Origin of the sequence: Pseudomonas sp. p106 (genome assembly GCF_003936645.1) — a bacterium.
Taxonomy (GTDB): Bacteria; Pseudomonadota; Gammaproteobacteria; order Pseudomonadales; family Pseudomonadaceae; genus Aquipseudomonas; species Aquipseudomonas putida_E.
In genome coordinates this window covers 3,107-59,017 of record NZ_RHQR01000016.1, presented here as the reverse complement: position 1 = coordinate 59,017, position 55,911 = coordinate 3,107, and the positions used below count along the sequence as shown (strand labels likewise).

Here is a 55,911-nt window from a genome sequence, read left to right as displayed (position 1 = left end):
CTTCCAGTTCAGCGAGGGCCTGGACATGATCGTGGGTCAGTTCCCAGGTTTCGCCGCTGTAGTGGTTGCGCTGGGTGCCCAGGTAGCCGTCGAACAGTTTGTGCGGGGTGACCGCCGGGTTGATCAGCAGGGCGTTGAGGCCATGGCGCTCGGCCAGATGGGTGGCATAGTAGCCGCCGAGCGAACTGCCGACCAGCAGGGGCGCCCCCAGTTCGGCGATGGCGGCTTCGAGCTGTGCAATGGCCTGGCGCGGGTGATGGTGCAAGGCGGGTACGCGCAACTGGCCTGACAGGCCTAGCTGCTGCATCACAGCCTGGAGCTGACGCGCCTTGGTGGAGAGCGGTGAGCTGTTCAAGCCATGGATATAGAGGATGGAACCCGACATGCTGCCCCCGGAATCTTTGGCTTCGCGCCCGATGGTGGAGGCGCAGGGATGCGCAGTGTAGCGTGTTCGCCGTGTTTTGGCGCTGCGGCGGGTTTTTCGCAACAATTTTTGGGCTGCACGGCGGCCCCTGGTTTCAATAGCCCGGGCTATCAAAATCGAGCTTCACCTCAAAGTCCGTGGCCCGCTGCACCCCGGTCTCCAGCCGCCCGTCGGCATGCAGGCGCAACCACCGGTAACCCGGCTGCTCCTCGCTCACCTTGAAGTCTTCGCTACGAGCGGCGAACTGTATGCAGGTCGATGGCGTGGCCAGCAGGCGCAAACCGCCACGCAGCTCATCCCACTCCTGATGAATATGCCCCCAAAGCAGCGCCTTCACCTGTGGATAACCCTCAAGCCGGCGCAACAATTCGTCAGCATTGCGCAAACCGATCGGTGCGATCCAGGCGCAGCCGATATCCACAGGTTGATGGTGACAGCAGACCAGGCAATGGCGCCCACCTGCCGACAAGAGCGCATCATCGAGCAGCGACAGCTGTGACGGTTCAAGCAGCCCATGGGTCGCACCCTGCACCGCCGAATTGAGCATGATGATACGCCAGGCGCCGATATCGGTTACCGCCTGCACCAGCTCCGGCGCCACCTCGGCCATGACCCTGGCTTCATCATGATTACCCGGCAACCAGCGCGCCGGTACGGCGAAGTCACCCGTCAGATCACGGAACGCCTGATACGAGGCAGCACTGCCATCCTGCGAAAGATCACCGGTGCACAGCAGCAAATCGACACACGGCTGTTCGCGGCGCACCTGGGCGATCACATGGCGCAGGCTATCGCGCGTGCGCAGCCCCAGCAGCGTGCCCGCAGGGTCGGCGAACAGGTGAGCGTCAGTCAATTGCACCACGCATACGGGTGCCTGAGAGGGGTCTGGGTGCGGCACCGGCCGTCTCCTCGGGGAATTCAGCACGAATTATGGCGGGGGATTGGTTGCGAGCAAATAGTCGAAACCGACCGGCATCACATTTCAGCGCACACTTGCCAGCTCGTGACCACAGGCCAGGCAGTGGCTCAGCCATTCCCCGAGAAACAGATTGAGCTGGGCCTTTTCATCCGGCTGGTGCATGGACTGGTTGGGATACGGGTAGATGCTGCGCAGGCGCCGGGTATGCTCGGCGCTGACCACTTCGGCCATGCGCGCATCGTGGTACACCTGCACCTCCAGGTGGGGCACCGGCAGCCAAGGCAGGCTGTGCTCCTGGCGCACCCGCAGGGTGGTGGTGTAGGGGCAGGCCAGCACCACATCGAGCACCAGCACGCCGAGCATCTGGTCGCCCTGGGTCATGCCGATGCGGCGCGAACTCTGCGTGGTACGCATGTCGGGAAGCAGGCGCATGAGCCGGGCGTAGTTGGCCTCACAGGCTGCCTGCAGCCCGGCCAGATCGACCCGATAACGCTCACGCAGCAGGTTCACTTCCACATACCTCGTACTTCATCTCTGTTGAGCGCCAGCCATTGCAGGCCAATGATCGTCGCCGCATTGCAGATGCGCCCGTCGCGCACGGCCTGCAAGGCATCTTCGAACGACCAGACCCGCACGCGGATATCTTCGCCCTCTTCTTCCAGGCCATGCAGCCCCCCGGCGCCTTCGCTGCTGCAGCGGCCAAGGAACAGGTGCACGTATTCATCACTGCCGCCGGGCGATGGGAAATAACGGGTCATCGGCCACAGGGCGCTGAAGGTCAGACCGGCTTCTTCTTCGGCTTCACGATGCGCGACCTCTTCAGGCTGTTCGTCCTTGTCGATCAGGCCGGCGACCATCTCGATCAGCCAGGGATTGTCGACTTTATCCAGCGCGCCGACGCGAAACTGCTCGATCAACACCACTTCATCACGCAGTGGATCGTAAGGCAGCACGCAAACGGCATCATGGCGCACGAACAGTTCGCGGCTGATCTCGCGGCCCATGCCCCCGGCAAACAGCTCATGGCGCAGGCGAAGCTTGTCGAGCTTGTAGAAGCCCTGGAAGCAATTGGCCCGTTCGATGATGTCGAAGCCCTTGGGCACTGAATTCAACGCGTCTGACATGGAAATCCTCATTACCTCAAATACTGCTTCGCGCCATCCTACTCTGCACGCCTGCCTGTTTCACCCCTTTCCGGTAACCGTTCGCGCAGTCGGGACAGCGGCTCTTCTCTCTGTTAGCTTAGTGGCGAACTGAAGGCCGCGCAGGCGGTCAAAGGCCGACTTTTCCCTGTATTGCAAGGATCATCATGACACTTGTCAAACTGACTGCCGTGGCTGTGCTGGCCTTGGCCCTCGGTGCCTGCCAGAGCCTGTTCGCGCCGAATTACCGTGCCCCACTGGAGGTAAAGCGCGACGCCTGGGAGCACGTAAAGCCAGGTTGCAGCGAGAGTGACTGCCCACTGGTGAACATTGACACCATTCACTTCCCGGACCTGCCCAAGCTCGACGGCATCGTCGAAAAACGCCTGCTGCAACTGACCGAAGACAACCAGCATGGCACCGCACCAAGCACTTTGCAGGCGTATGAGCAGCAATACCTGGCCACCGCCGACAAACGCAACAGCAGCTACCTGCAAGCCAAGGTACGTGAACAGCATGACGGGCTGGTGATCATCGAGCTGTCCAGCTACCTCGACAGCGGCGGCGCCCATGGCATGCCAGGCCGGGGCTTCATCAACTATTCGCGCAAGCTGGACAAGGTGCTGACCCTGCAAGACATGCTGGTGCCGGGCCAGGAAGATACCTTCTGGAAAACGGTAGAAGAATCGCACCGCGCCTGGTTGATCAGCGTGGGCATGGACAAGGATGCCGAGTTCGTCAAAACCTGGCCATTCAAGAAGTCGCCGCACATCGCCCTGACGTACGGCGCAGTGGTGGTCAAATATGAGGTCTATACCATCGCGCCCTACTCCATGGGCCACGTGGAGTTGAAAATCCCCTACCCACGCCTGAACGGCGTGCTCAAGCCCGAACTGTTCCCCGGCCGCGGCTGAGACTCAGTAGCGCATGCAGCCCACCCGCCAGCAACAATGCCGGCAGGGTAGCGCCGAACTCTGGCGCTTGCGCAGCGATGCTGTGATAGGCCACCACACCCACCGCCCAGGCCAGCAGCGCCTGCCAGTGCAAACCATCAATTTGTGCTGGAAGGCGGCGGCGGCGGATCACGAAGTGGTCCGTCAGCACCACACCGAACAGCGGCGCGAACACCGAGCCGATCAGCAGCAGGAAGTTTTCGTACTGGGCAAGCGGCGCCAGCAGGGCAATCAGGGTGCATAGCACACCGATGCCCAACGCCAGGTACTCGACCTTCAGGCGTACCAGCAGACTGGTCGATACCGCAGCCGAGTGGATATCGGCAAAGGCCTTCTCCGACTCGTCCAGCAAAATCAGCAGCAACGGAATACCCAGCCCGGCACCGGCCAGGGCCAGCAGCAGCGCATTGGCCTCACCGCTCGGCGCAAAGGCCAGGGTGTAGGCCACGCCAAGGCTCATCAACCAGGTATTGCCAATGAAGTAACCGAGCACGGTCCCGCCGAACACTCGCTTGGCGCTGCGGGCAAAACGTGAGTAGTCGGCGATCAATGGCAACCAGGACAGCGGCATGGCGATGACGATGTCGAAGCCCACAGCCAGCGACATCGACCCATCTGCGCTGCGCCGCCACAGCTCGCCCAGGTCAGCCTTGGCGAACAGGTTCCAGGTCAGCCACAGGCAAGCGCCCAACAACAGCCAGATCCCCCATTTGCGCAGCACCTTGCGCACGAATGCCAGCGGCCCGCTGACCGCGAGCAGCGTAGCCAGGCCACCGAAGCAGAGGGTCCAGAACATCGGGCTGTTCCATAGACTGCCTTCACCGAAGGTGCGCGCGCCGAGCAGGCTGGCGGCGTCACGCATGACAATGATCTCGAACGCGCCCCAACCGACCAGTTGCAGCAGGTTGAGCAGCGCTGGCAGGCGCACGCCTTGGCTGCCCAGGCTCAGGCGCAGGGTGGCCATGGCGCAAAGGCCCGTATCGCTGCCAATCACGCCTGCCGCCCCAAGCAGCAGCACGCCCACGCCGGTGCCCAGGGCGATGGCCAGCACCGCGCCGGCCAGGCCCAGGCCTGGAGCGAGCATCGCGCCAACCTGCAGGACCATCAGGCCGATACCGAGGGAAAACCAGAGCGAGAACAGGTCGCGACCACCGAACGGGCGTTGGCTGGTGGGGACAGGGTGGTCGGGGGAAAAATGGCTGGGAGTTGTCATTGTTGTTACTCGACAAAAGAAAACAAATCGACACGGTCGTTGCAGGAGCGGCGCACCGGCAAGGCCGCTCCTGCAACAGATCAGCGCTGCGGCTTACACCTTGTGGTACAGCTGGCTGCCTTCCTGGCGGAACCGTTCGGCCTGCTCGCGCATCCCCTCCTGAACCGATACATCCACCGCATCGATGCGCAGGTTGGCGGCGTATTCCCGTACTTCCTGGGTGATTTTCATCGAGCAGAACTTCGGCCCGCACATCGAGCAGAAGTGCGCGACCTTGGCCGATTCCTTCGGCAGGGTTTCATCGTGGAAGGCACGTGCGGTGTCAGGGTCCAGGCCCAGGTTGAACTGGTCCTCCCAGCGGAACTCGAAACGCGCCTTGGACAGGGCATTGTCACGGATCTGCGCGCCCGGATGGCCCTTGGCAAGGTCGGCTGCATGCGCGGCGATCTTGTAAGTGATGATGCCGGTCTTGACGTCATCCTTGTTCGGCAGGCCCAGGTGCTCCTTGGGGGTGACGTAGCACAGCATGGCGCAGCCGAACCAGCCGATCATGGCCGCACCGATGCCCGAGGTGATGTGGTCGTAACCAGGCGCAATGTCGGTGGTCAAAGGGCCGAGGGTGTAGAACGGCGCTTCGTCGCAGCACTCCAGCTGCTTGTCCATGTTCTCCTTGATCAGCTGCATCGGCACATGGCCAGGGCCTTCGATCATGCACTGCACGTCGTGCTTCCAGGCGATCTTGGTCAGCTCACCAAGGGTTTCCAGCTCACCGAACTGCGCAGCGTCGTTGGCATCGGCAATCGAGCCTGGGCGTAGCCCGTCACCGAGCGAGAAGCTCACGTCGTAAGCCTTCATGATTTCGCAGATCTCATCGAAATGCGTGTACAGGAAATTCTCCTGGTGATGCGCCAGGCACCACTTGGCCATGATCGACCCCCCGCGGCTGACGATACCGGTGACCCGCTTGGCGGTCAGTGGCACGTAGCGCAGCAGCACGCCAGCATGGATGGTGAAGTAGTCCACGCCCTGCTCGGCCTGCTCGATCAGCGTGTCACGGAACAGCTCCCAGGTCAGGTCCTCGGCAACCCCGCCGACCTTCTCCAGGGCCTGGTAGATCGGTACGGTACCGATGGGTACCGGCGAGTTGCGGATGATCCACTCGCGGGTTTCATGGATGTGCTTGCCGGTCGACAGGTCCATGACCGTGTCCGAGCCCCAGCGAATACCCCAGGTCAGCTTGGCCACTTCCTCCTCGATCGAGGAACCCAGGGCGCTGTTGCCGATGTTGCCGTTGATCTTCACCAGGAAGTTGCGGCCGATGATCATCGGCTCCAGTTCCGTGTGGTTGATGTTGGCCGGGATGATCGCGCGGCCGCGGGCGATTTCCTCGCGCACGAATTCGGCGGTGATCTCTTTGGGGATGTTGGCGCCGAAGCTGTGGCCGGCGTGCTGCTGCTTGAGCAAGCCAGCAGCGCGGGCCTCCTGCAGCTTCATGTTCTCGCGGATGGCGACGTATTCCATCTCGGCGGTGATGATGCCCTGGCGGGCGTAGTGCATCTGCGAGACGTTGGCGCCAGCCTTGGCGCGGCGCGGGTTGCGCACATGGTTGAAGCGCAGCTTGGCCAGTTCGGCGTCGTTCAGCCGCTGCTGGCCGAAGTTCGAGCTCAGCCCACCCAGGCGCTCGGTATCGCCACGGGCGTCGATCCAGGCCGAACGCACATCGGCCAGGCCTTTGCGCACATCGATGATGACGTCGGGATCGGTGTAGGGGCCGGAAGTGTCATAGACCATCACCGGCGCGTTGGCTTCGCCGCCAAAGTCGGTGGGGGTGTCGTGCAGGCTGATTTCGCGCATCGGCACGCGTATGTCCGGGCGCGAGCCCTCGACATAGACCTTGCGCGAACGCGGGAAGGGTTGCACGGACTGCTGATCGACTTGCGCCGACTCGCTGAGGTTGATCGTTTTTTCTTGTTTGCTCATCACAGGCTCCAGACAGCTTCCTAGCGGTGGAATGTCGGGGAGAACCTGAAAGACGCGGACGCACCCCTTGGCGGGCATGCAGTGCCGGATACATGGAGTGCCTTGAGCTGCTTGCAGCTGCGACATTCCCGGACCTGGCACAAGAGGCTCCCCGGGAAGGCGAGCAATCTTGTTCCCTACGCAGGCGCTAACCTGATCAGGTTCAACGGGATCCGCACCTATGCGATCTCAGCCTTTGCTTCAAGGCACCCCGACAAGAACGTGCGCAGTCTAGACTGGAGTGGCCGGCAAAGCCAAGCGTGTAAAACGAGGGGATGATGAAAGGCACAGCCAACGATTGTTGCCAGTTGCGCATGGCACTACACTGCCTCAACGCTCGATACTCAACAGTTCAGTAATTAAATTTCGTACAAGGATTGCCTCTATGCTGCGCAAACTTTCACTGGCGATTGCCGTGTCTTGTGCGTCCAACGGAGTGGCCTGGGCAGCGGATGTGCCCATGACGGTCAAGACTGACCTGGTCAGCGTCTACCAGGAAGCGGTCGACAACAACGCCGATCTTGCCGCCGCTCGCGCCGATTATGGCGCGCGCCGCGAGGTGGTGCCCCAGGCCCGCGCCGGCCTGCTGCCCAACCTGTCGGCAGGTGCCGAAATGATGAACACCCGCACCAAGCTCGACGAACCCTCGATCACCTCCAACCGCAGCGGCAACGCCTGGAGTGCAACCCTGGCGCAACCTGTCTTCCGCGCCGACCGCTGGTTCCAGTTGCAGGCCGCCGAAGCTGTCAATGAGCAGGCAGCGCTGGAGTTGTCTGCCACCGAACAGAATCTGATCCTGCAGACCGCGCAAAGCTACTTTGCCGTGCTGCGAGCCCAGGACAACCTTGCAGCCACCAAGGCCGAAGAATCGGCTTTCAAGCGCCAGCTCGACCAGTCCAACGAACGTTTCGATGTCGGCCTGTCCGACAAGACCGACGTGCTGCAGTCCCAGGCCAGCTATGACACCGCCCGGGCCAACCGGATCATCGCCGAACGCCAGGTGCAGGATGCCTTCGAGGCATTGGTGACCCTCACCAACCGCGAATACACGTCGATCCAGGGCGTTGTCCACACCTTGCCCATACAGGTGCCCACGCCCAACGATGCCAAGGCCTGGGTCGAGACTGCCGGGCGGCAAAACCTCAACCTGCTGGCAACCAACTACGCAGTCGATGCCGCCGAAGAAACCCTGCGCCAGCGCAAGGCCGGCCACGCCCCGACCCTGGATGCGGTAGCCAAGTACCAGAAAGGCGACAACGACAGCCTGGGCTTCACCAACCCTTCGCAACTGGGGGTGCGCTATAGCGGTGACGTGGAGCAGACCAGCATCGGCCTGCAACTGAACATTCCGATCTACAGCGGCGGCCTGACCAGCTCGCAGGTACGCGAGGCATACCAGCGCCTGAGCCAGAGCGAGCAACAACGCGAGAGCCTGCGCCGCCAGGTGGTGGAGAACACACGCAACCTGCACCGTGCCGTGAATACCGATGTGGAACAGGTGCAAGCGCGCAAGCAGTCGATCATTTCCAACCAGAGCGCGCTGGAAGCCACCGAGATCGGTTACCAGGTCGGTACCCGCAACATCGTCGACGTGCTCGATGCCCAGCGCCAGCTGTACACCTCGGTTCGCGACTACAACAACAGCCGGTACGACTACATTCTCGACAACCTGAGCCTGAAGCAGGCGGCCGGCACCTTGAGCCCACAGGACCTGGTGGACCTCAAGCGGTACCTGAAGGCGGACTACAACCCGGACAAGGACTTCCTGCCACCGGACCTGGCGGCGGCAGCGGCGAAGAACTTCGAACGCAGGCCTTGAGGCAGGCGCTGGTTTCTTCGCGGGTAAACCTGCACCCACAGGGCTTGCGCCAGTGTGGTGGACGAACGGAACATGGCCGACGCCTCTTGGTAGTCACGGTGGCGGATTTTTGCTGGCCGCCAGTAGGCAAGACTAGTCAAAAATCGGGAAGGTGCGATGACATGGGTCAGGGAATCGGCAGCGAGTGTCACTGCCCAGCGCTCAACGCTCCTGGGGGACGAAAGCCTCCTTGCCCAGGCCGCAGTCGGGACAGCACCATTGCTGCGGAACATCTTCGAATGCCGTACCCGGTTCGATACCATTTTCCGGATCACCCCGTGCCGGGTCGTAGGAATACCAGCAGGTTTCACAATAGTACTCGGCAACCCGTGCCTTCATCGCTATCTCCTTGTCGACTGCGTCAGTGATCCTGCTCTCAGGCTCGCCCTGTCCTGCGTAATGCGCAGACCAGGTAATCGACCATCACCTTGACCTTCTGTGACACATGTCGCCCAGGTTGATGGAGGATCCACGCCATTCCCTGCAAAGCCCCCACGTACTTCCACTCGGGCAGCACTTCCACCAGGTCGTTGACGGCAATCGCTTGGCCAGCCAGCCTGGCAGGAAGACAGGAAATACCCAGCCCCGAGAGGGTTGCGTTCAATACAGCTTCCGCACTGTCTGAAACGTAGCGACCTGAAAAACTGACGTCACAAGCACCTTGCGCCGATAAAAATTCCCAGGTCTGGCTTTCGCTGAAGTCGGAAAAAGGTATGCAACTGTGCTCCGCCAACTCGGAAGGGTGTACCGGTCGACCATATTTTTCTATGTAGCTGCCTGCAGCACAGACTACAAAGTCGACAGGGAATAACTTGCGCGCGACCAACCCTAACGGCGGGGTATCGGTAATTCTGATACCGATGTCTATGCTTTCAGCGATGAAGTCCAAAGCTCCCTCATTCGAAATGAGCTGCACATTCACACCCGGGTAACGCTCGAGAAATTCGGGAATAAGTTGATGACATGTCCCATACAAGGACCGAGGGACCGCGATGCGAATAAGTCCTTGCGGACTCTCAAGAAATCGCTCCTTGAGCCTAAATATATTCGCCGAAGACTCAAGCAGCTCTTTGCAATGTGAATAGACCTGAGCCCCCTCGGCATTGACTTTCAGCTGCCGAGTGCTGCGTTCGAGCAATCGAATCGATAATGCATTCTCAAGCTTCGATACTTGCTTGCTGACTGCGGATGCAGTCAGTCCTAGCCGGGCCGACGCATCCACAAAGCTTCCCGCTTCAACAACAACAGCAAATGCCGCCATGCAAGGCAACATATCTACATGACTTTTTGGAAGATAGCCTCGATAGTCCATTATTATGACCACTCATATCTTTAGGCCAGCAACTAAAACATACGCCCTTGGCAAAGGGCCCCAAAAGAAATCACCGCAAAAAATTGCATCGCTGCGAAAAAGCTTCATCCGTAAAGATGCAGAAGCACAGCCCCTAACAACACCAGACTGACCCCACCAACCTGAGTGACCGACAGCCGCTCGCGATAAAAGAAGTACCCTAGGATCGCAGCAATGCCGCCCGACAGGGTACTGATGACGGTGACGACGGAAACCGAGCCATTGAGTGCGCCCCAAGAAAACGCGGAGAACCCGCCCAGGTTCAAAAGACTGGCGCCGCACAGTGAACCGAAGGTCTTCAAGCTGATCGTCGCGTGGTCCCGCAGCAACTTGAATCCCTCAGGGATTAGAAACATGACCCCCACTGCATAGCCCAGCGCCAACATGTTCACCGGCCCCAGCTGCGGCAAGGCGTACTTGCCCTGAATCCAGAAGCTGATGCCGTAAAGCATGGCCGCCAGCAAGGCAAACCCTACAGATATCGTGCTGGTGATCCTGCGCTCGAAATCACCGTCATGATGACTTCGGCTGGCCAGTAAAACCCCGAAGAAGCAAACGAGAATACCGCTCACCTGCCACCCTGACAGGGCGTCCCCCCCCAGCCACGCCAACAGGGTGGTAAAAACGCCATACGAGGTGACTAGGGGCGCCACAACTGCAGTTTTGCCAGCAGCAAATGCCTTCGACAGCGCCAATGCCCCCACAACGGTACATAAAGATGCTACTACCCCAACACCTAGCGCGCGCCAAGGCGCAGACATGAACTTTTCCAACTGACTGGCTGAAAAGACAATAATAATTGCCATTAGAACAAAGCCCAGCAACTGCCCGAAAAACACCGCTCGTTTAACCCCAACTGCTCGTGCGTTCACGCCGACCAAAAAGTCCGTCGCTCCCCAGAACGCCGCCGCCAGCAACCCCATGAATACGTCCAAGGCAATGTTCCTTATTATAAATGATCCCTGATCGCTCCAGACAGTAGTCGGGTTTATGACAAAAATCAAACCCCGCGGGACGGGGCCTTATAAACCCGGCATACTCTTTCGCGAGCGCGAAGCTAGCAACGAAATTAGCGGATTAGTCAATGCAGTTGAAACAACAGCCAGTACCAAAAGAACACTATAGGAACTTTCCGACAACACTCCTACCTCGAGTCCTACGCCAAGCACAACCAAATCCACAAGACCTTTCGTATTCATCAGTACGCCGACTTCAATGGAAACAATTGGTCTCAACCCCGATGCCCTAGCACCTATATATGAGCCCAGCACTTTGCCGATAGTCCCACCCAGCAGGAACAACAGCAGCCACAACCAAAGACTAGGCTCCCCGAAAGCGGCCAGCGAAACCTGAATACCTGAGCAGGCAAAGAAAATCGGGGTAAGAAAAAGATGACCGAACCTGCCGATCCAGCGGCGCCATGCCTGCTCCATCGAGAACAGGTCGTGAAACACGTAGGCCGCCATGACCGCGCCGATGGCCTGGTGGAACCCGAGCATCGCGGTAACCTGCGCTGATCCCAGGCAATAGACCAAGGCAACTGCGACACGGGAACGCTCACTTAATGCAGTGTGAGCGATGCGGTTTTTCAGCCATGGGCGGACCACTACGAACATCAGACCGGCATAAGCCAAAAGACCGCATACCTTGAGTAAGCTCTCGGACACGCCGCCCGCCCCACCTAAGTGCAATGCCAACACCATCGCCAGTGCAAACCAGGCGAACACATCGGTATACACCGCCGCCGAGAGCGACAATCGACCGGCTTGCCCATCAATGCCTCCATGCTCCTGGATTATCCTCACCAACACCGGCAGCGCTGTCACCGACAGTGCGACCCCACAGAAGATCACGTAGGACCAATAGGGCGGCGTCGGCGCAATAGACGGTTTCGACCAGGCGCCGATGACACAGCCGATGAAGAACGACAGCACGATTCCGAGACTCGCGATCAAGGCCGGGGCACGTTGCCCTCCCCGCCACTCTCCGACACCTGCGGCATGCCAGGGAACTTCGACCATCAGCATGATCAGCCCCAGTTCGCCGAGCGCTCGGACAATCTCTATCGATTCAGGTGTCAGCACCTTTGCCGACACTTGCGGAAACCAAGCCCCTAACAAAGTGGGACCCAGCAGTATACCGGCAACGATTTCCCCGATTACCCGGTTCTGGCCAAGCATCGTAGCCACACGCCCGCAGACTGCACAGGCGAGCAAGATCAAACACACCAGCACTAACCAGTTCGACATGGATTTGCCCTCACCCAACACCTGCCGTTGATCCTCTAGCTAGGCAAACGCCAGCTTCAGACGCTCATGAACGGTATCCGAATGCCTGCGCAGTACTTCAGGATCCTTATGGATGAGGTAGACAAAACCCCAAGCCGACAGAAAGTCTCGTGTCGCCTTGATGGCCTCGCCTTTCTCCACAAAAAAGCCAAGCTCATGAAACGAATCGAGCTCTTCGATCAGCGTGATACCTTCAATTCCCGTCACAGTGCCGCTCTGTTCAGAAATCAGGCAACAGATACAGAAATGCTTGTCGTAGTGCGGGACTGCCAAGGTGAGCGGCGCATGACCCAAATAGATATCTATGTTGAGGTCGTAGCAGTTAAGCCCGGTGCACAACTCGATCAATGAAGGCACATTTGCACCGGGCAGGCGGCCGTTCTGTTCGATGATGAAGTGTCCCGCCGAGTTGATCTTGAACTCAATATCGTTGATGCCAATGTTGGCCTCGATGGCCGAGTTGACTTCGGATATGTAGGCAAATGCCTGGCGCGCCTGATCGCTTAAGGGCGAAATGGATCGAATGTTGCGATAGACACTGGGGTGGTCACCGACGCGGATCTTTTCGTATTCGGCGAAGCAGAGAATCTGTCGCCCCGACCCCCCCAGATTTGCAGTAACAATAAAGTATTCAGGGCCTTCGACATACGCCTCCACCAAAGCATGCTTTTCCTCCTGCGCTCCAGGCTCGAAATTGCTTTCGATGGCCCCCAGAGCCTTGTACATATCACCTCTGGACTGGCAGACCTTAACATTCCTCGCACCTGTGCCCTCGGTCGGCTTAACCACCACGGGGAAAGCAATACCCGGATCATGGCCCTCGGCCAGGTCATTCCTGGAAAGCCTGAACGCAGGCATGACCGGGACGCCCTCGTGTTGCAGACGACGCTTCATTTCAAGCTTGTTGATCCGCGCAGCACAGGTTGGGATCGGGTTGCCCGCCAAGCCCAAGTGAGCCGCCAACCCGTCGCTTATTCGCAATGCAGAATCGGAACCGGGGATGACCGCATGCACCTCTCTTCCGGCCATGCTGATCTTCGCCTGTTCCAGGTTCTCGACATGCACCACCTCGTCGAATTCGTCGACTCCATGCAGCTTCTGCAAACGCCCGGGAAATTGCTTGCGGGTCACTAGGGCCAACGCGTGATAACCCTTACGGCGAATATCATGTCCATAGCGCCGGGCCGAACTGATCGGGTCGATGACGACCACCGTCTGTCGATGAGTTATCATCCCAGGCTCCGCATGGTCTTATACATGTAGTGGTAGTAACGCAGCGCGACGTTGTAGCGGATCATCACGCCCAGAGAGAGTTCGCGCACTACATCCTCACCACCCGCCGCGTAATGCTGCAGCACTGTTTCGTACCAGGCGGCGCTGTGCCGGGTGTCGATGCTGATATGGGCCTTGTGATAGGCGATCACGTCTTTTGGCAAGCCCAAGCGCTCCATGGCCGCCGTGGTGGCACCAAAGCGTACCGGCGCCGATCCCTCCACCAACCCCATCGCACCGATAAGGCGCATGTTGAACTCGCGGCGTACGGCCCACATCAGCAGGATGTTGCCATTCATCAGGCACTCAAGGGGGGGCACCTGCACGCTGACACCCGCCTTTTCCAACAGATCACGCATGTAGCTGGAAGAGGTGCGGAACATCGTGGTGTGCACGGCGGCGAAGTCTCCATTGCCCATTTCATCCCAATAGTTCTCGCCGGCGACCATCTTGCACCGAATCGGCATACCCAACTGAGCCACTGCCATCAGGTCATCGAAAGAACCATCAACCATTTCCTCCATGCAGATGTAGTAAGCGACCTGTTCAGAACTGGCCTGGTGGCGCATGAAGTCCACGAAGAAGCGAATATCTTCATTGATCCTCTTCTCGTACATGACGTACCACGAGAGAAATGCATCCTGTGTAGTGGGCAGGTCACGCAGATCAACTAGGCCCTCCTCGACCGCGGTCCATTCATCCTCCATCTGCTCCACAATGTTGCGGGCCAATCTGACCGATTGCCGTGCAGCCACAAGTTGTGCCGGATCTCCGAGAAAACAGCGATAATAGTCGGCAAGTTGCTGTTGTGTATTCCGAGCTAATTCTTTCATCTCCACTCCTCAGTACAGAACGGTCGGTACTTCGCTGCAGCGCAGGTCAAAAGCGTCATGAGATGGCCCAACCTCGTGCAATCGCGTGAGTCGGGTATGGGCCTCGCGTAAGGTGGGGATATGACTTTCCTCGACCCACCACAACACTACCCGGGGGCGTAAGATGGGCTCGAACCACTCCCTTCCACGCCGCATGAATGACTTGTGCGAGGTGTTATAGAGAAAGTCCTTGAGTGATTCGACGTCCCTCCACAGCGAGAGCGTGTAGAGATAACCCTCGCCCCATAACTGATCCAGCAGCGGCTGATCCTCTTCGGTCTCACGCCAGATGAACCCCGGATGTTGCTCAGCTAGAGCGTTCACATAGCTGGTCGAGGCATAGAACTCTTCCATTCTGGTGTCTCCCTTGGGAAACTTGGGTTTCACCAGATCGAAATGTGCAAGTACACGCTTCATGGTGCCTCCCAGGCCTGGAGTTCGATAATGTTTCGATCGGGATCACGGACGTATATGAAGGTGCAAATACCTACCCCCTCGACAGGCTGCCTCGCCAACTTCCCTAGCAGCCATCCACCTGAGCTGATCACTTTTGCACATACAGCTTCCACGTCGGAAACTTCAAATGCGATGTGGCTAAAGCCGCGCGAATTGGCAAACTTTTCCGGTTCATCATGAAAATGACAATACTGAAATACTTCTAGCGTCGGCCCGCCCTCCCCGTTACCGGGCAACCGAAGATGTATGCCTTCGATCTCCGGTTTTATCAACCCGGTACCATCTGCCACCGATTGCCCTGAAAGCCGACGCACAGGGCCGACCGGAACACAGCCAAATACATCAACATAGAACTTGGCTATCTTTTTCCAGTCAGTGGCGATCAGGTTAGCGTGTGAGTATTTGACCTTGGTCATGCGCTAATCCTCAAACTTCAATCCCGGAAGACGAAGGTTTCGTGCTCGACTTCCCGATCCTTGTCCCTCGCCCTTTCCCACGTGGTGTTGAGAATGATGCGGGTGACATCTTGTGTCAGTGGTTTAACCCGATGCAGCGTGGTGTCTGCCTTGAGCAGATAGACATCACCTGTGACGTGGAAGTAGGAGTCGATCTTGTTTTCCACCAATAAGTTTTCTACTCGGGGGTTCTGCTTATCCCAATACGTATGCGGTACGCACTCCAACAAACCTCCTGCCTCGAGTGCCGGTGCCTCGACGATCCAAATGATCGTGTAGGGGTAGTCGCCCCAATGCCAACCATGGGTATCACCTGACTTATGCTGACTGTTAATGATGAAGTTATCCCACTTCCAAGGGGTTGGGATAACCTCCTCCTTAACTATGTGACTGATCAAACTACTCAGGTAGCGAGACCTATAAGCATGCGGAATATACCGCCCATGGGCTTCGATGCTTTCCTGAGGAACGTTACTCAAATAGCGCGGCGTGTTGCCCGTCGATTCAATCAAAAAATCCCGGCGCTTTGAAAAATTTGCCAAGAGGTACTTCACATCGACAGAAATTTGATCGCGTACTTCAGGATGGATCAGGTTATTAATCTTCAAATATCCATCCCTGGCAAACCGATGCTGTTCCCAGAAAAAGTCTCGCCCTTCGAAAGGATCTGAACTCAGTATATCTGTGACTTGCTCCAGATTTTGTTTAACAGCAGCACGCTCTGACATATGAACACTCCGTATTTGTTAAGGGGTCACGTGTTTAATGGCACGTTCAAATCCTACCCCCTCAACCTGCACGGATATACCCCACACGCAGACTTGCACTCCTTCCTCAAACCATGTAATGCCCTATTAAAAGTATCGCGCCTTCTTTGATTCGGCACATCGGACTCTTAAATGTCCCTTATACTCACCCGGGCTCTTCGACTCAGAAACGCCGGATCGAGTATGAGGCGGTTTGCCCGCGACGCGCGGGCGGGTCGATATCATGGGCGCTGAATTTTTGCGCCAAACACATCGGGCCCCACCACATTTCCTGCCATGCACCCAGAAGCAATACATCCATTTGCCGTAAGACATTTCTGAACCTTAAACCAAATGCTTCAGAATCAGCATGCTTGGGAATTGCCCTACTCGCGCTGCTGAAGTATCGCTGCTGTCTGGGAAAAGCCTCAGGGATAACGTTTTAGGGTCGTTTAGACAACCGGCCGTGAGAACCCGACTGATACAATGCATCGCAGTTATGGCGGCCGTGCGCAGGCAGGCTTGTCCTGGCGAGGTTTGCATTTGTTCCTCGGTTTCTCACCCCTTGCACGGCTGCCAACCATAATCCGTAAGAAAGAGTTAGGTGGCAGTTTCCTTAAGCCGAACAAAGTTCACATGCCATGAAAAGATTGCCCCCCCCCCGCAAACCTGCCATCACACCATTATTCACCGTCCAATCCGATATGTATCCACCCAACGTCCTGCCCCACGTCAGCGAACTGCTAAGCGACGTCATCGAAACCATTGAGAACGCTGCCGAGCTCGGGCGGGCGAACCCGGCCTGAACATGCTGAGCAATAGCATCCATGCTAGCGAGATCGCCCTTTCACTAGTGGAGCACGTTCTTGATCGGCTCTGCGGCCAACATGTCGAGGACTGATGGCAAGCGAAGCGCTGCGCTGCCAGCAAAGCCATACGCGTCACTGCCAGGTTTCACGCTGCTGGGTGGCGGTCTGCCGATCCTGGACGCGAACGGCGAACACATCGGCGGTATCGGTATCAGCGGCGCAACGCCTGAGCTGGACGCGCAATTTGCCTAAGCAGCGCCGGACAGCGGGGTATGAACTCACATATGAAAAAACCCAAGGCAAATGCCCTGGGTTTCGGTGTAGCGCGACGCCTGACCGTTTTTATCAGAACGGAATATCGTCATCAAAGCTGTCAAAGTCAGCAGCCGGCTGCGGCGCGGGCTGTTGCGGCGCTGGGCGCTGCTGGGCCTGTTGCGGGCGCGGGGCCTGCTGACGCGGTGGGGCCTGGTTGTACTGTTGCTGCTGGCCACCCTGGTTGTAGTTGTTACCACCACCCTGGTTGTACTGGTCGCCGCCACCTTGCTGGTTCTGCGGACGGCCACCGAGCAGCTGCATGGTGCCCTGCATGTCGACGATGATTTCGGTGGTGTAACGCTTGATGCCGTCTTTTTCCCACTCGCGGGTCTGCAGCTTGCCTTCGATGTACACCTGCGAACCCTTGCGCAGGTATTCGCCAGCGATTTCAGCAACCTTGCCGAACATCGACACACGGTGCCACTCGGTACGCTCGACCTTTTGGCCCGACTGCTTGTCGGTCCACTGCTCGCTGGTAGCCAGGCTCAGGTTGGTCACGGCGTTACCGTTGGGCAGGTAGCGGACTTCGGGATCCTGGCCACAGGTGCCGACCAGAATGACTTTGTTAACCCCACGGGCCATAACGTTCTCCTAGGCTTCGCACGCCGATGAGGCTGGGTTCACCAGACGCTCGAGGGTCGCACGGTCCAAAATTTTCGTATCCAGTTTGATATAGATGGCAGCTTCTTCTGCCACCACAACGGCGTCGGTCACACCCGGCACGGCCATCAGGCGCTCGGTCAGGCCGGCTTCCCGGACTGCCTCAGGCGTCAGTGGCATGCGCAGGCTGGTCACATAAGGCGGCTCGTTCATGCGCAACGCGACCACCAGCCATACGGCACACAGCACCGCGCAACCGAGGAACACCGTGTTCAGCCCACCGTGCTGGAACAGCCAGCCACCAAGGATTCCACCCAGCGCTGCGCCAAGGAACTGGCTGGTGGAATACACCCCCATCGCCGTCCCCTTGCCGCCAGCAGGCGACACCTTGCTAACCAGCGACGGCAGCGATGCCTCCAGCAGGTTGAATGCAGTAAAGAATACCACGGTGCCAATCACCAGTCCGCGCAAGTTGTCAGCCCACTGCCAGAAGAACACCTCCACCAGCAGCAACACACTGACCGCTCCAGCCAATACGCGTTTCATCTTGCGCTTTTTTTCGCCGTAGATGATGAACGGGACCATTGCAAAAAATGAGATGAACAGCGCGGTCAGGTATACCCACCAATGCTCTTCCTTGGGCAAGCCGCCGCGCTCGACGAAGGCCAGAGGCAGCGCGACGAAGCTCGCCATGAGGATCGCGTGGAGGATGAAGATACCGGTGTCCAGGCGCAGAAGGTCCGGATGGCGCAGGGTTGGGCCGAGCGCCTGGCGCGCCACACCCGACTCGCGGTGCTGCAAAGTGCTGTGGGTGTTGGGCACGACAAAAGCGATCAGCAAAATGCCGACCAGGGCAAGTCCTGCCGTGGCGAGGAACAATCCTGACAGGCCGAAGGCGCTGGTGAGAAGCGGGCCGACGACCATCGCCACGGCGAACGACAGGCCGATGCTCATGCCGATCATGGCCATGGCCTTGGTACGGTGCTGCTCGCGGGTCAGGTCGGACAGCAGCGCCATGACTGCAGCAGAAATTGCCCCGGCGCCTTGCAGAATGCGCCCGGCAATCACGCCCCAGATGGAGTCGGCTTGAGCCGCCAGCACACTGCCCAGGGCGAAGATCACCAGGCCCAGATAGATCACCGGACGTCGCCCGATGCGGTCGGAAATCATCCCGAACGGGATCTGAAAAAACGCCTGGGTCAGGCCATAGGCACCGATGGCCAGGCCGATCAGCGCGGGCGTGGCGCCGGCCATGTCCATGCCGTAAGTGGCCAGCACCGGCAGGACCATGAACATGCCCAGCATACGAAAGGCAAAGACCAGGGCCAGGCCGCCAGCGGCGCGCGTTTCGCTGCCACTCATGCGCTCGTTGTGGGTGTCGTGCATGGATTAACCTCGTGTGAACCGGCGGCGATTCTATCAGTCCGACAGCTTGACGGCATCTACGCGACGCTTTGCCGCGTACTGGCAGCGCGCCGTATACTTCCTTGTTTATGCCCGCCAAGCGAGGCCGCAGTGGACAAGATCCTGATTCGTGGGGCACGTACCCACAACCTGAAGAACATCGACCTGACCCTGCCGCGGGACAAGCTGATCGTGATCACCGGCTTGTCCGGGTCGGGGAAGTCTTCCCTGGCATTCGATACCTTGTACGCCGAGGGTCAGCGCCGCTATGTGGAATCGCTGTCGGCCTACGCCCGGCAATTCCTGTCGATGATGGAAAAACCTGACGTCGACACCATCGAAGGCCTGTCGCCCGCCATCTCCATCGAGCAGAAGTCGACTTCGCACAACCCGCGTTCGACGGTAGGTACCATCACCGAAATCTACGACTACCTACGCCTGCTTTATGCTCGCGTGGGTACGCCGCGCTGCCCGGACCACGACATTCCGCTGGAGGCGCAGACCATCAGCCAGATGGTCGACCTGGTGCTGGAGCGCCCGGAGGGCAGCAAGCTGATGCTGCTGGCACCGGTGATCCGCGAGCGCAAGGGTGAGCACCTGGCCGTGTTCGACGAATTGCGTGCCCAGGGCTTCGTTCGGGCACGCGTCAACGGCAAGCTCTACGAACTCGACGAACTGCCCAAGCTGGACAAGCAGAAGAAGCACAGCATCGATGTGGTAGTGGACCGCTTCAAGGTCCGCGCCGACCTGCAACAACGCCTTGCCGAGTCATTCGAGACCGCTCTCAAGCTGGCCGACGGCATCGCCCTGGTTGCACCGATGGACGATGAGGAAGGCGAAGAGACGATCTTCTCCGCCCGCTTCGCCTGCCCGGTCTGCGGCCATGCGATAAGCGAGCTGGAGCCCAAGCTGTTCTCCTTCAACAACCCGGCCGGCGCCTGCCCGACCTGCGACGGCCTGGGGGTGAAGCAATTTTTCGATATCAAGCGTCTGGTCAACAGCGAGCTGACATTGGCCGAGGGTGCTATCCGCGGCTGGGATCGGCGCAACGTCTATTACTTCCAGATGCTTGGCTCGCTGGCAGCGCATTACGGCTTCAGCCTGGAGGAGCCGTTCGGCGAGCTGTCGGCCGAACACCAGAAAGTGATCCTGCAAGGCAGCGGCAAGCAGAGCGTCGACTTCAAGTACCTGAACGACCGTGGCGATATCGTCAAGCGTTCGCACCCGTTCGAAGGGATCGTGCCCAACCTGGAGCGGCGTTACCGCGAGACCGAATCGGCCACGGTGCGCGAGGAGCTGGCCAAGTTCCTCGGCACCCAGCCCTGCCCCGACTGCCGCGGCACCCGCCTGCGCCGGGAAGCCCGTCATGTCTGGGTAGGCGAAAAAACCCTGCCGGCGGTGACCAACCTGCCTATCGGTGAAGCCAGCAGCTACTTCGGCGAGCTGACCTTGACCGGGCGTCGCGGTGAAATCGCTGCAAAGATCCTCAAGGAAATCTGCGAACGCCTACAGTTTCTGGTCAACGTCGGCCTGGACTACCTCACCCTGGATCGCAGTGCCGACACCCTGTCCGGCGGCGAAGCGCAGCGGATCCGCCTTGCCAGCCAGATTGGTGCAGGGCTGGTCGGAGTGATGTATATCCTTGATGAGCCGTCCATCGGTCTTCATCAACGCGACAACGACCGCCTGCTCGCCACCCTGAACCACCTGCGCGATCTGGGTAATACCGTGATCGTGGTCGAGCACGACGAAGACGCCATTCGCCTGGCTGACTACGTGGTGGACATCGGCCCGGGTGCCGGCGTACACGGTGGCCAGATCGTTGCCGAGGGCACGCCTCAGGAAGTCATGGCACATCCCGACTCGCTGACCGGGAAGTACCTGTCTGGGCGCAAGAAAATCGCTGTACCGGCCAAACGCACCCCCCGCGACAAAAAGCTGTCCCTCAAGCTCAAGGGTGCGCGTGGCAACAACCTGCAGAATGTTGATCTGGAAATCCCGATCGGTCTGCTGACCTGCGTGACTGGCGTATCCGGCTCGGGCAAGTCGACGTTGATCAACAACACGCTGTATCCCCTGGCCGCTACAGCCCTCAATGGTGCGAGCAGCCTGGAAGCCGCCCCGCACAGCAACATGGATGGCCTGCAGCACCTGGACAAGGTTGTCGATATCGACCAGAGCCCGATCGGCCGCACACCGCGTTCGAACCCGGCGACCTATACCGGCATCTTTACCCCGATTCGCGAGCTGTTTTCCGGCGTGCCGGAATCGCGCTCGCGCGGCTACGGCCCAGGGCGTTTCTCGTTCAACGTCAAGGGCGGGCGTTGCGAGGCGTGCCAAGGCGATGGGCTGATCAAGGTGGAGATGCACTTCCTGCCAGATATCTACGTGCCGTGCGACGTGTGCAAGAGCAAGCGCTACAACCGCGAAACCCTGGAGATCAAATACAAGGGCAAGAACATCCACGAGGTGCTGGAAATGACCATCGAGGATGCTCGCGAATTCTTCGATGCGGTGCCGGCCCTGGCGCGCAAGCTGCAAACCCTGATGGATGTGGGGCTGTCTTACATCAAACTGGGGCAGTCGGCGACCACGCTGTCGGGCGGTGAAGCGCAAAGGGTCAAGCTCTCACGCGAACTGTCCAAGCGCGATACTGGCAAGACGTTGTACATCCTTGACGAGCCGACCACCGGCCTGCACTTCGCCGATATCCAGCAGTTGTTGGATGTGTTGCATCGCCTGCGCGACCACGGCAACACCGTGGTGGTTATCGAACATAACCTCGATGTGATCAAGACCGCGGACTGGTTGGTTGACCTGGGCCCGGAGGGTGGTTCAAAGGGTGGGCAAATTATTGCCAGCGGTACACCGGAAGAGCTGGCAAAGATGAAGCAGTCGTACACAGGGCACTATCTCAAACCGCTTCTGGAGCGTGACCGGGCCTGATCTGCCTGTGCATGAAAAAGCCCCTGGTTACCGATGGTGCCAGGGGCTCTTTTTTAGTCTGTGGATAACTTACATCTGCGACTGCAGGTAGTTTTCCAGGCCGATGGCCTTGATCAGGCCCTGCTGCTTCTCAAGCCAGTAGGTGTGATCTTCTTCGGTATCGGCCAGCTGGGCACGCAGGATATCGCGACTGATGTAGTCCTTGTGCAGCTCGCACAGCTCGATACCCTTGCACAGGGCGGCACGAACCTTGTACTCAAGCTTGAGGTCCGCTTCGATCATTTCCGGCACGGTGCTGCCCACTTCCAGGTCATCCGCGCGCATATCGGGGGTGCCTTCGAGCATGAGGATACGCCGCATCAGCGCATCGGCGTGCTGGGTTTCCTCTTCCATCTCATGGTTGATGCGTTCGTAGAGCTTGGACAGGCCCCAGTCTTCGTACATGCGCGAGTGAATGAAGTACTGATCGCGTGCGGCCAGTTCGCCCTTCAGCAACGTGACGAGATAATTGATTACGTCCGGGTGACCTTGCATCGCCCTGATTCTCCGTGTGGATACGTCTAATGAAACATAGTTTGAACCAGGAATTGCTTGCGGTCACTGAAAACTGCGCAATCAGGGGCAAAAAATCGGGTAAACAGTAGTGATATTCATTGAAAAACCGCCCAAATGAGGGCGGTTCTTCTTATCACTTCGAGTTAGGCGAGATTCACGCCCAATGCCTTGGCGATGCCTTCACCGTAGGCTGGGTCAGCCCTGAAGAAGTACTGCAACTGACGCTGGATGACATCTTCACTGACGCCTGCCATGGTTCCAGCGATATTGCTGATCAGCAGTGCCTTTTGCTCATCGCTCATCAAGCGGAACAGTGCACCGGCGTGGCTGTAATAGTCGTTGTCTTCACGGTGATCGTAGCGATCAGCTGCTCCATTGAGGGCCAATGCAGGTTCGCCATGGTCAGGCGACTGCTTAGGCGCGTCGCGATAGCTGTTGGGCTCGTAATTGGGCGCACCGCCATAACTACCAAAAGCCATCGAACCATCACGCTGGTAGCTATTGACCGGGCAGCGTGGCGCGTTGACGGGCAACTGCTGATGGTTGGTGCCCACGCGGTAGCGATGCGCATCGGCATAGGCGAACACGCGGCCCTGCAGCATGCGATCTGGCGAAAGCCCCACGCCCGGCACCATGTTGCTCGGGCCAAACGCTGCCTGCTCGACTTCGGCGAAATAGTTGAGCGGGTTGCGGTTAAGTTCCAGCACACCTACCTCGATCAACGGATAGTCCTTCTGCGACCAGGTCTTGGTCACATCGAACGGATTTTCATCGCGACTGGCCGCCTCCTCTTCAGTCATGACCTGAATGCACACGGTCCAACGCGGGTAGTCTGCGCGTTCGATGGCCTCGAACAGGTCGCGCTGGGCGTAGTCAGGGTCTGTACCGGCCAGGCGCGCAGCATCGGCGGGCGTAAGGTTCTTGATGCCTTGTTGGGTCTTGAAGTGCCATTTGACCCAGGTACGCTCGCCAGCAGCGCTGATCAGGCTATAGGTGTGGCTGCCGAAGCCGTGCATGTGGCGGTAGCCGTCCGGGATGCCACGATCAGAGAACAGGATGGTGACCTGGTGCAACGCCTCCGGCGAATGCGACCAGAAGTCCCACATCATCTGGGCGTTCTTCAGGTTGGTTTGCGGGTGGCGCTTCTGGGTGTGAATAAAGTCCGGGAATTTTAGCGGGTCACGAATGAAGAAAACCGGGGTGTTGTTACCCACGATGTCCCAGTTGCCTTCCTCGGTGTAAAACTTTACTGCAAAGCCACGAGGATCACGCTCGGTATCTGCCGAACCGCGCTCGCCACCGACGGTAGAAAAACGCAGGAAGGTTTCAGTCTGCTTACCAATCGTGTCGAACAGCTTGGCCTTGGTGAATCGAGTGATGTCCTGGGTGACTGTAAAGGTGCCATAGGCTCCGGAGCCCTTGGCGTGCACACGCCGTTCAGGGATGTTCTCTCGGTTGAAGTGAGCGAGTTTCTCGATCAGGTGGAAATCGTCGAGCAGCAGCGGGCCGCGCGGGCCAGCAGAGCGGGAATTCTGGTTGTCAGCTACGGGGGCACCGCTGGCGGTGGTGAGAATCTTGCTCATGGGCTCTCCATATCGGTCTTGGACTGCCGGCGAATCGGCTTGGACAGGAGTATCGACGAGCGGTTGTTTCAAAACAAATTCATTACATGTCTTGTATCAATAGAAATAAACAATACCTGCAGAAACAAAAAACCGGGCACTAGGCCCGGTTTTCTGTAGCAGACAGAACGTCTTACTCGGCAGCTTCTACAGCACCACCGACTGGACGATCAACCAGCTCGACGTACGCCATAGGCGCGTTGTCGCCAGCGCGGAAACCGCACTTCAGGATGCGCAGGTAGCCGCCCTGACGGGTGGCGTAACGCTTGCCCAGATCGTTGAACAGTTTGCCAACAGCCGACTTCGAACGGGTACGGTCGAAGGCCAGACGGCGGTTAGCAACGCTGTCTTCCTTGGCCAAGGTGATCAGCGGCTCGGCAACGCGGCGCAGTTCCTTGGCTTTCGGCAGGGTGGTTTTGATCAGCTCGTGCTCGATCAGCGACACAGCCATGTTCTGGAACATAGCTTTGCGGTGAGAGCTGGTACGGCTCAGGTGACGTCCACTTTTACGATGACGCATGATTCATTCCTTACCAAACACTACGTTCGGTGATTACGACGATCAGGCGGTCGCCTTGTCGTCTTTCTTAAGACTTGCAGGCGGCCAGTTGTCGAGGCGCATGCCGAGAGACAGACCACGAGAGGCCAGCACGTCCTTGATTTCAGTCAGGGACTTCTTGCCCAGGTTAGGAGTCTTCAACAGCTCTACTTCGGTACGCTGAATCAGGTCGCCGATGTAGTAGATGTTCTCCGCCTTGAGGCAGTTGGCCGAACGTACAGTCAGTTCCAGGTCGTCAACCGGACGCAGCAGGATCGGATCGATCTCGTCTTCCTGCTCGACTACGACAGGCTCGCTGTCACCTTTGAGGTCGACGAACGCGGCCAGCTGCTGTTGCAGGATGGTCGCAGCGCGGCGGATAGCCTCTTCAGGATCCAGGGTGCCGTTGGTTTCCAGATCAATGACCAGCTTGTCCAGGTTGGTACGCTGTTCAACACGGGCGTTCTCGACCACATAGGCGATACGACGCACCGGGCTGAACGAAGCGTCCAGCTGCAGACGGCCAATGCTACGGCTTTCGTCTTCGTCGGTTTGACGGGAGTCAGCCGGCTCGTAACCGCGACCACGAGCTACAGTGAGCTTCATGTTCAGGGCGCCGTTGGACGCCAGGTTCGCGATTACGTGATCGGGGTTGACGATCTCGACATCGTGATCCAGCTGAATATCGGCAGCGGTAACCACCCCCGAACCCTTTTTCGACAAGGTCAGCGTAACTTCGTCACGACCGTGCAGTTTGATAGCCAAGCCTTTAAGGTTCAACAGGATTTCAATTACGTCTTCCTGTACACCTTCGATCGCGGAGTACTCATGGAGTACGCCATCGATCTCGGCCTCGACTACTGCACAGCCAGGCATGGAGGACAACAGGATGCGGCGCAGCGCGTTGCCCAGGGTATGGCCGAAGCCACGCTCGAGAGGCTCGAGCGTGATCTTGGCGCGGGTCGGACTGACTACCTGCACATCAATATGGCGGGGAGTCAGGAACTCATTTACCGAAATCTGCATGGATGCACCTATTTTCTAGCCCTTACTTGGAGTAGAGCTCGACAATCAGGTTTTCGTTGATGTCGGCAGACAGGTCGCCGCGAGCAGGAACGTTCTTGAAAACGCCCGACTTCTTAGCGGAATCTACGTCTACCCACTCAACGCGGCCACGCTGGGCGCACAGTTCAAGGGCTTGAACAATGCGCAGCTGGTTCGACGACTTCTCGCGAACCGCGACCACGTCACCCGGACGAACTTGGTAGGATGGAATGTTTACAGTCTTACCGTTGACGCTGATCGCTTTGTGCGAAACCAGCTGACGGGACTCGGAACGAGTCGAGCCGAAGCCCATACGGTAGACGACGTTATCCAGACGGCACTCGAGCAGTTGCAGCAGGTTCTCACCGGTTGCGCCTTTTTTCGAGGCAGCAGCCTGGTAGTAACCGCGGAACTGACGCTCCAGAACACCGTAGATACGACGGACTTTTTGTTTCTCGCGCAGCTGGGTACCGTAGTCGGACTGACGGCCACGGCGCTGGCCGTGGATACCTGGGGCTGCTTCGATGTTGCACTTCGATTCCAGAGCGCGAACGCCGCTCTTCAGGAACAGGTCGGTGCCTTCACGACGAGACAGTTTGCATTTTGGACCAATGTAACGTGCCATTCTTCTGTCTCCTGATTACACGCGGCGCTTCTTCGGCGGACGGCACCCGTTGTGCGGGATTGGCGTCACGTCGGTGATGCTGGCGATCTTGTAGCCGCAGCTGTTCAATGCACGAACGGCGGACTCACGACCTGGACCTGGACCCTTGACGTTTACGTCGAGGTTCTTAAGACCGTATTCCAGCGCAGCTTGACCAGCACGCTCAGCAGCGATCTGAGCTGCGAACGGGGTGGATTTGCGCGAACCACGGAAACCCGAACCACCGGAGGTCGCCCAGGACAAAGCATTGCCCTGACGGTCGGTGATGGTCACGATGGTGTTGTTGAAAGACGCATGGATGTGGGCGATGCCATCAACCACTGTCTTTTTGACTTTCTTACGAGGACGAGCAGCAGGTTTTGCCATGTCTATATTCCTGGGCGATTACTTGCGGATCGGCTTACGCGGGCCCTTACGGGTGCGTGCGTTGGTCTTGGTGCGCTGACCGCGAACCGGCAGACCTTTACGATGACGCAGGCCGCGGTAGCAACCCAGGTCCATCAAGCGCTTGATCTTCATGTTGACGTCACGACGCAGGTCACCTTCGGTGGTGAACTTCGCAACTTCGCCACGCAGGGTTTCGATTTGCTCGTCGCTCAGATCCTTGATCTTAGCGGCTGGATTTACACCAGCATCTGCACAGATCTTCTGTGCAGTTGTGCGACCGACACCATAGATGTAGGTCAGCGAGATAACAGTATGCTTGTTATCTGGAATGTTGACGCCTGCAATACGGGCCATTCAGTGGGACTCCAATTGACAGCTACCTACGCCCCGGAAGCCAAGAAATAGGGCGCGAGATAATATCGCTGTAGAAACGAATAATCAACCCAGCAGCACACTAGCTGCTGGGTTTGAAACGCAGATCACACTCAGCCTTGGCGCTGTTTGTGACGCGGTTCCGAGCTGCAGATCACTCGTACGACGCCTTCGCGACGGATGATCTTGCAGTTGCGGCACAGCTTTTTCACCGATGCACGAACTTTCATTACCGACTCCTCGAACCTTAGGGGCGTATCAGCGCAGCAAACCGCTGCCACCGTAGCCTTTCAGGTTGGCTTTCTTCATCAGGGATTCGTACTGGTGCGAAACGAGGTGCGATTGTACTTGGGACATGAAGTCCATCACAACCACTACCACAATCAGCAACGAGGTCCCGCCAAGGTAGAACGGCACATTTGCTGCCACCACCAGGAACTGGGGCAGAAGGCAGACGGCCATCATGTAAAGAGCACCGAACATGGTCAAACGAGTCAGAACGCCATCAATGTAGCGCGCCGACTGCTCACCAGGACGGATACCCGGAATAAAGGCACCGGACTTCTTCAGGTTTTCCGCTACGTCTTTCGGGTTGAACATCAACGCTGTGTAGAAGAAGCAGAAGAAAATGATCCCTGCACTAAACAGCAGAATGTTCAACGGCTGACCAGGAGCGATCGACTGCGAGATGTCCTGCAGCCAGCCCATACCTTCGGACTGACCGAACCAGGCACCCAGCGAAGCCGGGAACAGCAGAATGCTGCTCGCGAAAATGGCCGGGATAACCCCCGCCATGTTCACTTTAAGCGGCAAGTGGCTGGTCTGCGCTGCAAAGACCTTGCGGCCCTGCTGACGCTTGGCGTAGTGAACGGCGATACGACGCTGACCACGCTCAATGAACACCACGAAACCGATAATCGCTACTGCCAGCAAACCGATAGCGACCAGGGCGAAAATGTTGATATCGCCTGTGCGCGCAGACTCGAAAGACTGCCCGATTGCTCTCGGAAGACCGGCAACGATACCTGCGAAAATCAACATCGAGATACCGTTGCCCACACCGCGCTCGGTGATCTGCTCACCCAGCCACATCATGAACATCGCGCCTGCCACAAACGTGGAAACCGCGACGACATGGAAGCCAAGGCCCGCAGAAAACGCCACGCCCTGGTTGGCCAGGCCAATGGACATGCCAATGGCTTGAACCAGCGCCAGAATAACGGTGCCGTAGCGGGTGTACTGGCTGATCTTGCGACGGCCAGCTTCACCTTCCTTCTTCAACTGCTCCAGTTGCGGGCTGACCGCGGTCATCAGCTGCATGATGATCGATGCCGAGATGTACGGCATGATCCCCAATGCAAAGATGCTCATGCGCTCAAGCGCGCCACCGGAAAACATGTTGAACAAGCTAAGAATGGTCCCCTCATTCTGCCGAAACAGATCCGCCAGACGGTCCGGATTGATGCCTGGAACCGGGATATGCGCACCTATCCGATAGACGATGATCGCCATGAACAGAAAGCGCAGACGAGCCCAGAGTTCCGACATCCCGCCCTTACCGAGCGAAGAGAGAGCACCTTGCTTAGCCATTTATTCCTCGAATTTGCCGCCAGCTGCTTCGATAGCCGCACGCGCACCCTTGGTGGCTGCGATACCCTTGATGGTGACTGCGCGAGTAACTTCGCCAGACAGCATGATTTTCACACGCTGAATGTGCTGGTTGATCACGTTGGCATCCTTCAGGGATTGCACGGAGATCACGTCGCCTTCCACTTTGGCCAGCTCGGACAGACGCACTTCTGCGCGGTCCATGGCTTTCAGGGAAACGAAGCCGAACTTCGGCAGGCGACGGTGCAGCGGCTGTTGACCGCCTTCGAAGCCCGGAGCGATCGAACCACCCGAACGGGAGGTCTGACCTTTGTGGCCACGGCCGCCGGTCTTGCCCAGACCGCTACCGATACCACGACCCGGACGATGCTTTTCGCGACGGGAACCCGGCGCTGGACTCAGATCATTGAGTTTCATCGATTAACCCTCGACGCGCAGCATGTAGTAAGCCTTGTTGATCATCCCGCGGTTCTCGGGAGTATCCTGGACTTCTACAGTGTGACCGATGCGACGCAGACCCAGACCTTTAACGCACAGTTTGTGGTTAGGGATACGGCCCGAGACGCTCTTGATCAGCGTTACTTTTACGGTTGCCATGATCAGAAGATCTCCTCAACGCTCTTGCCGCGCTTGGCAGCAATGGACTCAGGAGATTGCATGGCTTTCAGACCCTTGAAGGTGGCGTAAACCACGTTCACTGGGTTGGTCGAACCGTAGCACTTGGCCAGGACGTTCTGAACACCAGCAACTTCCAGGACAGCACGCATGGCGCCGCCGGCGATGATACCGGTACCTTCCGAAGCAGGCTGCATGTAAACCTTCGAGGCGCCGTGGGCGGCCTTGGTGGCGTACTGCAGGGTGGTGCCCTTCAGGTCAACCTGGATCATGTTGCGACGAGCAGCTTCCATGGCTTTCTGAATCGCGGCAGGTACTTCGCGCGATTTGCCACGGCCGAAGCCGACGCGACCTTTACCATCACCAACCACGGTCAGCGCGGTGAAGGTGAAGATACGGCCGCCTTTAACGGTTTTAGCTACGCGGTTAACTTGAACCAGCTTCTCGATGTAGCCTTCGTCGCGCTTTTGATCGTTATTTGCCATAACTTAGAACTCCAGCCCGCCTTCACGAGCAGCATCAGCCAGCGCTTTGACGCGGCCATGGTACTTGAAGCCGGAACGGTCAAAGGCAACTTGAGATACACCGGCGGCTTTCGCACGCTCAGCTACCAGCTTGCCAACCTTAGTGGCCGCGTCGATGTTGCCAGTGGCGCCATCACGCAGGTCTTTGTCCAAGGTCGAGGCGCTTGCCAAAACCTTGCTGCCGTCGGCCGAAATGACCTGGGCGTAGATGTGCTGCGAGGAGCGGAACACGCACAGGCGCACGACTTCGAGTTCGTGCATCTTGAGACGTGCTTTGCGAGCGCGACGCAGTCGAGTAACTTTTTTGTCGGTCATTTGCTAGGCCCTACTTCTTCTTGGCTTCTTTACGACGGACTACTTCGTCCGCGTAACGCACACCCTTGCCTTTGTAAGGCTCTGGCGGACGGAAGTCGCGGATTTCAGCGGCCACCTGACCTACCAGCTGCTTGTCGATACCCTTGATCAGGATGTCGGTTTGGCTGGGAGTTTCAGCAGTGATACCGGCTGGCAGTTCGTAGTCCACTGGATGCGAGAAGCCCAGAGCCAGGTTCAGGACGGTGCCTTTAGCCTGTGCCTTGTAACCAACACCGACCAGCTGGAGCTTGCGCTCAAAGCCTTGGCTTACGCCCTGGACCATGTTGTTGACCAGAGCACGGGTAGTACCGGCCATGGCGCGAGCTTGCTGATCACCGTTGCGAGCGACGAAACGCAGTTCGCCGGACTCTTCGGTAACTTCAACAGACGAGTGAACGTTCAGTTCGAGAGTGCCTTTGGCACCCTTCACCGAAAGCTGCTGACCGGCGAATTTGACTTCGACACCAGCTGGCAGCTTAACGGGGTTCTTAGCGACGCGAGACATGCCTATCTCCCCTTAGAACACTGTGCACAGAACTTCGCCGCCGACACCGGCAGCGCGCGCAGCGCGGTCAGTCATCACACCTTTGTTGGTGGAGACGATAGACACGCCCAGGCCGCCACGAACTTTCGGCAGGTCTGTGACGGACTTGTACTGGCGCAGGCCAGGACGGCTGGAACGCTTCAGTTCCTCGATGACCGGACGGCCTTCGAAGTACTTGAGTTCGATCGACAGGGACGGCTTGGCCTCACCAGTAACCTGGTAGCCAGCGATGTAACCTTCGTCTTTCAGAACTTTGGCAACCGCGACCTTCAGAGTGGAGGAAGGCATGCTTACGACGGACTTTTCAGCCATCTGGGCATTACGGATGCGAGTTAGCATGTCCGCTAACGGGTCCTGCATACTCATGGGCTAGATGCTCCTGATACAAGAATTATTAGCCTTGCGGCTATCACAACCACCCAAGCAGGCAGGGTAAAAACCCGGGCTCAGGTGAGCCGGTCATTCTAGACACAAGACAGAAACGAAACAAGCCCCATGAAGGGGCTTGTTTGTTGGCGAGAACACCGGCGGTCGGAAGATTACTCCCCTTCCGCCAGGGTCACACCTGCAGCGATTACCAGGAGGCCTTGACCAGACCTGGTACGTCACCGCGCATTGCGGCTTGACGCAGCATGTTACGGCCCAGGCCGAACTTACGGTATACACCGTGAGGACGACCGGTCAGGCGGCAACGGTTGCGCAGACGCGCAGCGCTGGCATCACGTGGCTGCTTCTGCAGAGCGACAACGGCAGCGAAACGCTCTTCAGGAGAGGCGTTCAGGTTGACGATGGTCGCTTTCAGCTCAGCACGCTTTTTGGCGAACTTGGCTACCGTGAGCTGACGCTTCAGCTCGCGGTTTTTCATGCTCTTCTTGGCCATTTTCCTACTCCAATCAGTTGCGGAACGGGAATTTGAATGCACGCAGCAGAGCGCGGCCTTCGTCATCCGAACGAGCAGTGGTGGTCAGGGTGATGTCCAAACCGCGCAGAGCATCGATCTTGTCGTAATCGATTTCCGGGAAGATGATCTGCTCTTTCACGCCCATGCTGTAGTTGCCACGGCCATCGAAGGACTTGGCATTCAGGCCGCGGAAGTCGCGGACCCGAGGCAGGGAGATCGCCAGCAGGCGGTCCAGGAATTCGTACATCTTTTCGCGACGCAGGGTCACCTTGACACCGATCGGCCATCCTTCACGGACTTTGAAGCCCGCGATGGATTTACGAGCGAAAGTCACAACCGGCTTTTGACCGGTGATCTTTTCCAGGTCGGCAACAGCGTGCTCGATGACTTTCTTGTCGCCGATCGCTTCGCCCAGGCCCATGTTCAGGGTGATCTTGGTAACGCGCGGAACTTCCATCACGTTCGACAGCTTAAGTTCTTCCTTAAGCTTAGGAGCGATTTCGTTCCGGTAAATCTCTTTCAGTCGTGCCATGGTCTTCTACCTAGCAGTGTTCAAGCATCAACCGCTTTTTGGGTCGACTTGAAGACACGAATTTTCTTACCGTCTTCTACTTTGAAACCAACGCGGTCAGCCTTGTTGGTTTCGCCATTGAAGATGGCAACGTTGGAAGCGTGCAGAGGCGCTTCTTTTTCGACGATACCGCCCTGAACGCCCGCCATCGGGTTAGGCTTGGTATGACGCTTGACCAGGTTCACACCACCGATGACCAGACGGTCGTCAGCGAGAACCTTCAGCACCTTACCGCGCTTACCTTTGTCTTTGCCGGCGATCACGATGATCTCGTCGTCACGACGAATCTTTTGCATGTCGGATCTCCTTACAGCACTTCAGGGGCGAGCGAGACGATCTTCATGAACTTCTCAGTACGAAGTTCACGGGTCACTGGCCCGAAGATGCGAGTGCCGATCGGCTCTTGCTTGGTGTTCAGCAGAACAGCAGCGTTGCCGTCGAAACGAATGATGGAACCGTCAGCGCGACGTACACCGTGACGGGTACGGACGACAACAGCGGTCATCACCTGGCCTTTTTTGACCTTACCGCGCGGAATTGCTTCCTTGACGGTTACTTTGATGATGTCACCGATGCCGGCGTAACGGCGGTGCGAACCGCCGAGCACCTTGATGCACATGACGCGACGAGCGCCGCTGTTATCGGCCACATCGAGCATGGATTGAGTCTGAATCATAAAATTTCTCCGACCCCTAGCCCTTAGACTTCAACAGCGCGTTCGAGGACTTCAACCAGTGCCCAGGACTTGGTCTTGGCCAGCGGACGGGTTTCACGGATAGAAACCTTGTCGCCGATTTTGCACTGGTTGGATTCGTCGTGCGCGTGCAGCTTAGTCGAACGCTTAACGTATTTACCGTAGATCGGGTGCTTGACGCGACGCTCGATCAGAACGGTGATGGTCTTGTCCATTTTGTCGCTGACGACACGGCCAGTCAGCGTACGGACGGTTTTTTCAGCTTCAGCCATGATCACTTACCTGCCTGCTGGTTAAGCACAGTTTTCACGCGAGCGATGTCACGCTTAACTTGCGAGAGCAGGTGCGACTGCCCCAACTGGCCAGTTGCCTTCTGCATACGCAGATTGAACTGGTCGCGCAGCAAGCCGAGCAGTTGCTCATTCAGTTGCTGTGCAGATTTTTCACGAAGTTCATTCGCTTTCATCACATCACCGTCCGCTTAACAAAGGAGGTGGCGAGAGGCAGCTTTGCAGCAGCCAGGGCGAAAGCTTCGCGCGCCAGCTCTTCAGAAACACCCTCGATCTCGTACAGGACTTTGCCTGGCTGGATCTGGGCAACCCAGTATTCCACGGAACCCTTACCTTTACCCATACGAACCTCGAGAGGCTTCTTGGAGATCGGCTTGTCCGGGAAGACACGGATCCAGATCTTGCCGCCACGCTTAACGTGACGGGTCAGAGCACGACGTGCCGACTCGATCTGGCGGGCGGTGAGGCGACCGCGAGCAACAGCTTTCAGGGCGAATTCGCCGAAGCTGACTTTGCTACCGCGCAGTGCCAGACCACGGTTGTGGCCGGTCATCTGCTTGCGGAATTTTGTACGCTTTGGTTGCAACATTTGGCGTACCCCTTACTTAGCAGCTTTTTTACGAGGCGCTGGTGCTTGTGGTTTCAGTTCTTCTTGGCGACCACCAATAACTTCGCCTTTGAAGATCCAAACCTTCACACCGATCACACCGTAAGTGGTGTGAGCTTCGTAGGTGTTGTAGTCGATATCGGCACGCAGGGTGTGCAGAGGCACACGACCTTCGCGATACCACTCGGTACGAGCAATCTCAGCACCGCCGAGACGACCGCTCACCTGGATCTTGATGCCCTTGGCACCAATACGCATGGCGTTCTGTACGGCGCGCTTCATGGCGCGACGGAACATTACGCGGCGTTCCAGCTGCTGAGCTACGCTCTGCGCAACCAGCATAGCGTCGAGTTCCGGCTTGCGGATCTCTTCGATGTTGATGTGCACAGGCACACCCATCTGCTTGGTCAGGTCCTGACGCAGCTTCTCGACATCCTCACCTTTCTTACCGATAACGATACCGGGACGAGCGGTGTGGATGGTGATGCGTGCAGTTTGAGCCGGACGATGAATATCGATACGGCTTACGGACGCGCTTTTTAGTTTGTCTTGGAGGTACTCACGCGTTTTCAGATCCTTCAAGAGGTAATCTGCGTAAGTAGCACCGTCTGCGTACCAGACGGAGGTGTGCTCCTTGACGATTCCCAGGCGAATGCCAGTGGGATGTACTTTCTGACCCATCTGATCGACTCCGTTACTTGTCCGCAACCTTGACAGTGATATGGCAAGACCGCTTGACGATGCGATCAGCACGGCCTTTGGCACGTGGCATGATGCGCTTCAGCGAACGCCCTTCGTTGACGAAGACGGTGGAGACCTTCAGGTCATCAACGTCTGCGCCTTCGTTGTGTTCGGCGTTGGCAACGGCCGACTCGAGGACTTTCTTCATGATTTCAGCGGCTTTTTTGCTGCTGAAGGCCAACAGGTTGAGCGCTTCGCCCACCTTCTTCCCGCGGATCTGGTCGGCGACCAAGCGGGCTTTCTGGGCGGAGATGCGAGCGCCCGACAACTTAGCGGCTACTTCCATTTCCTTACCCCTTAACGCTTGGCTTTCTTGTCAGCCACGTGCCCGCGATAGGTGCGGGTACCGGCGAACTCGCCCAGTTTGTGGCCGACCATGTCTTCGTTCACGAGAACTGGAACATGCTGGCGACCGTTGTGAACCGCGATGGTCAGACCGACCATTTGTGGCAGGATCATCGAACGACGCGACCAGGTTTTAACTGGCTTGCGATCATTCTTCTCCACCGCCACTTCGACCTTCTTCAGCAGGTGAAGATCGATAAAAGGACCTTTTTTCAGAGAACGTGGCACTGTCGTATCCCTCTAGTTACTTGCGACGACGGACGATCATGTTGTCGGTACGCTTATTACCACGGGTTTTAGCACCCTTGGTTGGGAAGCCCCATGGCGATACCGGATGACGACCACCGGAGGTACGACCTTCACCACCACCATGTGGGTGGTCAACCGGGTTCATGGCAACACCACGAACGGTTGGGCGAACGCCGCGCCAGCGTTTGGCACCAGCTTTACCCAGCGAGCGCAGGCTGTGCTCGGAGTTCGAGACTTCGCCCAGGGTCGCACGGCACTCAGCCAGTACTTTACGCATCTCACCGGAACGCAGACGCAGAGTCACGTAGACGCCTTCACGAGCGATCAGCTGAGCCGAGGCACCAGCGGAACGAGCGATCTGAGCACCTTTACCCGGCTTCAGTTCGATGCCGTGAATGGTGCTACCTACTGGGATGTTGCGCAGCTGCAGGGAGTTACCGGCCTTGATTGGGGCCAGAGCACCTGCGATCAGCTGGTCGCCAGCACTCACGCCTTTAGGGGCGATGATGTAGCGACGCTCACCGTCTGCGTAGCACAGCAGGGCGATGTGAGCAGTACGGTTTGGATCGTATTCGATACGCTCGACAGTGGCTGGGATGCCATCTTTGTCGTTGCGACGGAAGTCGACCAGACGGTAATGCTGCTTATGACCACCACCAACGTGACGAGTGGTGATGCGGCCATTGTTGTTACGACCACCAGACTTCGATTTCTTCTCGAGCAGCGGTGCGTGAGGAGCGCCTTTATGCAGCTCCTGGTTGACCACCTTGACCACGAAACGGCGGCCAGGGGAAGTCGGTTTGCATTTAACGATTGCCATGATGCACCCCTTCCTTACTCAGCACTGCTGCTGAAATCGAGATCTTGGCCTGGCTGAAGGGAGACGATCGCCTTCTTCCAGTCATTACGCTTGCCCAGACCACGTGCGGTACGCTTGGTTTTACCCAGAACGTTAACAGTCGACACGTTTTCAACTTTTACGTTGAACAGGCCTTCGACAGCTTTCTTGATTTCCAGCTTGGTTGCGTCAGTAGCAACCTTGAATACGAACTGGCCTTTTTTCTCAGCCAGAACGGTAGCCTTCTCGGAAACGTGCGGGCCAAGGAGGACTTTGAATACGCGTTCCTGGTTCATCCCAGCAGCTCCTCGAATTTCTTCACGGCCGAGACAGTGATCAACACTTTCTCGTATGCGATCAGACTGACCGGGTCGGAACCTTGAACGTCACGTACATCGACGTGCGGCAGGTTACGAGCAGCCAGGTACAGGTTCTGATCAACAGCGTCCGAAACGATCAGAACATCGCTCAGACCCATGCCGTTCAGCTTGTTCAGCAGATCTTTGGTTTTCGGTGCTTCAACAGCGAAGTCCTGAACCACGACCAGACGGTCGCTACGCACCAGCTCAGCGAGGATGGAGCGCAGAGCTGCGCGGTACATCTTCTTGTTGAGCTTCTGCGAGTGATCCTGAGGACGAGCTGCGAAGGTTACACCACCGCCACGCCAGATCGGACCACGAGTGGTACCAGCACGAGCACGGCCAGTACCCTTCTGACGCCATGGGCGCTTACCGCCACCAGCCACGTCGGAACGGGTCTTTTGCTGCTTGGTGCCCTGACGGCCGCCGGCCATATAGGCCACGACTGCTTGGTGTACCAGCGTCTCGTTGAATTCGCCACCGAAAGTCAGTTCGGAAACTTCGATCGCCTGAGCGTCATTTACATTAAGTTGCATGTCAGTTTCCCCTTAACCGCGAGCCTTGACAGCCGGACGTACAACCACGTCGCCGCCAGTAGCGCCAGGAACGGCACCCTTGACCAGCAGCAGGTTGCGCTCAGCGTCTACGCGAACTACTTCCAGGGACTGAACAGTCACGCGCTCGGCGCCCATGTGACCGGACATTTTCTTGCCCTTGAACACACGACCAGGAGTCTGGCACTGGCCGATGGAGCCTGGGACACGGTGCGACACGGAGTTACCGTGGGTGTTGTCCTGGCCACGGAAGTTCCAGCGCTTGATGGTACCGGCAAAGCCTTTACCTTTGGACTGACCAGTAACGTCTACCAGCTGGCCTGCAGTGAAGAGTTCAGCTTTGATCGAGTCGCCAGCCTGGAACTCGCCTTCTTCAAGGCGGAACTCCCAGACACCGCGACCAGCGGCAACGTTGGCCTTGGCGAAGTGACCTGCCTGAGCGGCAGTCACACGCGAAGCACGACGCTCGCCGACAGTGACTTGCACTGCACGGTAGCCATCGGTTTCTTCAGTTTTGAACTGGGTGACGCGATTCGGCTCGATCTCAATGACCGTGACCGGAATGGAGACACCTTCTTCGGTGAAAATGCGGGTCATACCGCACTTGCGACCGACTACACCAATAGTCATGTTGTAAACCTCATGAGTGTACGGGGCTTTCACCCGCTATGGCCGCCCATTTCAGAGCGTTACACGACAAGACCGAAGTCTTAGCCGAGGCTGATCTGCACTTCCACACCTGCCGCCAGATCAAGCTTCATCAGCGCGTCAACGGTTTTATCCGTCGGCTGGACGATGTCCAGAACACGCTTATGAGTGCGGATCTCGTACTGGTCACGCGCGTCTTTGTTGACGTGCGGGGAGACCAGAACGGTGAAACGCTCTTTGCGGGTAGGCAGTGGAATTGGACCACGCACTTGTGCACCAGTACGTTTCGCGGTTTCCACGATTTCCTGGGTGGATTGGTCGATCAGGCGATGGTCGAAAGCCTTCAACCTGATTCGGATTTGCTGATTTTGCATTGGATTTCAGACTCCAGGCTGTTCCCAACGGACGCACTACGCCCGCTAAAAGGAGGCGTGATTCTATAGACGCCCCTATTTAGTGTCAACCCAATAAAAAAAACCCCCGCTGAGCGGGGGTTTTTTTCAATCGGTCGAGTGATTACTCGATGATTTTGGCTACGACGCCGGCGCCGACGGTACGACCGCCTTCACGGATAGCGAAGCGCAGACCGTCTTCCATTGCGATGGTCTTGATCAGGGTAACAGTCATCTGAATGTTGTCACCTGGCATTACCATTTCAACGCCTTCCGGCAGTTCGCAGTTACCGGTCACGTCAGTGGTACGGAAGTAGAACTGAGGACGGTAGCCTTTGAAGAACGGAGTGTGACGGCCGCCTTCTTCCTTCGACAGAACGTAGACTTCTGCGGTGAACTTGGTGTGCGGCTTGACCGAACCTGGCTTGACCAGAACCTGGCCACGCTCAACGTCGTCACGCTTGGTACCACGCAGCAGAACGCCGCAGTTCTCGCCAGCACGACCTTCGTCCAGCAGCTTGCGGAACATCTCAACACCAGTGCAGGTGGTGGTGGTGGTGTCACGCAGACCAACGATTTCCAGCGGATCCTGAACGCGGACGATACCACGCTCGATACGACCGGTAACAACGGTACCACGACCCGAGATCGAGAATACGTCTTCGATCGGCATCAGGAACGGCTGGTCGATGGCACGAACTGGCTCAGGAATGTAGCTGTCCAGAGTTTCTACCAGCTTCTTGACAGCGGTAGTGCCCATTTCGTTGTCGTCTTTGCCTTCCAGAGCCATACGAGCAGAACCGATGATGATCGGAGTGTCGTCGCCTGGGAAGTCGTAGGTGGACAGCAGGTCGCGAACTTCCATCTCGACCAGTTCCAGCAGCTCGGCGTCGTCTACCAGGTCAGCCTTGTTCAGGAAGACCACGATGTACGGAACGCCAACCTGACGGGACAGCAGGATGTGCTCACGGGTTTGTGGCATCGGACCATCGGCGGCCGAGCAAACCAGGATCGCGCCGTCCATCTGGGCAGCACCGGTGATCATGTTCTTCACGTAGTCAGCGTGACCTGGGCAGTCAACGTGAGCGTAGTGACGAATGGTCGAGTTGTACTCAACGTGAGCGGTGTTGATGGTGATACCGCGCGCTTTTTCTTCCGGAGCCGAGTCGATCTTGTCGAACTCAACGATTGCCGAGCCGAAAACTTCGGAGCAAACGCGAGTCAGAGCTGCGGTCAGAGTGGTCTTACCGTGGTCAACGTGGCCGATGGTGCCAACGTTAACGTGCGGAAGGGAACGATCAAATTTTTCTTTAGCCACGACAGTGAACCTCTTGCCTAAAGGGGATTAGCCTTGTTTTTTAACGAGTGCTTCGACGATGTTCGACGGAGCTTCGGCGTATTTGGAGAATTCCATGGAGTAGCTTGCGCGACCCTGAGACATGGAACGAACGTCGGTCGCATAACCGAACATTTCTCCGAGCGGTACTTCAGCACGGACGACGCGGCCGGAGACCGACTCATCCATACCCTGGACCAGACCACGACGACGGTTCAGGTCACCCATCACGTCACCCAGGTAGTCTTCCGGGGTTACAACTTCGACCTTCATGATCGGCTCGAGGACCACGCCACCGCCCTTCTGGGCCAGTTGCTTGGTTGCCATCGAAGCAGCGATCTTGAACGCCATTTCGTTGGAGTCGACGTCGTGGTACGAACCGTCGAATACCGTGGCCTTCAGGCCGATCAGAGGATAACCGGCAACGACGCCGTTTTTCATCTGCTCTTCGATACCCTTCTGGATCGGGGCGATGAATTCCTTAGGAATCACACCACCAACGACTTCGTTGGAGAACACCAGACCTTCGGTGATGTTGCCTTTCTCGTCCTGATCTGGCTCCGAGAAACGGATCCAGCAGTGACCGAACTGACCACGACCACCCGACTGACGAACGAACTTGCCTTCGATCTCAACGCCGGACTTGGTGATCTTCTCGCGGTACGAAACCTGCGGCTTACCGATGTTGGCTTCGACGTTGAACTCGCGCTTCATGCGGTCAACGAGGATGTCCAGGTGCAGCTCACCCATGCCCGAGATGATGGTCTGGCCAGTCTCTTCGTCGGTCTTGACGCGGAACGACGGGTCTTCCTGGGCCAGCTTGCCCAGAGCAATACCCATCTTCTCCTGGTCAGCCTTGGTTTTCGGCTCGACGGAGAGCGAAATCACCGGCTCAGGGAAGTCCATACGCTCAAGAATGATTGGCTTGTCGGCGTTGCACAGGGTTTCGCCCGTGGTCACGTCCTTCATGCCGATCAGTGCCGCGATGTCGCCAGCGCGCACTTCCTTGATCTCTTCACGCTGGTTGGCGTGCATCTGCACCATACGACCAACGCGCTCTTTCTTGCCCTTGACCGAGTTGATGACCGAGTCACCGGAGCTCAGTACGCCGGAGTAGACGCGAACGAAGGTCAGAGTACCAACGAACGGGTCGGTCGCGATCTTGAACGCCAGAGCAGAGAACGGCTCGTTGTCGTCGGCGTGACGCTCGTCTTTACGAACAGCCGGATCGTCTTTGTCCAGGTCCTTGTCGTCCGGGTTGATACCCTGGATTGCAGGGATCTCGGTCGGAGCAGGCAGGTAGTCGATGACGGCGTCGAGAACCAGGGGAACGCCCTTGTTCTTGAACGACGAACCGCAGACAGCCGGTACGATTTCGCTGGCCAGGGTGCGCGCGCGCAGACCGGCTTTGATCTCTTCGACGGTCAGCTCTTCGCCTTCCAGGTACTTGTTCATCAGCTCTTCGCTGGACTCGGCAGCAGCCTCAACCATGTTGGAGCGCCACTCTTGAGCCAGCTCCAGCATATCGGCAGGAATTTCTTCCTCGCGATAAGTGGTGCCTTTGTCGTCGTCGTTCCAGTAGATAGCCTTCATCTTGATCAGGTCGACCTGACCCTGGAAGTTATCTTCCGAACCGATGGCCAGCTGAACAGGAACCGGGGTGTGACCCAGACGGTTCTTGATCTGACCTACGACGCGCAGGAAGTTTGCACCGGCACGGTCCATCTTGTTCACGTAAACAACACGTGGAACGCCGTACTTGTTGGCCTGACGCCATACGGTTTCGGACTGAGGCTCAACGCCGGAGGTACCGCAGAACACAACGACCGCGCCGTCGAGTACACGCAGCGAACGCTCTACTTCAATGGTGAAGTCAACGTGGCCAGGGGTATCGATGACGTTTACACGGTAGTTGTCGTACTGACCAACGGAACCCTTCCAGAAGGTGGTAACGGCAGCGGAGGTAATGGTGATACCGCGCTCCTGCTCCTGCACCATCCAGTCGGTGGTCGCGGCGCCGTCGTGCACCTCGCCCATCTTGTGGCTCAGACCTGTGTAGAACAGGATCCGCTCGGTAGTGGTAGTCTTGCCCGCGTCAACGTGAGCACAGATACCGATGTTACGGTAGCGGTTAATTGCTGTAGTACGAGCCATAAAGCCCTCGCAAAAATGTTGATGCTTGAATTAGAAGCGGTAGTGCGAGAACGCTTTGTTGGCTTCAGCCATACGGTGCACGTCTTCACGCTTCTTGACTGCAGCACCCTTGCCTTCGGCAGCATCCAGCAGCTCGCCAGCAAGGCGCAGAGCCATCGACTTCTCGCCGCGCTTGCGGGCGTAGTCTACGAGCCAGCGCATTGCCAGAGCGTTACGACGGGATGGACGAACTTCAACCGGAACCTGGTAAGTGGCACCGCCGACACGACGGGACTTTACTTCGACCAGCGGAGCGATGGCGTCGAGAGCTTTCTCGAAGATTTCCAGGGGGTCGCTGTTCTTGCGTGCTTTGACGGTATCCAGGGCACCGTAAACGATGCGCTCGGCTACGGCCTTCTTGCCGCTTTCCATCACGTGGTTCATGAACTTGGCGAGGATCTGGGATCCGTACTTCGGATCGTCAAGGATCTCACGTTTTGCTGCTACACGACGTCTTGGCATGATAAGCCCTCAAACGGTCTTCAGGTTAGCCCGGGACGTGGGTCTTCGACCCCTGCCCGACCTTACTCTTATCGACTCAAAAAAATGGATGTCTGCAAACGGCCGATTACTTCGGACGCTTGGTACCGTACTTCGAACGACCCTGGTTACGGCCTTTGACGCCCGAAGTATCCAGAGAGCCGCGAACGGTGTGGTAACGAACACCTGGCAAGTCTTTTACACGGCCGCCACGGATCAGGACGACGCTGTGCTCTTGCAGGTTGTGGCCTTCACCGCCGATGTACGAGGAAACCTCGAAACCGTTGGTCAGACGCACACGGCATACTTTACGCAGTGCCGAGTTAGGTTTTTTCGGCGTGGTGGTGTACACGCGGGTGCACACGCCACGACGTTGCGGGCAGTTCTGCAGCGCAGGAACGTCGGACTTTTCGACCGAACGCTTACGCGGCTGACGTACCAGCTGGTTGATAGTTGCCATCTACTAGCTCCACTGATTGTCTTGCGACTCTATTGTCTTGCAAGAAAGCCAAAAATTGGCGAGACGGAGCCTCACCAAATTTAAGGGTACAAAAGTCTAAAGAGGATCTTGCACCCAGTCAAGACAAGGCCCCGGCCCGCCCCGCCCGATCATCGGCAACATTCCATGTCTCCGATGACCGTTCGGGGCTTGCCGGGGCCCTGCCCTGTACTTAGTTACCGCTGGAATTCAGCGCTTCGGTCAGTGCGGCTTCCACCTCACTGGCACTTACGCGCAGCGGTTTGTCGGCTTCACGGCGACGCTTACGCTCGCTGTGGTAGGCCAGACCGGTACCGGCCGGGATCAGACGACCCACGACCACGTTCTCTTTCAGGCCGCGCAGGTAATCGCGCTTGCCGGTTACGGCCGCTTCGGTCAGCACGCGGGTGGTTTCCTGGAAGGAAGCCGCGGAGATGAACGACTCGGTCGAAAGCGACGCCTTGGTGATACCCAGCAACACACGGGTGAACTTCGAGACGAACTTGTCATCGGCGGCGAGACGCTCGTTCTCGACCAGCACCTGAGTCAGTTCCATCTGGTCGCCCTTGATGAAGCTGGAATCGCCCGACTCGGAGATCTCGACCTTACGCAGCATCTGACGCAGGATGGTCTCGATGTGCTTGTCGTTGATCTTAACGCCTTGCAGACGGTAAACGTCCTGGATCTCGTTGACGATGTATTTCGCCAGCGCGCTCACACCCAGCAGACGCAGGATGTCGTGCGGATCGCTCGGGCCGTCGGAGATAACTTCACCGCGGTTTACCTGTTCGCCTTCGAAGACGTTCAGGTGACGCCACTTCGGAATCAGCTCTTCGTACGGATCGCTACCGTCGGTCGGGGTAATGACCAGGCGACGCTTGCCTTTGGTCTCCTTGCCGAATGCGATGGTGCCGCTGACTTCAGCCAGAATCGAGGCTTCTTTCGGACGACGCGCTTCGAACAGGTCGGCAACACGCGGCAGACCACCGGTGATGTCACGGGTCTTCGACGTTTCTTGCGGGATACGCGCAATAACGTCACCAACGCCGATCTGTGCACCGTCAGCAACACCAACCAAGGCGTTCGCTGGCAGGAAGTACTGTGCAGGTACGTCGGTACCTGGCAGGTACAGATCCTTGCCATTGGCGTCGACCATCTTGATTGCCGGACGGATTTCCTTGCCTGCGGCAGGGCGATCCTTGACGTCCAGTACTTCGATGTTGGTCAGGCCGGTCAGCTCGTCGGTCTGGCGCTTGATGGTGATGTTTTCTTCCATGCCCACGAAGGTCACGGTACCTTTCAGCTCGGTAACGATCGGGTGGGTGTGCGGATCCCACTTGGCGACGATGGCGCCAGCTTCGACCTTGTCACCTTCCTTGACCGAAATCACCGCACCGTAAGGCAGCTTGTAACGCTCGCGCTCACGGCCGAATTCATCGGCAATGGCCAGCTCACCGGAACGCGATACGGCAACCAGGTTGCCATCGGCACGCTCGACCTGCTTCAGGTTGTGCAGACGCACCATACCGCCGTTCTTCACCTGGACGCTGTCGGCAGCCGAAGTCCGGCTTGCAGCACCACCGATGTGGAACGTACGCATGGTCAGCTGGGTACCAGGCTCACCGATCGACTGGGCAGCGATAACGCCGACAGCTTCACCGATGTTCACCTGATGACCGCGGGCCAGGTCACGACCGTAGCACTTGGCACAGATACCGTAGCGGGTTTCGCAGTTGATCGGCGAACGTACGACAACTTCGTCGATGCTGTTCAGCTCGATGAACTCGACCCACTGCTCGTCGACCAGGGTACCGGCAGGAACGATGACGTCCTCGGTGCCTGGCTTGAACACGTCACGGGCGATGACACGGCCCAGTACACGCTCACCCAACGGCTCCACGACGTCACCGCCTTCGATGTGCGGAGTCATCAGCAGGCCGTGGTCGGTACCACAATCGATCTCGGTTACAACCAGGTCTTGCGCAACGTCCACCAGACGACGGGTCAGGTAACCGGAGTTCGCAGTCTTCAACGCGGTATCCGCCAGACCTTTACGAGCACCGTGAGTCGAAATGAAGTACTGGAGTACGCTCAGACCTTCACGGAAGTTCGCAGTGATCGGCGTCTCGATGATCGAGCCGTCCGGCTTGGCCATCAGGCCACGCATACCGGCCAGCTGACGGATCTGTGCTGCGGAACCCCGCGCACCGGAGTCAGCCATCATGTACATCGAGTTGAAGGACTCTTGCTCGACTTCTTTGCCCTCGCGGTCAATGACCTTCTCTTTCGAGAGGTTGGCCATCATCGCCTTGGACACTTCGTCGTTCGCCTTGGACCACAAGTCGATGACCTTGTTGTACTTCTCGCCCTGGGTTACCAGGCCGGAGGCGTACTGGCTCTCGATTTCCTTCACTTCATCAGTGGCGCTGCCAATGATGCGCGCTTTTTCATCAGGGATGACGAAGTCATTCACACCGATGGAAACGCCGGAAATGGTCGAGTAGGCGAAACCGGTGTACATCAACTGGTCGGCGAAGATAACGGTCTCTTTCAGACCAACCACGCGGTAGCACTGGTTGATCAGCTTGGAGATCGCCTTTTTCTTCATCGGCTGGTTGACCACATCGTACGGCAGGCCTGCCGGTACAACCTGGAACAGCAGTGCACGGCCGACAGTGGTGTCGACGATGCGGGTGTTCTTGGTGATGCTGCCATCACGGTCTTTCACGGTCTCGTTGATACGGACCTTGATTTTCGCGTGCAGAGCGGCTTCGCCGGCGCGGAATACGCGGTCGACTTCCTGCAGGTCGGCGAACACGCGACCTTCGCCCTTGGCATTGATGGCTTCACGGGTCATGTAGTACAGACCCAGTACAACGTCCTGCGACGGAACGATGATTGGCTCACCGTTGGCTGGCGACAGAATGTTGTTGGTCGACATCATCAGCGCGCGCGCTTCAAGCTGTGCTTCCAGGGTCAGAGGCACGTGAACGGCCATCTGGTCACCGTCGAAGTCGGCGTTGTACGCAGCACAGACCAGCGGGTGCAGCTGAATGGCCTTGCCTTCGATGAGCACAGGCTCGAACGCCTGGATACCCAGACGGTGAAGGGTCGGTGCACGGTTCAGCAGTACGGGGTGTTCGCGAATCACTTCAGCGAGAACGTCCCATACCTCTGGCAGCTCGCGCTCGACCATCTTCTTGGCAGCCTTGATGGTGGTCGCCAGACCACGCATTTCTAGCTTGCCGAAAATGAACGGCTTGAACAGCTCGAGGGCCATCTTCTTCGGCAGACCGCACTGATGCAGACGCAGGGTCGGGCCTACGGTAATTACCGAACGGCCGGAGTAGTCCACACGCTTGCCGAGCAAGTTCTGACGGAAACGACCTTGCTTACCTTTGATCATGTCGGCCAGGGACTTCAGCGGACGCTTGTTCGAGCCAGTGATGGCGCGACCGCGACGGCCGTTGTCCAGCAGGGCGTCTACCGCTTCCTGCAGCATGCGCTTTTCGTTGCGCACGATGATGTCCGGCGCCGACAGATCGAGCAGGCGCTTCAGACGGTTGTTACGGTTGATCACCCGACGATACAGGTCGTTCAGGTCGGAGGTCGCGAAGCGGCCACCATCCAGCGGAACCAGCGGACGCAGGTCCGGCGGCAGTACTGGCAGAACGGTCAGGACCATCCACTCAGGCAGGTTGCCCGAGCCCTGGAAAGCTTCCATCAGCTTCAGGCGCTTGGACAGCTTCTTGATCTTGGTTTCCGAGTTGGTCTGCGGAATCTCTTCGCGCAGGCGACCGATCTCGTGCTCCAGGTCGATAGCGTGCAGCAGCTCGCGGACAGCCTCGGCACCCATGCGGGCGTCGAAATCGTCACCGAACTCTTCCAGCGCTTCGAAGTACTGCTCGTCGTTCAGCAGCTGACCCTTCTCGAGGGTAGTCATGCCTGGGTCGATGACGACGTAGCTCTCGAAGTAGAGCACGCGCTCGATGTCACGCAGGGTCATGTCCATCAGCAGGCCGATACGGGACGGCAGCGACTTCAGGAACCAGATATGGGCAACCGGCGAAGCCAGCTCGATGTGCGCCATGCGCTCACGACGAACCTTGGCCAAGGCAACTTCAACGCCGCACTTCTCGCAGATCACACCGCGGTGCTTGAGGCGCTTGTACTTGCCGCACAGGCACTCGTAGTCCTTGACCGGGCCAAAGATCTTGGCGCAGAAAAGGCCGTCACGCTCAGGTTTGAACGTACGGTAGTTGATGGTTTCCGGCTTCTTAACTTCACCGAACGACCACGAACGGATCATTTCAGGCGACGCCAGACCGATGCGGATGGCGTCGAACTCTTCGACTTGACCCTGGTTTTTCAGCAAATTCAGTAGGTCTTTCAAGGCCTTTCCTCCTGGCGGAGCAGGAAGCGGGCTGTACCAGCCCCACTCCCCTTCGCGTCACGTGTTATTCGGTTTCCAGATCGATATCGATACCGAGCGAACGGATCTCTTTGATCAACACGTTGAAGGACTCGGGCATGCCCGGCTCCATACGGTGATCGCCATCCACGATGTTCTTGTACATCTTGGTACGGCCGTTCACGTCGTCCGACTTCACTGTGAGCATTTCTTGCAGGGTGTATGCCGCGCCGTATGCTTCCAGCGCCCACACTTCCATCTCCCCGAAACGCTGACCACCGAACTGCGCCTTACCACCCAGCGGCTGCTGGGTAACCAGGCTGTAGGAACCAGTGGAACGCGCGTGCATCTTGTCGTCCACCAAGTGGTTCAGCTTGAGCATGTACATGTAACCAACGGTCACAGGACGCTCGAACTTGTTGCCGGTACGACCGTCGAACAGCACCATCTGGCCGCTCTCTGGCAGGTCAGCCAGCTTCAGCATGGCCTTGATCTCGCGCTCCTTGGCACCGTCGAAGACCGGAGTAGCCATAGGCACGCCTTTCTTCAGGTTGTGCGCCAGGGCGAGGATCTCTTCGTCGGTGAACTCTTCCAGGTTCTCCTGACGACCACCGATCTCGTTGTAGATCTCGGTGAGGAAGCCACGCAGCTCAGCGGCTTTGCGCTGTTCTTCGATCATGCGGTCGATCTTCTCGCCCAGACCTTTGGCCGCGAGGCCCAGGTGGGTTTCAAGGATCTGACCGACGTTCATACGCGAAGGTACGCCCAGCGGGTTCAGTACGACGTCGACCGGAGTACCGTTGGCATCGTGCGGCATGTCTTCTACCGGCATGATGACCGAGACCACACCTTTGTTACCGTGACGACCGGCCATCTTGTCACCCGGCTGGATGCGACGGCGGATGGCCAGGTAAACCTTGACGATCTTCAGTACGCCCGGTGCCAGGTCATCGCCCTGCTGCAGCTTGCGCTTCTTGTCTTCGAATTTGTCGTCCAGCAGGCGACGGCGATCGACGATGTACTGCTGAGCCTTTTCCAGCTGCTCGTTCAGTGCATCTTCAGCCATGCGCAGCTTGAACCACTGGCCGTGCTCCAGACCGTCCAGCACTTCGTCAGTGATCACGGTGCCTTTCTTCAGGCCCGCGCCACCGTCGACCACTTGGCCGTTCAGGGCAGAACGCAAACGCTCGAAGGTTGCACCTTCGACGATACGGAACTCTTCGTTGAGGTCCTTGCGAATCTCGTCCAGCTGCATCTTCTCGATGGCCAGTGCGCGGCTGTCGCGCTCTACGCCATCACGAGTGAAGACCTGTACGTCGATGACGGTACCCTTGGTGCCAGTCGGCACGCGCAGGGAGGTATCCTTAACGTCGCTGGCCTTCTCACCGAAGATCGCGCGCAGCAGTTTTTCTTCCGGAGTCAGCTGGGTTTCGCCTTTTGGCGTGACCTTGCCGACCAGGATGTCGCCAGCGCCGACTTCAGCACCTACGTAGACGATACCGGCTTCGTCCAGCTTGTTCAGCGCAGCTTCACCCACGTTCGGGATATCCGCAGTGATTTCCTCTGGGCCAAGCTTGGTGTCACGCGCCACACAGGTGAGTTCCTGAATGTGGATTGTGGTAAAGCGGTCTTCCTGAACCACACGCTCGGACAGGCAGATGGAGTCTTCGAAGTTGAAGCCGTTCCACGCCATGAACGCGATGCGCATGTTCTGACCCAGCGCCAGTTCACCCATGTCGGTGGACGGGCCGTCGGCCATGATGTCGCCGCGCGCAACCTTGTCACCTTTGCTAACCAGCGGACGCTGGTTGATGCAGGTGTTCTGGTTGGAGCGGGTGTACTTGGTCAGGTTGTAGATATCTACACCTGCTTCACCGGTCTCGACTTCGTCGTCAGCTACGCGAACGACGATACGGCTGGCGTCGACGGAGTCGATCACACCACCGCGACGAGCAACCACGCAGACACCGGAGTCACGGGCAACGTTGCGCTCCATGCCGGTACCGACCAGCGGCTTGTCAGCACGCAGGGTTGGTACAGCCTGACGCTGCATGTTCGAACCCATGAGTGCACGGTTGGCGTCGTCGTGCTCGAGGAACGGAATCAGCGAGGCAGCAACGGAAACAACCTGCTTCGGCGATACGTCCATCAGGGTGACGTCTTCCGGCGCCTTGACGGTGAATTCGTTCAGGTGACGAACGGCCACCAGTTCGTCGATCAGTTGCTTCTTGTCGTTCATCGCGGCCGAAGCCTGGGCGATGACGTGATCCGCTTCTTCGATCGCCGACAGGAACACGATGTCATCGCTGACCACGCCTTCCTTCACCACACGGTACGGGCTTTCCAGGAAGCCGTACTGGTTGGTGCGGGCATAGGCCGCCAGGGAGTTGATCAGACCGATGTTCGGACCTTCAGGGGTCTCGATCGGGCACACGCGGCCGTAGTGGGTCGGGTGTACGTCACGGACTTCGAAGCCTGCGCGCTCACGGGTCAGACCGCCCGGGCCGAGCGCGGAAACACGGCGCTTGTGGGTGATCTCGGAGAGCGGGTTGTTCTGGTCCATGAACTGCGAAAGCTGGCTGGAACCGAAGAACTCTTTCACCGCCGCCGCAACCGGCTTGGCGTTGATCAGGTCCTGCGGCATCAGGCCTTCGCTTTCAGCCATCGACAGGCGTTCCTTGACCGCGCGCTCGACGCGCACCAGGCCAACACGGAACTGGTTCTCGGCCATCTCGCCGACGCAACGTACGCGACGGTTACCGAGGTGGTCGATGTCGTCGACGATGCCTTTACCGTTACGGATATCGACCAGGGTCTTGAGAACCTCGACGATGTCTTCCTTGCTCAGCACGCCCGAACCTTCGATCTCGGTACGACCGATACGACGGTTGAACTTCATGCGGCCTACGGCCGACAGGTCGTAACGCTCAGCGCTGAAGAACAGGTTGTTGAACAGGGTCTCGGCAGCATCCTTGGTTGGCGGCTCGCCTGGGCGCATCATGCGATAGATCTCGACCAGCGCTTCCAGTTGGTTGCTGGTGGTGTCGATCTTCAGGGTGTCCGAGATGAACGGACCGCAGTCGATGTCGTTGGTGTACAGCGTCTCGATGCGAACGACCTGAGCCTTGGCGATCTTGATCAGCAGCTCGGTGGTCAGCTCGGTGTTGCACTCGGCGATGATCTCGCCGGTGGCCGGATGCACGATGGCCTTGGCGGTGGTGCGGCCCAGGACGTATTCCATCGGAACGTCCAGCTGGTTCACACCGGCCTTCTCGAGCTGGTTGACGTGGCGCGCGGTAATACGGCGGCCCTGCTCAACGATGACCTTGCCGGTTTCGTCATGGATGTCCATGACCGCAACTTCACCACGCAGACGCTGAGGCACCAGTTCCAGGCTGAGTTTCTCGCCGGAAATATGGAACACGTTGGTGGTGTAGAAGGTGTTCAGAACCTCTTCGGTGCTGTAACCCAAGGCGCGCAGCAGTACCGAGGCCGGCAGTTTGCGACGACGGTCGATACGGACGAACACGCAGTCTTTCGGGTCGAACTCGAAGTCCAACCAGGAGCCGCGGTACGGAATGATGCGAGCGGAGTACAGCAGCTTGCCGGAGCTGTGCGTCTTGCCACGGTCGTGGTCGAAGAACACACCAGGCGAACGGTGCAGCTGGGAAACGATCACACGCTCGGTACCGTTGATAACGAAGGTACCGTTCTCAGTCATCAGGGGGATTTCACCCATGTAGACTTCTTGCTCTTTGATGTCCTTGATCGCTTTGTTCGACGATTCCTTGTCGAAGATGATCAGGCGCACCTTGACCCGCAGCGGGACCGCGAAGGTCACGCCACGCAGGACACATTCCTTCACATCGAAGGCGGGTTCGCCCAGGCGATAGCCTACGTACTCCAGGGCAGCATTGCCGGAGTAGCTGATGATCGGAAATACCGATTTGAAGGCCGCGTGCAGGCCGACGTCGCGGAACTGATCCTTGGATGCTCCCGCTTGCAGGAATTCGCGATACGAATCCAGCTGGATGGCCAGGAGGTAAGGCACATCCATGACGTCCGGCAACTTGCTAAAGTCCTTGCGGATACGTTTTTTCTCAGTGTATGAGTAAGCCATCAGCGTTCCCCAGCTTGGTCACCTGCTTGTTTGGCTTCTCCCGGCGGGAGCAGCCAGAAAATCGTGCAAACCCCTTGGTTTGCGCCACCCACATGGGTGTCTTGCAGCTTGTTATCGGGGCCGACCTGATCGGCCACCAATAACGGAAAAAGGCCGGTGGCATAAGCCACCAGCCATCAGCCTTTGCTCAACGCTCCGGCTGGAGTCGCAAAGTCGAGATTACTTCAGCTCGACTTTAGCGCCTGCTTCTTCCAGCTTCTTCTTAGCGTCTTCAGCGGCTTCTTTCGAAACGCCTTCAGCTACGACCTGAGGAGCGCCATCGACTTTCTCTTTGGCTTCTTTCAGGCCCAGACCGGTCAGCTCGCGAACGGCTTTGATCACGTTCACTTTCTTGTCGCCGGCTTCAACCAGAACAACGTTGAACTCGGTCTGCTCTTCAACAACGGCAGCAGCAGCAGCTGGGCCAGCAGCGGCAACAGCAGCGGTAACGCCGAAGGTTTCTTCCATAGCTTTGATCAGCTCAACAACTTCCAGAACGGTTTTCTGGCCGATTGCTTCGATGATTTGCTCGTTAGTCAGGGACATGACTTAAATCCTGTATTGGGGTGACAGCCTACGCAGCCATCAAATTAAACATATGATTTTGAAAGAGGTTACGCGGCCTTAGGCAGCAGCAGCTTCTTTCTGGTCGCGAACGGCCGCCAGAGTACGAGCCAGCTTGCTGGTAGCGCCTTGAATAACGCTCATCAGACGTGCGATAGCTTCGTCACGGGTCGGCAAGGTAGCCAGTACATCGATCTGGTTGGCGGCAATGAAATTGCCGTCAAACGCAGCTGCCTTGATCTCGAACTTGTCCTGACCCTTGGCGAACTCTTTGAACAGACGAGCAGCAGCGCCCGGGTGTTCGTTGGAGAAAGCAATCAGGGTCGGGCCTTTGAACGCGTCGTTGAGGATCGAATACTCGGTGCCTTCAACTGCGCGCTTGAGCAGGGTGTTACGTACGACACGTACGTATACGCCAGCTTCGCGGGCCTCTTTACGGAGTCCGGTCATTGCGCTTACAGTCACACCACGGGCATCGGCCACGACAGCGGACAGAGCGACTTTGGCAGCCTCGTTGACTTCAGCGACGATGGCTTTCTTGTCTTCGAGTTTAATTGCCACGGGTTTACTCCTGGTTTTTACCGTTTCATCTGGCCGAAGCCAAATGTCGTTTTGGTGTCTGATTCGGTAACGAATCGGGAGCACCATCTGCGTAGGCTTGAGGTTTAAGGCTTGCGCCGCCTACGGTCTTGGATAGCCCCCGCCAGGCAGGGACCCCAATTTTGCTGATGGCGCGACGGATCGCGCCATCATTGCCTTACGCGTTCAGCGAGCTCTGATCGATGACCAGACCTGGGCCCATAGTGGTGCTCAGGGTAACGCGCTTGACGTAGATACCTTTCGAAGAAGCCGGCTTGATACGCTTCAAATCAGCGATCAGGGCCTCAACGTTTTCCTTCAGCTTGCCAGCTTCGAAGCCGACCTTGCCAACGGAGGTGTGGATGATACCGTTTTTGTCGGTGCGATAGCGAACCTGACCGGCCTTGGCGTTTTTCACAGCCGTGGCAACATCAGGAGTCACAGTACCGACTTTCGGGTTAGGCATCAGGCCGCGAGGACCCAGAACCTGACCCAGCTGACCCACAACGCGCATGGCATCTGGCGATGCGATGACTACGTCATAGTTCAGGTCGCCGCCTTTCATTTCGGCAGCCAGATCGTCCATACCTACACGGTCAGCGCCGGCAGCCAGAGCGGCCTCAGCAGCTGGACCCTGGGTGAAGACAGCAACGCGTACGGTCTTGCCAGTGCCGTGTGGCAGCACGGTAGCGCTACGTACGACCTGGTCGGATTTACGCGGGTCAACACCGAGGTTGACAGCAACGTCGAAAGATTCGCTGAACTTCACGGTGGACAGTTCAGCCAGCAGCGCAGCTGCGTCTTCGAAGTTGTAAACTTTGCCAGCTTCGATTTTCGAAGCAATAGCCTTTTGGCGCTTGGTCAGCTTAGCCATTACACACCCTCCACGTTCAGGCCCATGCTGCGGGCAGAGCCAGCGATGGTGCGTACAGCAGCGTCCAGGTCAGCAGCGGTCAGATCAGCCTGTTTAGCTTTGGCGATATCTTCCAGCTGAGCACGGGTCACGGTACCGACCTTGACGGTGTTCGGGCGAGCCGAACCACTGGTCAGGCCAGCAGCTTTCTTCAGCAGAACCGAGGCAGGGGTGCTCTTGGTTTCGAAAGTGAAGCTACGGTCACTGTAAACAGTGATGATCACAGGAGTCGGCAGGCCGGCTTCTTGACCCTGAGTACGGGCGTTGAAGGCCTTGCAGAATTCCATGATATTCACACCGTGTTGGCCCAGTGCTGGACCAACGGGTGGGCTTGGGTTGGCCTGGCCGGCCTTAACTTGCAGCTTGATGTAAGCCTGAATCTTCTTAGCCATGAGCTACTCCAATATCGGGTACGAACGCCAGATGGCTCCCCGGATGACTTGCGTTTTATCCCAGTGACGACAAAACCCCGCAGCACACAGGGCTGCGGGGTATGGGATGCTTCGTCCGCCTAGACCTTTTCGACCTGGCTGAACTCGAGCTCTACCGGAGTAGAGCGACCGAAAATGAGCACCGCCACCTGGAGGCGACTCTTTTCGTAGTTAACCTCTTCGACGTTACCATTGAAGTCAGCGAACGGACCGTCAATGACTCGAACCACTTCACCCGGCTCGAACAACGTCTTCGGCTTCGGCTTGTCACTACCATCGGCAACGCGACGCAGGATAGCCTCAGCTTCTTTATCAGTGATCGGTGCAGGCTTATCTGCAGTGCCACCAATAAAGCCCATCACACGAGGGGTGTCCTTGACCAAGTGCCAAGTCCCTTCGTTCATCTCCATCTGGACCAGAACATAGCCAGGGAAGAATTTACGCTCACTTTTGCGCTTCTGGCCGTTGCGCATTTCGACGACTTCTTCGGTCGGGACCAGGATCTCGCCGAAACCGTCTTCCATGCCTGCCAGCTTGACGCGCTCTATCAGGGAGCGCATAACATGCTTCTCGTAACCCGAGTAAGCATGCACAACATACCAACGCTTAGCCACGGGACACCTTTAGCCAACGATCAGGGAGACCGCCCAGCCGAGCAGGGAATCAAGACCCCACAGCAGCAGTGCCATAACCAGCACGACAGCCACGACAATCAGCGTGGTCTGGGTGGTTTCCTGGCGGGTCGGCCACACGACTTTACGGATCTCAGTACGAGCTTCCTTCGCAAGCGCAAAGAACGACTTACCCTTCGCAGTCTGCAGAGCTACAAAGCCTGCAACAGCAGCCAGGGCGAGAAGCGCAAGAACGCGGTACAGGATTGGGGAGGCGGAGTAATACTGATTACCCACTACACCAATAACCACCAAAGCCACTACAGCCAGCCACTTGAACAGATCAAAACGCGATTCTTGGGCTTCAGTTTTGGGAGTCATCGGGGAGGATCCTGTAAGAAGAAAGCCAATCACACCGAGGTGAATGGCAGGTCAGGAGGGAATCGAACCCCCAACCTACGGTTTTGGAGACCGTCGCTCTGCCAATTGAGCTACTGACCTGTAACGCTGTATCAGGCCGGCCATTATACCGGCCTGATCAAGTAAATCAACTACTTATTCGATAATTTTTGCTACGACGCCGGCGCCGACGGTACGACCGCCTTCACGGATAGCGAAGCGCAGACCGTCTTCCATTGCGATGGTCTTGATCAGGGTAACAGTCATCTGAATGTTGTCACCTGGCATTACCATTTCAACGCCTTCCGGCAGTTCGCAGTTACCGGTCACGTCAGTGGTACGGAAGTAGAACTGAGGACGGTAGCCTTTGAAGAACGGAGTGTGACGGCCGCCTTCTTCCTTCGACAGAACGTAGACTTCTGCGGTGAACTTGGTGTGCGGCTTGACCGAACCTGGCTTGACCAGAACCTGGCCACGCTCAACGTCGTCACGCTTGGTACCACGCAGCAGAACGCCGCAGTTCTCGCCAGCACGACCTTCGTCCAGCAGCTTGCGGAACATCTCAACACCAGTGCAGGTGGTGGTGGTGGTGTCACGCAGACCAACGATTTCCAGCGGATCCTGAACGCGGACGATACCACGCTCGATACGACCGGTAACAACGGTACCACGACCCGAGATCGAGAATACGTCTTCGATCGGCATCAGGAACGGCTGGTCGATGGCACGAACTGGCTCAGGAATGTAGCTGTCCAGAGTTTCTACCAGCTTCTTGACAGCGGTAGTGCCCATTTCGTTGTCGTCTTTGCCTTCCAGAGCCATACGAGCAGAACCGATGATGATCGGAGTGTCGTCGCCTGGGAAGTCGTAGGTGGACAGCAGGTCGCGAACTTCCATCTCGACCAGTTCCAGCAGCTCGGCGTCGTCTACCAGGTCAGCCTTGTTCAGGAAGACCACGATGTACGGAACGCCAACCTGACGGGACAGCAGGATGTGCTCACGGGTTTGTGGCATCGGACCATCGGCGGCCGAGCAAACCAGGATCGCGCCGTCCATCTGGGCAGCACCGGTGATCATGTTCTTCACGTAGTCAGCGTGACCTGGGCAGTCAACGTGAGCGTAGTGACGAATGGTCGAGTTGTACTCAACGTGAGCGGTGTTGATGGTGATACCGCGCGCTTTTTCTTCCGGAGCCGAGTCGATCTTGTCGAACTCAACGATTGCCGAACCGAAAACTTCGGAGCAAACGCGAGTCAGAGCTGCGGTCAGAGTGGTCTTACCGTGGTCAACGTGGCCGAT

General features: G+C 57.8%; 65 protein-coding genes, 1 tRNA gene and 1 riboswitch (1 of these 67 running past the window's edge). Of the genes, 4 read left to right on the top strand and 62 right to left on the bottom strand.

Annotated elements, in window-relative coordinates:
• From EGJ09_RS19215 to EGJ09_RS19200, 4 genes are all read right to left on the bottom strand, one after another.
• A protein-coding gene (locus tag EGJ09_RS19215) for a YqiA/YcfP family alpha/beta fold hydrolase (RefSeq protein WP_115273754.1) crosses the window boundary here: on the bottom strand, positions 1-385 show its 5' portion. It extends 224 nt beyond the left edge of the window; only the first 385 of its 609 coding nucleotides appear in the window; its start codon is at positions 383-385; its stop codon lies off the left edge, out of view.
• Between the two features lie 133 nt (positions 386-518).
• Entirely contained in the window at positions 519-1,322 is an 804-nt protein-coding gene (gene cpdA, locus EGJ09_RS19210) for a 3',5'-cyclic-AMP phosphodiesterase (RefSeq protein WP_125924561.1), read from the bottom strand.
• Between the two features lie 84 nt (positions 1,323-1,406).
• Positions 1,407-1,859 (bottom strand): DUF1249 domain-containing protein, encoded by a 453-nt coding sequence (locus EGJ09_RS19205; RefSeq protein WP_042111790.1) that lies wholly within the window; start codon positions 1,857-1,859, stop codon positions 1,407-1,409.
• The gene (locus EGJ09_RS19200; RefSeq protein WP_012316503.1) at positions 1,850-2,467 is read right to left on the bottom strand and encodes an NUDIX domain-containing protein; all 618 of its coding nucleotides are present in this window, start codon (positions 2,465-2,467) and stop codon (positions 1,850-1,852) included. The genes EGJ09_RS19205 and EGJ09_RS19200 overlap by 10 nt, the downstream gene beginning before the upstream one ends.
• A gap of 185 nt (positions 2,468-2,652) precedes the next feature.
• Between EGJ09_RS19200 and EGJ09_RS19195 the strand changes: the two genes are divergently transcribed.
• Positions 2,653-3,399, top strand: coding sequence for an RsiV family protein (locus EGJ09_RS19195; protein WP_115273752.1), 747 nt, complete (start codon positions 2,653-2,655; stop codon positions 3,397-3,399).
• Here EGJ09_RS19195 and cytX read toward each other — a convergent pair.
• Together cytX and thiC are read right to left on the bottom strand one after the other, a co-directional pair.
• Complete coding sequence (gene cytX / locus EGJ09_RS19190; RefSeq protein ID WP_046788120.1) at positions 3,368-4,651, bottom strand: putative hydroxymethylpyrimidine transporter CytX; 1,284 nt, start codon at positions 4,649-4,651, stop codon at positions 3,368-3,370. The genes EGJ09_RS19195 and cytX overlap by 32 nt on opposite strands.
• 93 nt (positions 4,652-4,744) lie before the next feature.
• The gene (gene thiC, locus EGJ09_RS19185) at positions 4,745-6,631 is read right to left on the bottom strand and encodes a phosphomethylpyrimidine synthase ThiC (protein WP_125924560.1); all 1,887 of its coding nucleotides are present in this window, start codon (positions 6,629-6,631) and stop codon (positions 4,745-4,747) included.
• A gap of 156 nt (positions 6,632-6,787) precedes the next feature.
• Positions 6,788-6,894: riboswitch (TPP riboswitch) on the bottom strand.
• A 161-nt stretch (positions 6,895-7,055) separates the two neighbouring features.
• On the opposite strand from thiC, the gene EGJ09_RS19180 reads away from it, so the two are divergent.
• Positions 7,056-8,489 (top strand): TolC family outer membrane protein, encoded by a 1,434-nt coding sequence (locus EGJ09_RS19180; RefSeq protein WP_115273751.1) that lies wholly within the window; start codon positions 7,056-7,058, stop codon positions 8,487-8,489.
• Positions 8,490-8,690: 201 nt separating this feature from the next.
• Here EGJ09_RS19180 and EGJ09_RS19175 read toward each other — a convergent pair whose 3' ends face one another.
• The 9 genes from EGJ09_RS19175 to EGJ09_RS19135 all read right to left on the bottom strand — a co-directional run bounded on the left by EGJ09_RS19175 (position 8,691) and on the right by EGJ09_RS19135 (position 15,950).
• Entirely contained in the window at positions 8,691-8,867 is a 177-nt protein-coding gene (locus tag EGJ09_RS19175; protein WP_046788123.1) for a rubredoxin, read from the bottom strand.
• A gap of 37 nt (positions 8,868-8,904) precedes the next feature.
• The gene (locus tag EGJ09_RS19170; protein ID WP_125924559.1) at positions 8,905-9,840 is read right to left on the bottom strand and encodes a LysR family transcriptional regulator; all 936 of its coding nucleotides are present in this window, start codon (positions 9,838-9,840) and stop codon (positions 8,905-8,907) included.
• Positions 9,841-9,944: 104 nt separating this feature from the next.
• Complete coding sequence (locus tag EGJ09_RS19165; RefSeq protein ID WP_046788125.1) at positions 9,945-10,814, bottom strand: DMT family transporter; 870 nt, start codon at positions 10,812-10,814, stop codon at positions 9,945-9,947.
• An 87-nt stretch (positions 10,815-10,901) separates the two neighbouring features.
• Positions 10,902-12,128, bottom strand: coding sequence for a cation:proton antiporter (locus EGJ09_RS19160; RefSeq protein WP_046788126.1), 1,227 nt, complete (start codon positions 12,126-12,128; stop codon positions 10,902-10,904).
• 39 nt (positions 12,129-12,167) lie between these two features.
• Complete coding sequence (locus tag EGJ09_RS19155) at positions 12,168-13,400, bottom strand: ATP-grasp domain-containing protein (RefSeq protein ID WP_125924558.1); 1,233 nt, start codon at positions 13,398-13,400, stop codon at positions 12,168-12,170.
• Positions 13,397-14,272 carry an iron-containing redox enzyme family protein gene (locus EGJ09_RS19150; RefSeq protein WP_080952214.1) on the bottom strand — a complete coding sequence of 292 codons (876 nt, stop codon included), beginning with the start codon at positions 14,270-14,272 and terminating at the stop codon, positions 13,397-13,399. The genes EGJ09_RS19155 and EGJ09_RS19150 overlap by 4 nt, the downstream gene beginning before the upstream one ends.
• A 9-nt stretch (positions 14,273-14,281) precedes the next feature.
• Positions 14,282-14,728: a DUF3291 domain-containing protein gene (locus tag EGJ09_RS19145; RefSeq protein ID WP_046788128.1), complete on the bottom strand. Its 447-nt coding sequence runs from the start codon at positions 14,726-14,728 to the stop codon at positions 14,282-14,284.
• Entirely contained in the window at positions 14,725-15,183 is a 459-nt protein-coding gene (locus EGJ09_RS19140; protein ID WP_046788129.1) for a VOC family protein, read from the bottom strand. Before EGJ09_RS19140 ends, EGJ09_RS19145 begins: the two co-directional genes overlap by 4 nt.
• A gap of 17 nt (positions 15,184-15,200) precedes the next feature.
• On the bottom strand, positions 15,201-15,950 hold the full coding sequence (locus EGJ09_RS19135; protein WP_125924557.1) for an ArpA protein: 750 nt from the start codon (positions 15,948-15,950) through the stop codon (positions 15,201-15,203).
• Between the two features lie 905 nt (positions 15,951-16,855).
• Between EGJ09_RS19135 and EGJ09_RS19125 the strand changes: the two genes are divergently transcribed.
• Complete coding sequence (locus EGJ09_RS19125) at positions 16,856-17,029, top strand: heme-binding protein (RefSeq protein WP_125924556.1); 174 nt, start codon at positions 16,856-16,858, stop codon at positions 17,027-17,029.
• 93 nt (positions 17,030-17,122) lie between these two features.
• Here the strand turns inward: EGJ09_RS19125 and EGJ09_RS19120 are convergent, their stop codons facing one another.
• Together EGJ09_RS19120 and EGJ09_RS19115 are read right to left on the bottom strand one after the other, a co-directional pair.
• On the bottom strand, positions 17,123-17,674 hold the full coding sequence (locus tag EGJ09_RS19120; RefSeq protein ID WP_012316509.1) for a single-stranded DNA-binding protein: 552 nt from the start codon (positions 17,672-17,674) through the stop codon (positions 17,123-17,125).
• Positions 17,675-17,683: 9 nt separating this feature from the next.
• Entirely contained in the window at positions 17,684-19,078 is a 1,395-nt protein-coding gene (locus EGJ09_RS19115) for an MFS transporter (protein ID WP_046788131.1), read from the bottom strand.
• Positions 19,079-19,207: 129 nt separating this feature from the next.
• Between EGJ09_RS19115 and uvrA the strand changes: the two genes are divergently transcribed.
• Complete coding sequence (gene uvrA / locus EGJ09_RS19110) at positions 19,208-22,042, top strand: excinuclease ABC subunit UvrA (RefSeq protein WP_177433171.1); 2,835 nt, start codon at positions 19,208-19,210, stop codon at positions 22,040-22,042.
• Between the two features lie 69 nt (positions 22,043-22,111).
• Here uvrA and bfr read toward each other — a convergent pair whose 3' ends face one another.
• The 45 genes from bfr to tuf (EGJ09_RS18890) all read right to left on the bottom strand — a co-directional run.
• On the bottom strand, positions 22,112-22,576 hold the full coding sequence (gene bfr / locus EGJ09_RS19105; RefSeq protein WP_012316512.1) for a bacterioferritin: 465 nt from the start codon (positions 22,574-22,576) through the stop codon (positions 22,112-22,114).
• 164 nt (positions 22,577-22,740) lie between these two features.
• A complete protein-coding gene (locus tag EGJ09_RS19100; RefSeq protein ID WP_046788134.1) occupies positions 22,741-24,180 on the bottom strand; it encodes a catalase in 1,440 nt (479 codons plus the stop codon).
• A gap of 172 nt (positions 24,181-24,352) precedes the next feature.
• Positions 24,353-24,739 carry a 50S ribosomal protein L17 gene (rplQ, locus tag EGJ09_RS19095; RefSeq protein WP_003255451.1) on the bottom strand — a complete coding sequence of 129 codons (387 nt, stop codon included), beginning with the start codon at positions 24,737-24,739 and terminating at the stop codon, positions 24,353-24,355.
• Positions 24,740-24,781: 42 nt separating this feature from the next.
• Positions 24,782-25,783: a DNA-directed RNA polymerase subunit alpha gene (gene rpoA / locus EGJ09_RS19090; protein WP_003255452.1), complete on the bottom strand. Its 1,002-nt coding sequence runs from the start codon at positions 25,781-25,783 to the stop codon at positions 24,782-24,784.
• Positions 25,784-25,805: 22 nt separating this feature from the next.
• Complete coding sequence (gene rpsD / locus EGJ09_RS19085) at positions 25,806-26,426, bottom strand: 30S ribosomal protein S4 (protein WP_012316514.1); 621 nt, start codon at positions 26,424-26,426, stop codon at positions 25,806-25,808.
• Between the two features lie 15 nt (positions 26,427-26,441).
• A complete protein-coding gene (gene rpsK / locus EGJ09_RS19080) occupies positions 26,442-26,831 on the bottom strand; it encodes a 30S ribosomal protein S11 (RefSeq protein ID WP_003255454.1) in 390 nt (129 codons plus the stop codon).
• 18 nt (positions 26,832-26,849) lie between these two features.
• Entirely contained in the window at positions 26,850-27,206 is a 357-nt protein-coding gene (gene rpsM, locus EGJ09_RS19075) for a 30S ribosomal protein S13 (protein ID WP_012316515.1), read from the bottom strand.
• Positions 27,207-27,337: 131 nt separating this feature from the next.
• Positions 27,338-27,454, bottom strand: a complete 117-nt coding sequence (gene rpmJ, locus EGJ09_RS19070; RefSeq protein ID WP_046788135.1) for a 50S ribosomal protein L36 — start codon at positions 27,452-27,454, stop codon at positions 27,338-27,340.
• 28 nt (positions 27,455-27,482) lie between these two features.
• A complete protein-coding gene (gene secY, locus EGJ09_RS19065) occupies positions 27,483-28,814 on the bottom strand; it encodes a preprotein translocase subunit SecY (RefSeq protein WP_003255459.1) in 1,332 nt (443 codons plus the stop codon).
• Positions 28,815-29,249 carry a 50S ribosomal protein L15 gene (rplO, locus tag EGJ09_RS19060; RefSeq protein ID WP_003255461.1) on the bottom strand — a complete coding sequence of 145 codons (435 nt, stop codon included), beginning with the start codon at positions 29,247-29,249 and terminating at the stop codon, positions 28,815-28,817.
• Positions 29,250-29,252: 3 nt separating this feature from the next.
• Positions 29,253-29,429, bottom strand: a complete 177-nt coding sequence (gene rpmD / locus EGJ09_RS19055) for a 50S ribosomal protein L30 (RefSeq protein ID WP_008089798.1) — start codon at positions 29,427-29,429, stop codon at positions 29,253-29,255.
• A 2-nt stretch (positions 29,430-29,431) separates the two neighbouring features.
• Positions 29,432-29,932, bottom strand: a complete 501-nt coding sequence (gene rpsE, locus EGJ09_RS19050) for a 30S ribosomal protein S5 (protein WP_003255465.1) — start codon at positions 29,930-29,932, stop codon at positions 29,432-29,434.
• Positions 29,933-29,935: 3 nt separating this feature from the next.
• Positions 29,936-30,286, bottom strand: coding sequence for a 50S ribosomal protein L18 (gene rplR / locus EGJ09_RS19045; protein ID WP_008089801.1), 351 nt, complete (start codon positions 30,284-30,286; stop codon positions 29,936-29,938).
• A 10-nt stretch (positions 30,287-30,296) separates the two neighbouring features.
• Entirely contained in the window at positions 30,297-30,830 is a 534-nt protein-coding gene (gene rplF / locus EGJ09_RS19040) for a 50S ribosomal protein L6 (protein ID WP_009681972.1), read from the bottom strand.
• Between the two features lie 12 nt (positions 30,831-30,842).
• Complete coding sequence (gene rpsH, locus EGJ09_RS19035; protein WP_008089805.1) at positions 30,843-31,235, bottom strand: 30S ribosomal protein S8; 393 nt, start codon at positions 31,233-31,235, stop codon at positions 30,843-30,845.
• 208 nt (positions 31,236-31,443) lie between these two features.
• The gene (gene rpsN, locus EGJ09_RS19030; RefSeq protein WP_012316516.1) at positions 31,444-31,749 is read right to left on the bottom strand and encodes a 30S ribosomal protein S14; all 306 of its coding nucleotides are present in this window, start codon (positions 31,747-31,749) and stop codon (positions 31,444-31,446) included.
• Between the two features lie 13 nt (positions 31,750-31,762).
• Positions 31,763-32,302: a 50S ribosomal protein L5 gene (gene rplE / locus EGJ09_RS19025; protein WP_012316517.1), complete on the bottom strand. Its 540-nt coding sequence runs from the start codon at positions 32,300-32,302 to the stop codon at positions 31,763-31,765.
• Between the two features lie 20 nt (positions 32,303-32,322).
• Complete coding sequence (rplX, locus tag EGJ09_RS19020; RefSeq protein ID WP_003255476.1) at positions 32,323-32,637, bottom strand: 50S ribosomal protein L24; 315 nt, start codon at positions 32,635-32,637, stop codon at positions 32,323-32,325.
• A gap of 11 nt (positions 32,638-32,648) precedes the next feature.
• Positions 32,649-33,017, bottom strand: a complete 369-nt coding sequence (rplN, locus tag EGJ09_RS19015; protein ID WP_008089810.1) for a 50S ribosomal protein L14 — start codon at positions 33,015-33,017, stop codon at positions 32,649-32,651.
• A 23-nt stretch (positions 33,018-33,040) separates the two neighbouring features.
• Positions 33,041-33,307, bottom strand: a complete 267-nt coding sequence (rpsQ, locus tag EGJ09_RS19010; protein ID WP_008089812.1) for a 30S ribosomal protein S17 — start codon at positions 33,305-33,307, stop codon at positions 33,041-33,043.
• Between the two features lie 2 nt (positions 33,308-33,309).
• Entirely contained in the window at positions 33,310-33,501 is a 192-nt protein-coding gene (rpmC, locus tag EGJ09_RS19005; protein ID WP_002555481.1) for a 50S ribosomal protein L29, read from the bottom strand.
• Positions 33,501-33,914, bottom strand: coding sequence for a 50S ribosomal protein L16 (gene rplP, locus EGJ09_RS19000; protein WP_003255479.1), 414 nt, complete (start codon positions 33,912-33,914; stop codon positions 33,501-33,503). The genes rpmC and rplP overlap by 1 nt, the downstream gene beginning before the upstream one ends.
• Positions 33,915-33,926: 12 nt before the next feature.
• Positions 33,927-34,613: a 30S ribosomal protein S3 gene (gene rpsC / locus EGJ09_RS18995; protein WP_003255481.1), complete on the bottom strand. Its 687-nt coding sequence runs from the start codon at positions 34,611-34,613 to the stop codon at positions 33,927-33,929.
• Between the two features lie 13 nt (positions 34,614-34,626).
• Positions 34,627-34,959, bottom strand: a complete 333-nt coding sequence (rplV, locus tag EGJ09_RS18990) for a 50S ribosomal protein L22 (protein WP_003103908.1) — start codon at positions 34,957-34,959, stop codon at positions 34,627-34,629.
• 11 nt (positions 34,960-34,970) lie between these two features.
• Complete coding sequence (rpsS, locus tag EGJ09_RS18985) at positions 34,971-35,246, bottom strand: 30S ribosomal protein S19 (RefSeq protein ID WP_003255482.1); 276 nt, start codon at positions 35,244-35,246, stop codon at positions 34,971-34,973.
• Between the two features lie 16 nt (positions 35,247-35,262).
• On the bottom strand, positions 35,263-36,087 hold the full coding sequence (gene rplB / locus EGJ09_RS18980; protein ID WP_012316518.1) for a 50S ribosomal protein L2: 825 nt from the start codon (positions 36,085-36,087) through the stop codon (positions 35,263-35,265).
• A gap of 14 nt (positions 36,088-36,101) precedes the next feature.
• Positions 36,102-36,401, bottom strand: coding sequence for a 50S ribosomal protein L23 (gene rplW, locus EGJ09_RS18975; protein ID WP_003255484.1), 300 nt, complete (start codon positions 36,399-36,401; stop codon positions 36,102-36,104).
• Positions 36,398-37,000, bottom strand: a complete 603-nt coding sequence (gene rplD / locus EGJ09_RS18970; protein ID WP_003255485.1) for a 50S ribosomal protein L4 — start codon at positions 36,998-37,000, stop codon at positions 36,398-36,400. The genes rplW and rplD overlap by 4 nt, the downstream gene beginning before the upstream one ends.
• Positions 37,001-37,012: 12 nt before the next feature.
• On the bottom strand, positions 37,013-37,648 hold the full coding sequence (rplC, locus tag EGJ09_RS18965; protein ID WP_012316519.1) for a 50S ribosomal protein L3: 636 nt from the start codon (positions 37,646-37,648) through the stop codon (positions 37,013-37,015).
• 80 nt (positions 37,649-37,728) lie between these two features.
• The gene (gene rpsJ / locus EGJ09_RS18960; RefSeq protein ID WP_003186070.1) at positions 37,729-38,040 is read right to left on the bottom strand and encodes a 30S ribosomal protein S10; all 312 of its coding nucleotides are present in this window, start codon (positions 38,038-38,040) and stop codon (positions 37,729-37,731) included.
• A 142-nt stretch (positions 38,041-38,182) separates the two neighbouring features.
• A complete protein-coding gene (gene tuf, locus EGJ09_RS18955; RefSeq protein ID WP_003255489.1) occupies positions 38,183-39,376 on the bottom strand; it encodes an elongation factor Tu in 1,194 nt (397 codons plus the stop codon).
• A gap of 27 nt (positions 39,377-39,403) precedes the next feature.
• Entirely contained in the window at positions 39,404-41,548 is a 2,145-nt protein-coding gene (gene fusA, locus EGJ09_RS18950) for an elongation factor G (protein ID WP_046788136.1), read from the bottom strand.
• A gap of 30 nt (positions 41,549-41,578) precedes the next feature.
• Positions 41,579-42,049, bottom strand: a complete 471-nt coding sequence (gene rpsG / locus EGJ09_RS18945; protein WP_003246741.1) for a 30S ribosomal protein S7 — start codon at positions 42,047-42,049, stop codon at positions 41,579-41,581.
• 106 nt (positions 42,050-42,155) lie between these two features.
• Positions 42,156-42,527, bottom strand: a complete 372-nt coding sequence (gene rpsL, locus EGJ09_RS18940; protein WP_003255492.1) for a 30S ribosomal protein S12 — start codon at positions 42,525-42,527, stop codon at positions 42,156-42,158.
• A gap of 211 nt (positions 42,528-42,738) precedes the next feature.
• The gene (gene rpoC, locus EGJ09_RS18935; RefSeq protein ID WP_039601744.1) at positions 42,739-46,938 is read right to left on the bottom strand and encodes a DNA-directed RNA polymerase subunit beta'; all 4,200 of its coding nucleotides are present in this window, start codon (positions 46,936-46,938) and stop codon (positions 42,739-42,741) included.
• A 64-nt stretch (positions 46,939-47,002) separates the two neighbouring features.
• Positions 47,003-51,076 (bottom strand): DNA-directed RNA polymerase subunit beta, encoded by a 4,074-nt coding sequence (gene rpoB, locus EGJ09_RS18930; protein ID WP_012316522.1) that lies wholly within the window; start codon positions 51,074-51,076, stop codon positions 47,003-47,005.
• Positions 51,076-51,246 (bottom strand): hypothetical protein, encoded by a 171-nt coding sequence (locus EGJ09_RS26465; RefSeq protein ID WP_155294789.1) that lies wholly within the window; start codon positions 51,244-51,246, stop codon positions 51,076-51,078. The genes rpoB and EGJ09_RS26465 overlap by 1 nt, the downstream gene beginning before the upstream one ends.
• 49 nt (positions 51,247-51,295) lie before the next feature.
• The gene (rplL, locus tag EGJ09_RS18925; protein WP_003255496.1) at positions 51,296-51,661 is read right to left on the bottom strand and encodes a 50S ribosomal protein L7/L12; all 366 of its coding nucleotides are present in this window, start codon (positions 51,659-51,661) and stop codon (positions 51,296-51,298) included.
• A 78-nt stretch (positions 51,662-51,739) separates the two neighbouring features.
• On the bottom strand, positions 51,740-52,240 hold the full coding sequence (gene rplJ / locus EGJ09_RS18920) for a 50S ribosomal protein L10 (RefSeq protein ID WP_012316523.1): 501 nt from the start codon (positions 52,238-52,240) through the stop codon (positions 51,740-51,742).
• Between the two features lie 196 nt (positions 52,241-52,436).
• Entirely contained in the window at positions 52,437-53,132 is a 696-nt protein-coding gene (gene rplA, locus EGJ09_RS18915; protein ID WP_008089131.1) for a 50S ribosomal protein L1, read from the bottom strand.
• Complete coding sequence (gene rplK / locus EGJ09_RS18910) at positions 53,132-53,563, bottom strand: 50S ribosomal protein L11 (RefSeq protein WP_003255500.1); 432 nt, start codon at positions 53,561-53,563, stop codon at positions 53,132-53,134. Before rplK ends, rplA begins: the two co-directional genes overlap by 1 nt.
• Before the next feature lie 119 nt (positions 53,564-53,682).
• Positions 53,683-54,216 carry a transcription termination/antitermination protein NusG gene (nusG, locus tag EGJ09_RS18905; protein ID WP_012316525.1) on the bottom strand — a complete coding sequence of 178 codons (534 nt, stop codon included), beginning with the start codon at positions 54,214-54,216 and terminating at the stop codon, positions 53,683-53,685.
• Positions 54,217-54,225: 9 nt separating this feature from the next.
• On the bottom strand, positions 54,226-54,594 hold the full coding sequence (gene secE, locus EGJ09_RS18900; protein ID WP_046788137.1) for a preprotein translocase subunit SecE: 369 nt from the start codon (positions 54,592-54,594) through the stop codon (positions 54,226-54,228).
• 44 nt (positions 54,595-54,638) lie between these two features.
• Positions 54,639-54,714, bottom strand: a tRNA-Trp gene (locus tag EGJ09_RS18895).
• Positions 54,715-54,768: 54 nt separating this feature from the next.
• On the bottom strand, positions 54,769-55,911 hold a 1,143-nt coding region (tuf, locus tag EGJ09_RS18890; RefSeq protein WP_125924594.1), incomplete at its 5' end, for an elongation factor Tu.

Coding starts and splice junctions, on each gene's coding strand:
- rpmD (WP_008089798.1), bottom strand. CDS start 29,429: ATGGCAACCGTAAAAGTAACGCTGATCAAGAGCGTCTCGGGCCGTATC.
- EGJ09_RS19195 (WP_115273752.1), top strand. CDS start 2,653: ATGACACTTGTCAAACTGACTGCCGTGGCTGTGCTGGCCTTGGCCCTC.
- rplF (WP_009681972.1), bottom strand. CDS start 30,830: ATGTCTCGCGTCGCTAAGAACCCCGTTAAGCTGCCAGCTGGTGTCGAA.
- EGJ09_RS19115 (WP_046788131.1), bottom strand. CDS start 19,078: ATGCACGACACCCACAACGAGCGCATGAGTGGCAGCGAAACGCGCGCC.
- rplE (WP_012316517.1), bottom strand. CDS start 32,302: ATGGCACGACTGAAAGAGATTTACCGGAACGAAATCGCTCCTAAGCTT.
- fusA (WP_046788136.1), bottom strand. CDS start 41,548: ATGGCTCGTACTACAGCAATTAACCGCTACCGTAACATCGGTATCTGT.
- rplV (WP_003103908.1), bottom strand. CDS start 34,959: ATGGAAGTAGCCGCTAAGTTGTCGGGCGCTCGCATCTCCGCCCAGAAA.
- EGJ09_RS19155 (WP_125924558.1), bottom strand. CDS start 13,400: ATGATAACTCATCGACAGACGGTGGTCGTCATCGACCCGATCAGTTCG.
- cytX (WP_046788120.1), bottom strand. CDS start 4,651: ATGACAACTCCCAGCCATTTTTCCCCCGACCACCCTGTCCCCACCAGC.
- EGJ09_RS19180 (WP_115273751.1), top strand. CDS start 7,056: ATGCTGCGCAAACTTTCACTGGCGATTGCCGTGTCTTGTGCGTCCAAC.
- rplK (WP_003255500.1), bottom strand. CDS start 53,563: ATGGCTAAGAAGATTCAGGCTTACATCAAGCTGCAAGTTAAGGCCGGC.
- rplL (WP_003255496.1), bottom strand. CDS start 51,661: ATGTCCCTGACTAACGAGCAAATCATCGAAGCAATCGGCCAGAAAACC.
- rpsH (WP_008089805.1), bottom strand. CDS start 31,235: ATGAGTATGCAGGACCCGTTAGCGGACATGCTAACTCGCATCCGTAAT.
- rpsG (WP_003246741.1), bottom strand. CDS start 42,049: ATGCCAAGACGTCGTGTAGCAGCAAAACGTGAGATCCTTGACGATCCG.
- rpsM (WP_012316515.1), bottom strand. CDS start 27,206: ATGGCCCGTATTGCAGGCGTCAACATTCCAGATAACAAGCATACTGTT.
- EGJ09_RS19200 (WP_012316503.1), bottom strand. CDS start 2,467: ATGTCAGACGCGTTGAATTCAGTGCCCAAGGGCTTCGACATCATCGAA.
- rpsJ (WP_003186070.1), bottom strand. CDS start 38,040: ATGCAAAATCAGCAAATCCGAATCAGGTTGAAGGCTTTCGACCATCGC.
- EGJ09_RS19135 (WP_125924557.1), bottom strand. CDS start 15,950: ATGTCAGAGCGTGCTGCTGTTAAACAAAATCTGGAGCAAGTCACAGAT.
- rplR (WP_008089801.1), bottom strand. CDS start 30,286: ATGACCGACAAAAAAGTTACTCGACTGCGTCGCGCTCGCAAAGCACGT.
- rplB (WP_012316518.1), bottom strand. CDS start 36,087: ATGGCAATCGTTAAATGCAAACCGACTTCCCCTGGCCGCCGTTTCGTG.
- EGJ09_RS19140 (WP_046788129.1), bottom strand. CDS start 15,183: ATGACCAAGGTCAAATACTCACACGCTAACCTGATCGCCACTGACTGG.
- rpsC (WP_003255481.1), bottom strand. CDS start 34,613: ATGGGTCAGAAAGTACATCCCACTGGCATTCGCCTGGGAATCGTCAAG.
- EGJ09_RS19100 (WP_046788134.1), bottom strand. CDS start 24,180: ATGAGCAAGATTCTCACCACCGCCAGCGGTGCCCCCGTAGCTGACAAC.
- rplX (WP_003255476.1), bottom strand. CDS start 32,637: ATGCAAAAGATTCGTCGTGACGACGAGATCATCGTGATCGCCGGCAAA.
- rplP (WP_003255479.1), bottom strand. CDS start 33,914: ATGTTGCAACCAAAGCGTACAAAATTCCGCAAGCAGATGACCGGCCAC.
- rpmJ (WP_046788135.1), bottom strand. CDS start 27,454: ATGAAAGTTCGTGCATCGGTGAAAAAGCTGTGCCGCAACTGCAAGATC.
- rplA (WP_008089131.1), bottom strand. CDS start 53,132: ATGGCTAAGCTGACCAAGCGCCAAAAGGCTATTGCTTCGAAAATCGAA.
- secE (WP_046788137.1), bottom strand. CDS start 54,594: ATGACTCCCAAAACTGAAGCCCAAGAATCGCGTTTTGATCTGTTCAAG.
- rplC (WP_012316519.1), bottom strand. CDS start 37,648: ATGACTATTGGTGTAGTCGGTCGCAAGTGCGGTATGACCCGCATTTTC.
- EGJ09_RS19160 (WP_046788126.1), bottom strand. CDS start 12,128: ATGTCGAACTGGTTAGTGCTGGTGTGTTTGATCTTGCTCGCCTGTGCA.
- rpsE (WP_003255465.1), bottom strand. CDS start 29,932: ATGGCAAATAACGATCAAAAGCGCGACGAAGGCTACATCGAGAAGCTG.
- EGJ09_RS19175 (WP_046788123.1), bottom strand. CDS start 8,867: ATGAAGGCACGGGTTGCCGAGTACTATTGTGAAACCTGCTGGTATTCC.
- EGJ09_RS19120 (WP_012316509.1), bottom strand. CDS start 17,674: ATGGCCCGTGGGGTTAACAAAGTCATTCTGGTCGGCACCTGTGGCCAG.
- rpoB (WP_012316522.1), bottom strand. CDS start 51,076: ATGGCTTACTCATACACTGAGAAAAAACGTATCCGCAAGGACTTTAGC.
- rpmC (WP_002555481.1), bottom strand. CDS start 33,501: ATGAAAGCGAATGAACTTCGTGAAAAATCTGCACAGCAACTGAATGAG.
- rplQ (WP_003255451.1), bottom strand. CDS start 24,739: ATGCGTCATCGTAAAAGTGGACGTCACCTGAGCCGTACCAGCTCTCAC.
- rplN (WP_008089810.1), bottom strand. CDS start 33,017: ATGATTCAGACTCAATCCATGCTCGATGTGGCCGATAACAGCGGCGCT.
- rpsQ (WP_008089812.1), bottom strand. CDS start 33,307: ATGGCTGAAGCTGAAAAAACCGTCCGTACGCTGACTGGCCGTGTCGTC.
- EGJ09_RS19170 (WP_125924559.1), bottom strand. CDS start 9,840: ATGGACTATCGAGGCTATCTTCCAAAAAGTCATGTAGATATGTTGCCT.
- rpsK (WP_003255454.1), bottom strand. CDS start 26,831: ATGGCAAAACCTGCTGCTCGTCCTCGTAAGAAAGTCAAAAAGACAGTG.
- secY (WP_003255459.1), bottom strand. CDS start 28,814: ATGGCTAAGCAAGGTGCTCTCTCTTCGCTCGGTAAGGGCGGGATGTCG.
- rpsD (WP_012316514.1), bottom strand. CDS start 26,426: ATGGCACGTTACATTGGTCCAAAATGCAAACTGTCTCGTCGTGAAGGC.
- rplO (WP_003255461.1), bottom strand. CDS start 29,249: ATGAAACTCAATGATCTGAGTCCAGCGCCGGGTTCCCGTCGCGAAAAG.
- EGJ09_RS19145 (WP_046788128.1), bottom strand. CDS start 14,728: ATGAAGCGTGTACTTGCACATTTCGATCTGGTGAAACCCAAGTTTCCC.
- rpsL (WP_003255492.1), bottom strand. CDS start 42,527: ATGGCAACTATCAACCAGCTGGTACGTCAGCCGCGTAAGCGTTCGGTC.
- EGJ09_RS19125 (WP_125924556.1), top strand. CDS start 16,856: ATGTCGAGGACTGATGGCAAGCGAAGCGCTGCGCTGCCAGCAAAGCCA.
- thiC (WP_125924560.1), bottom strand. CDS start 6,631: ATGAGCAAACAAGAAAAAACGATCAACCTCAGCGAGTCGGCGCAAGTC.
- EGJ09_RS19150 (WP_080952214.1), bottom strand. CDS start 14,272: ATGAAAGAATTAGCTCGGAATACACAACAGCAACTTGCCGACTATTAT.
- rplW (WP_003255484.1), bottom strand. CDS start 36,401: ATGAACCAGGAACGCGTATTCAAAGTCCTCCTTGGCCCGCACGTTTCC.
- rplD (WP_003255485.1), bottom strand. CDS start 37,000: ATGCAACTTAATGTAAATGACGCTCAGGCGATCGAAGTTTCCGAACTG.
- rpsN (WP_012316516.1), bottom strand. CDS start 31,749: ATGGCCAAGAAGAGCATGAAAAACCGCGAGCTGAAGCGTCAGCTCACG.
- rpoA (WP_003255452.1), bottom strand. CDS start 25,783: ATGCAGATTTCGGTAAATGAGTTCCTGACTCCCCGCCATATTGATGTG.
- bfr (WP_012316512.1), bottom strand. CDS start 22,576: ATGCAAGGTCACCCGGACGTAATCAATTATCTCGTCACGTTGCTGAAG.